This window comes from Azospirillum canadense (assembly GCF_025961225.1).
Lineage (GTDB): Bacteria > Pseudomonadota > Alphaproteobacteria > Azospirillales > Azospirillaceae > Azospirillum > Azospirillum canadense.
On the sequence record NZ_JAOQNG010000001.1, the window covers coordinates 1939640 to 1997310 of the forward strand.

The 57671-nt window shown below is 68.4% G+C and carries 48 protein-coding genes and 1 tRNA gene (1 of these 49 cut by a window edge); 24 read left to right on the top strand and 25 right to left on the bottom strand.

Annotation, left to right across the window (positions count from 1 at the left end; genetic code table 11):
* Positions 1–152 carry the final stretch of a hypothetical protein gene (locus tag M2351_RS09255; RefSeq protein WP_264655802.1) on the top strand. Its footprint begins 175 nt before the window's first position, so only the last 152 of its 327 coding nucleotides appear in the window; its start codon lies beyond the left edge, outside the window; the stop codon is at positions 150–152.
* A 164-nt stretch (positions 153–316) separates the two neighbouring features.
* Here M2351_RS09255 and M2351_RS09260 read toward each other — a convergent pair whose 3' ends face one another.
* The 3 genes from M2351_RS09260 to M2351_RS09270 all read right to left on the bottom strand — a co-directional run bounded on the left by M2351_RS09260 (position 317) and on the right by M2351_RS09270 (position 8563).
* The gene (locus M2351_RS09260; RefSeq protein WP_264655803.1) at positions 317–2080 is read right to left on the bottom strand and encodes a methyl-accepting chemotaxis protein; all 1764 of its coding nucleotides are present in this window, start codon (positions 2078–2080) and stop codon (positions 317–319) included.
* Positions 2081–2211: 131 nt separating this feature from the next.
* Positions 2212–6504, bottom strand: a complete 4293-nt coding sequence (locus M2351_RS09265) for a translocation/assembly module TamB domain-containing protein (RefSeq protein ID WP_264655804.1) — start codon at positions 6502–6504, stop codon at positions 2212–2214.
* A gap of 133 nt (positions 6505–6637) precedes the next feature.
* Positions 6638–8563, bottom strand: coding sequence for an autotransporter assembly complex protein TamA (locus tag M2351_RS09270; protein WP_264655805.1), 1926 nt, complete (start codon positions 8561–8563; stop codon positions 6638–6640).
* Positions 8564–8834: 271 nt separating this feature from the next.
* On the opposite strand from M2351_RS09270, the gene typA reads away from it, so the two are divergent.
* Together typA and M2351_RS09280 are read left to right on the top strand one after the other, a co-directional pair.
* Positions 8835–10661: a translational GTPase TypA gene (gene typA / locus M2351_RS09275; protein ID WP_264655806.1), complete on the top strand. Its 1827-nt coding sequence runs from the start codon at positions 8835–8837 to the stop codon at positions 10659–10661.
* Between the two features lie 122 nt (positions 10662–10783).
* Positions 10784–11260 (top strand): OsmC family protein, encoded by a 477-nt coding sequence (locus M2351_RS09280; protein WP_264655807.1) that lies wholly within the window; start codon positions 10784–10786, stop codon positions 11258–11260.
* A 37-nt stretch (positions 11261–11297) separates the two neighbouring features.
* Here M2351_RS09280 and M2351_RS09285 read toward each other — a convergent pair whose 3' ends face one another.
* The 3 genes from M2351_RS09285 to M2351_RS09295 all read right to left on the bottom strand — a co-directional run bounded on the left by M2351_RS09285 (position 11298) and on the right by M2351_RS09295 (position 12156).
* The gene (locus M2351_RS09285; RefSeq protein ID WP_264655808.1) at positions 11298–11468 is read right to left on the bottom strand and encodes a hypothetical protein; all 171 of its coding nucleotides are present in this window, start codon (positions 11466–11468) and stop codon (positions 11298–11300) included.
* A complete protein-coding gene (locus M2351_RS09290) occupies positions 11468–11644 on the bottom strand; it encodes a CsbD family protein (RefSeq protein ID WP_264655809.1) in 177 nt (58 codons plus the stop codon). Before M2351_RS09290 ends, M2351_RS09285 begins: the two co-directional genes overlap by 1 nt.
* Before the next feature lie 104 nt (positions 11645–11748).
* Positions 11749–12156, bottom strand: a complete 408-nt coding sequence (locus tag M2351_RS09295) for an HIT domain-containing protein (RefSeq protein ID WP_264655810.1) — start codon at positions 12154–12156, stop codon at positions 11749–11751.
* Positions 12157–12589: 433 nt separating this feature from the next.
* Here M2351_RS09295 and M2351_RS09300 point away from each other — a divergent pair, with 433 nt between their 5' ends.
* From M2351_RS09300 to egtB, 3 genes are all read left to right on the top strand, one after another.
* A complete protein-coding gene (locus tag M2351_RS09300; RefSeq protein WP_264655811.1) occupies positions 12590–15202 on the top strand; it encodes a glycosyltransferase family 2 protein in 2613 nt (870 codons plus the stop codon).
* A 140-nt stretch (positions 15203–15342) separates the two neighbouring features.
* Positions 15343–15891 carry a hypothetical protein gene (locus M2351_RS09305; RefSeq protein WP_264655812.1) on the top strand — a complete coding sequence of 183 codons (549 nt, stop codon included), beginning with the start codon at positions 15343–15345 and terminating at the stop codon, positions 15889–15891.
* Between the two features lie 178 nt (positions 15892–16069).
* Entirely contained in the window at positions 16070–17368 is a 1299-nt protein-coding gene (gene egtB, locus M2351_RS09310) for an ergothioneine biosynthesis protein EgtB (protein ID WP_264655813.1), read from the top strand.
* 45 nt (positions 17369–17413) lie between these two features.
* On the opposite strand, the gene M2351_RS09315 is transcribed toward egtB, so the two are convergent.
* Positions 17414–18562 (bottom strand): nicotinate phosphoribosyltransferase, encoded by a 1149-nt coding sequence (locus M2351_RS09315; RefSeq protein ID WP_264655814.1) that lies wholly within the window; start codon positions 18560–18562, stop codon positions 17414–17416.
* Positions 18563–18988: 426 nt separating this feature from the next.
* On the opposite strand from M2351_RS09315, the gene M2351_RS09320 reads away from it, so the two are divergent.
* The 3 genes from M2351_RS09320 to M2351_RS09330 all read left to right on the top strand — a co-directional run bounded on the left by M2351_RS09320 (position 18989) and on the right by M2351_RS09330 (position 21988).
* The gene (locus M2351_RS09320) at positions 18989–19474 is read left to right on the top strand and encodes a flagellar basal body-associated FliL family protein (protein ID WP_264655815.1); all 486 of its coding nucleotides are present in this window, start codon (positions 18989–18991) and stop codon (positions 19472–19474) included.
* A gap of 141 nt (positions 19475–19615) precedes the next feature.
* Positions 19616–20968 carry a glutathione-disulfide reductase gene (gene gor / locus M2351_RS09325; protein WP_264655816.1) on the top strand — a complete coding sequence of 451 codons (1353 nt, stop codon included), beginning with the start codon at positions 19616–19618 and terminating at the stop codon, positions 20966–20968.
* 123 nt (positions 20969–21091) lie between these two features.
* Positions 21092–21988 (top strand): manganese catalase family protein, encoded by an 897-nt coding sequence (locus M2351_RS09330; RefSeq protein WP_264655817.1) that lies wholly within the window; start codon positions 21092–21094, stop codon positions 21986–21988.
* Positions 21989–22151: 163 nt separating this feature from the next.
* Here the strand turns inward: M2351_RS09330 and M2351_RS09335 are convergent, their stop codons facing one another.
* The gene (locus tag M2351_RS09335) at positions 22152–23513 is read right to left on the bottom strand and encodes an AmpG family muropeptide MFS transporter (RefSeq protein ID WP_264655818.1); all 1362 of its coding nucleotides are present in this window, start codon (positions 23511–23513) and stop codon (positions 22152–22154) included.
* A gap of 228 nt (positions 23514–23741) precedes the next feature.
* Here M2351_RS09335 and M2351_RS09340 point away from each other — a divergent pair, with 228 nt between their 5' ends.
* A complete protein-coding gene (locus M2351_RS09340) occupies positions 23742–25130 on the top strand; it encodes a class II 3-deoxy-7-phosphoheptulonate synthase (RefSeq protein ID WP_264655819.1) in 1389 nt (462 codons plus the stop codon).
* A gap of 103 nt (positions 25131–25233) precedes the next feature.
* Here M2351_RS09340 and M2351_RS09345 read toward each other — a convergent pair whose 3' ends face one another.
* From M2351_RS09345 to M2351_RS09370, 6 genes are all read right to left on the bottom strand, one after another.
* Complete coding sequence (locus tag M2351_RS09345; protein WP_264655820.1) at positions 25234–25689, bottom strand: flagellar basal body-associated FliL family protein; 456 nt, start codon at positions 25687–25689, stop codon at positions 25234–25236.
* A 153-nt stretch (positions 25690–25842) separates the two neighbouring features.
* The gene (panC, locus tag M2351_RS09350; RefSeq protein ID WP_264655821.1) at positions 25843–26721 is read right to left on the bottom strand and encodes a pantoate--beta-alanine ligase; all 879 of its coding nucleotides are present in this window, start codon (positions 26719–26721) and stop codon (positions 25843–25845) included.
* A 160-nt stretch (positions 26722–26881) separates the two neighbouring features.
* Positions 26882–27046: a sugar tyrosine-protein kinase gene (locus M2351_RS09355; protein WP_264655822.1), complete on the bottom strand. Its 165-nt coding sequence runs from the start codon at positions 27044–27046 to the stop codon at positions 26882–26884.
* A gap of 239 nt (positions 27047–27285) precedes the next feature.
* Positions 27286–27708 (bottom strand): DUF6691 family protein, encoded by a 423-nt coding sequence (locus M2351_RS09360; protein ID WP_264655823.1) that lies wholly within the window; start codon positions 27706–27708, stop codon positions 27286–27288.
* A 5-nt stretch (positions 27709–27713) separates the two neighbouring features.
* Positions 27714–28145, bottom strand: a complete 432-nt coding sequence (locus M2351_RS09365) for a YeeE/YedE family protein (protein WP_264655824.1) — start codon at positions 28143–28145, stop codon at positions 27714–27716.
* Positions 28146–28311: 166 nt separating this feature from the next.
* Positions 28312–28386, bottom strand: a tRNA-Val gene (locus M2351_RS09370).
* 229 nt (positions 28387–28615) lie between these two features.
* Here M2351_RS09370 and M2351_RS09375 point away from each other — a divergent pair.
* Positions 28616–29497: a DUF3108 domain-containing protein gene (locus tag M2351_RS09375; RefSeq protein ID WP_264655825.1), complete on the top strand. Its 882-nt coding sequence runs from the start codon at positions 28616–28618 to the stop codon at positions 29495–29497.
* 26 nt (positions 29498–29523) lie between these two features.
* On the opposite strand, the gene M2351_RS09380 is transcribed toward M2351_RS09375, so the two are convergent.
* Together M2351_RS09380 and gph are read right to left on the bottom strand one after the other, a co-directional pair.
* Positions 29524–29826, bottom strand: coding sequence for a hypothetical protein (locus tag M2351_RS09380; protein ID WP_264655826.1), 303 nt, complete (start codon positions 29824–29826; stop codon positions 29524–29526).
* Positions 29827–30003: 177 nt separating this feature from the next.
* On the bottom strand, positions 30004–30669 hold the full coding sequence (gene gph, locus M2351_RS09385; RefSeq protein WP_264655827.1) for a phosphoglycolate phosphatase: 666 nt from the start codon (positions 30667–30669) through the stop codon (positions 30004–30006).
* A 360-nt stretch (positions 30670–31029) separates the two neighbouring features.
* Here gph and glmU point away from each other — a divergent pair, with 360 nt between their 5' ends.
* Positions 31030–32385 carry a bifunctional UDP-N-acetylglucosamine diphosphorylase/glucosamine-1-phosphate N-acetyltransferase GlmU gene (gene glmU, locus M2351_RS09390; RefSeq protein WP_264655828.1) on the top strand — a complete coding sequence of 452 codons (1356 nt, stop codon included), beginning with the start codon at positions 31030–31032 and terminating at the stop codon, positions 32383–32385.
* 103 nt (positions 32386–32488) lie between these two features.
* Complete coding sequence (gene glmS, locus M2351_RS09395) at positions 32489–34315, top strand: glutamine--fructose-6-phosphate transaminase (isomerizing) (protein WP_264655829.1); 1827 nt, start codon at positions 32489–32491, stop codon at positions 34313–34315.
* 82 nt (positions 34316–34397) lie between these two features.
* Here the strand turns inward: glmS and M2351_RS09400 are convergent, their stop codons facing one another.
* Together M2351_RS09400 and M2351_RS09405 are read right to left on the bottom strand one after the other, a co-directional pair.
* A complete protein-coding gene (locus M2351_RS09400) occupies positions 34398–36569 on the bottom strand; it encodes a TonB-dependent receptor (RefSeq protein ID WP_264655830.1) in 2172 nt (723 codons plus the stop codon).
* A 195-nt stretch (positions 36570–36764) separates the two neighbouring features.
* The gene (locus M2351_RS09405) at positions 36765–37352 is read right to left on the bottom strand and encodes a DUF882 domain-containing protein (RefSeq protein ID WP_264655831.1); all 588 of its coding nucleotides are present in this window, start codon (positions 37350–37352) and stop codon (positions 36765–36767) included.
* 458 nt (positions 37353–37810) lie between these two features.
* Here M2351_RS09405 and M2351_RS09410 point away from each other — a divergent pair, with 458 nt between their 5' ends.
* The 3 genes from M2351_RS09410 to M2351_RS09420 all read left to right on the top strand — a co-directional run bounded on the left by M2351_RS09410 (position 37811) and on the right by M2351_RS09420 (position 40292).
* On the top strand, positions 37811–39121 hold the full coding sequence (locus tag M2351_RS09410) for a pentapeptide repeat-containing protein (RefSeq protein ID WP_264655832.1): 1311 nt from the start codon (positions 37811–37813) through the stop codon (positions 39119–39121).
* Between the two features lie 66 nt (positions 39122–39187).
* Positions 39188–39637 carry an Lrp/AsnC family transcriptional regulator gene (locus tag M2351_RS09415; RefSeq protein ID WP_264655833.1) on the top strand — a complete coding sequence of 150 codons (450 nt, stop codon included), beginning with the start codon at positions 39188–39190 and terminating at the stop codon, positions 39635–39637.
* A 16-nt stretch (positions 39638–39653) separates the two neighbouring features.
* Complete coding sequence (locus tag M2351_RS09420; RefSeq protein WP_264655834.1) at positions 39654–40292, top strand: LysE family translocator; 639 nt, start codon at positions 39654–39656, stop codon at positions 40290–40292.
* A gap of 36 nt (positions 40293–40328) precedes the next feature.
* Here the strand turns inward: M2351_RS09420 and M2351_RS09425 are convergent, their stop codons facing one another.
* Positions 40329–40457 carry a hypothetical protein gene (locus tag M2351_RS09425; protein ID WP_264655835.1) on the bottom strand — a complete coding sequence of 43 codons (129 nt, stop codon included), beginning with the start codon at positions 40455–40457 and terminating at the stop codon, positions 40329–40331.
* Between the two features lie 281 nt (positions 40458–40738).
* On the opposite strand from M2351_RS09425, the gene M2351_RS09430 reads away from it, so the two are divergent.
* Positions 40739–41755: a patatin-like phospholipase family protein gene (locus tag M2351_RS09430; protein ID WP_406567372.1), complete on the top strand. Its 1017-nt coding sequence runs from the start codon at positions 40739–40741 to the stop codon at positions 41753–41755.
* 193 nt (positions 41756–41948) lie between these two features.
* Here M2351_RS09430 and M2351_RS09435 read toward each other — a convergent pair whose 3' ends face one another.
* Complete coding sequence (locus tag M2351_RS09435) at positions 41949–42896, bottom strand: SAM-dependent methyltransferase (protein ID WP_264655836.1); 948 nt, start codon at positions 42894–42896, stop codon at positions 41949–41951.
* A 244-nt stretch (positions 42897–43140) separates the two neighbouring features.
* Between M2351_RS09435 and M2351_RS09440 the strand changes: the two genes are divergently transcribed.
* A complete protein-coding gene (locus M2351_RS09440; protein ID WP_264655837.1) occupies positions 43141–43386 on the top strand; it encodes a (2Fe-2S)-binding protein in 246 nt (81 codons plus the stop codon).
* Between the two features lie 401 nt (positions 43387–43787).
* Positions 43788–44108 (top strand): hypothetical protein, encoded by a 321-nt coding sequence (locus tag M2351_RS09445; protein WP_264655838.1) that lies wholly within the window; start codon positions 43788–43790, stop codon positions 44106–44108.
* Positions 44109–44258: 150 nt separating this feature from the next.
* Here the strand turns inward: M2351_RS09445 and M2351_RS09450 are convergent, their stop codons facing one another.
* The 3 genes from M2351_RS09450 to M2351_RS09460 all read right to left on the bottom strand — a co-directional run bounded on the left by M2351_RS09450 (position 44259) and on the right by M2351_RS09460 (position 48738).
* Positions 44259–45983, bottom strand: a complete 1725-nt coding sequence (locus M2351_RS09450; protein WP_264655839.1) for a sensor histidine kinase — start codon at positions 45981–45983, stop codon at positions 44259–44261.
* 116 nt (positions 45984–46099) lie between these two features.
* Positions 46100–46702 carry a response regulator transcription factor gene (locus M2351_RS09455; RefSeq protein ID WP_264655840.1) on the bottom strand — a complete coding sequence of 201 codons (603 nt, stop codon included), beginning with the start codon at positions 46700–46702 and terminating at the stop codon, positions 46100–46102.
* Positions 46699–48738, bottom strand: coding sequence for a PAS domain S-box protein (locus M2351_RS09460; protein WP_264655841.1), 2040 nt, complete (start codon positions 48736–48738; stop codon positions 46699–46701). Before M2351_RS09460 ends, M2351_RS09455 begins: the two co-directional genes overlap by 4 nt.
* Before the next feature lie 172 nt (positions 48739–48910).
* Between M2351_RS09460 and M2351_RS09465 the strand changes: the two genes are divergently transcribed.
* The 4 genes from M2351_RS09465 (at position 48911) to M2351_RS09480 (ending at position 52905) form a co-directional block, all read left to right on the top strand.
* Positions 48911–49939, top strand: a complete 1029-nt coding sequence (locus M2351_RS09465) for a TRAP transporter substrate-binding protein (RefSeq protein ID WP_264655842.1) — start codon at positions 48911–48913, stop codon at positions 49937–49939.
* Between the two features lie 194 nt (positions 49940–50133).
* Positions 50134–50811, top strand: a complete 678-nt coding sequence (locus M2351_RS09470; protein ID WP_264655843.1) for a TRAP transporter small permease — start codon at positions 50134–50136, stop codon at positions 50809–50811.
* Positions 50808–52106 (top strand): TRAP transporter large permease, encoded by a 1299-nt coding sequence (locus tag M2351_RS09475; RefSeq protein WP_264655844.1) that lies wholly within the window; start codon positions 50808–50810, stop codon positions 52104–52106. The genes M2351_RS09470 and M2351_RS09475 overlap by 4 nt, the downstream gene beginning before the upstream one ends.
* A gap of 145 nt (positions 52107–52251) precedes the next feature.
* A complete protein-coding gene (locus tag M2351_RS09480) occupies positions 52252–52905 on the top strand; it encodes a glutathione S-transferase family protein (protein WP_264655845.1) in 654 nt (217 codons plus the stop codon).
* Positions 52906–52940: 35 nt separating this feature from the next.
* On the opposite strand, the gene M2351_RS09485 is transcribed toward M2351_RS09480, so the two are convergent.
* Positions 52941–54521: a methyl-accepting chemotaxis protein gene (locus M2351_RS09485; protein WP_264655846.1), complete on the bottom strand. Its 1581-nt coding sequence runs from the start codon at positions 54519–54521 to the stop codon at positions 52941–52943.
* Between the two features lie 54 nt (positions 54522–54575).
* A complete protein-coding gene (locus tag M2351_RS09490; protein WP_264655847.1) occupies positions 54576–55298 on the bottom strand; it encodes a substrate-binding periplasmic protein in 723 nt (240 codons plus the stop codon).
* Between the two features lie 221 nt (positions 55299–55519).
* On the opposite strand from M2351_RS09490, the gene M2351_RS09495 reads away from it, so the two are divergent.
* Positions 55520–57571 carry a molybdopterin-containing oxidoreductase family protein gene (locus M2351_RS09495; protein WP_264655848.1) on the top strand — a complete coding sequence of 684 codons (2052 nt, stop codon included), beginning with the start codon at positions 55520–55522 and terminating at the stop codon, positions 57569–57571.
* Positions 57572–57671: the final 100 nt, after the last annotated feature.

Sequence of the window (57671 nt, forward strand, 5' to 3'; positions counted from 1 at the left end):
TGAACGCCCAGCAGCGCGACGCCGAGGCGCGCATCCAGCAGCTGACCGACGCCAACCGCAAGCTGACCGAGGAGATGGTGGCGCTCCGCGAACGGCTCGGCGACGCGGAGTCTCTTCCGCGCGCCACGGGGACAGCGCGGATTCTTCATTGATGTGAGTGGGCTAACCGCCGGGAGTTGGGCCCCCACCCTAACCCTCCCCCACCTTCGGCGAGGGAGGGAACTCCGCCACTCCGACGCCAAGCCCCTCCCCCCGCGAAGTGGGGGGAGGCTGGGAGGGGGGCCCAACTGCCGGCGCTTAACCCACCCCCCTTAAATCACGCCCGCAACCGGAAGCGCGACACCATCTGGTCCAGGTCGTTGGCCAGCCGCCCCAGCTCACCGGCCGCCGCGGCGGTCTCGGTGGCGCCACTGGCCGTCTCGCTGGAAATCTGCGCCAGGAAGACCACCGCGTCCTTCACCACGTGGGCTTGGCCCGAGGTCTCCACCGTATCATGCGCCACTTCACGCGCGGCGTCGGCGACCTGGGAGACGTTGCGGCCGATCTCCGCGGTGGTGGCGCTTTGCTGGTCGACCTCGTGCGCGATGGAGGCGGCGATGCGGTCGATCTCCCCGATGACCTCGTTGATGGAGGCGATGGACTCCGTCACCCGCTCCATCATCGTCGCAACCTCGGTGATGGAGGCGACGCTGCGCTCCGTCTGCGCCTGGGTCGTGGTGATCTTTTGCTCGATCTCCTCGGCGGCGCGCGCCGACTGGGTGGCAAGGTGCTTGACCTCGTTCGCCACCACCGCAAAGCCTTTCCCAGCCTCGCCCGCCCGCGCGGCCTCGATGGTCGCGTTCAGCGCCAGTAGGTTGGTCTGCTGCGCGATGTCGGAGATGACGCGGATGACCTCCCCGATCTCCGTGCTGGCGGTGTCGAGCTGGCGGATGGTTTCCACCGCCTGGGTCATGGCGCTCTCCGCTTGGTCGAGCACGGCGCCGGCTTGACGGGCGGTGGAGGAGGCCTTGTGCGCGACCTGCGAGCTATCGGCGGCGTGGCGCGCCACCTCGCGGATGCTGGCACCCATCTCCTCCGCGGCGGCGGCGACCGCCTCGGCGTTGGCGGCCAGTTGCTCGGCGATGGAGGACAGGTCGCTGACCGCGCTGACGACGCCGTCCACCGCGTGCGCGATGCCGCCGGCCTTCTCGTTCATGCGCTCGGCGTTGCGGCTCATGTCCCCGGCCGATGCGGTCAGTTCGACTGAGGCCGCGGACACCGACCCGCTCGCCTCGCTGACGCGGGCAATGTTGTCGCGCAACGTGCCGATCAGCCCGTTGAAGTCCCGTGCCATGGCGGCGATCTCGTCCTTGCCGTCCACCTCGGCGGTGCGCGACAGGTCGCCGACCGAGGCGGCGGCGATCACCGCCTGCACGCGCGGGATCGGCCGGACCACTGCCCGCCCGATCAGCAGCGCCGTGGCAATCCCGATCAGCATAATCAGCGCGCTGATGCCGCCCAGCGCCCAGGCGGCCCGCGCGAATTCCCGGTCCACGTCGTCCACGTAGAGCCCCGACGCGATGATCAGCCCCCAGGGGGCGTAGGTTTTCACGAAGCTGATTTTGGGGAAGGACAGCTTCGGATCCTGGCCCGGCTTCGGCCAGGCGTAGGCGGCGAAGCCACCCTCCGCGCTCGCCCGCGCCGCCGTCAGCATGGCGTTGATGAAGGGAACGCCGTTGGGGTCCTTGGCGCCGGTCAGATCCTTGCCGACCAGCTTCGCGTCCGCGCCGTGGGCGACCACCACGCCCTTCTGGTCGAGCACGAAGAAATATTCGGTCCCGTTGTGGCGCAGCGCCGTCACAGCGGCCAGGGCCGCCGTCCGCGCCTGTTCGTCGGTCAGGCGCCCGCCCCGGGCCTCCGCCGCCTCATGGGCGACGAGGCCATGGGCGACCTCCACCACGCTCTGCACCCGCTGCTCGCGGTCGGCGAACATCTGGCCGCGCATGGTGACCAGGGCATTGGCCACGATCAGCGCCAGCCCGATCAGGCAGACGCCGAGGATCAGGCCGACCTTCACACGGATGCTGAGATTCTTGAACACGCTTCGCCTCTCCGGGGATCATACGTACGCCTATGGAAGCATAGCGTGCATTGCCCGACGGATCGCGCATTTTCTCCAAACGGGGTACCCAATTTTGTTTAAAACGCGGGTAATCTTCTTTCCGCCGTAGGTTAGTAGTTCCACTCCCACTTCACGCCCAGCCGGGTTTCGGAATCGGCGCCCACGTCGGCCTCGGCCTTGATGTTCTTGGTGATGTCGACCTCGACCGTGGCGCGGCTCTGGTTCGCGCCGATGCCCTGCTCCACGCCGACATAGACGCGGTCGCTGACGTAGCGACCGGCCTGCACGGCGCCGCCCTTGCCGTTCTCGCCGGAGGTGAACTCCAGCCGGTCCACGCCCAGCGACTTGCGCACGCGGGTCAGCAGCCCGCCGCCCCCGCCGCCGAAGCCGGCGAGCGTGGCGGCCGACTGGGCGAGCTGCACCGCCTCCCCCGCGCTGAGGCTGCTGACCGACTTGCCGAACAGCACGCCCGACAGCACCTCGTCCTGCGGCAGGCCCTGGGGCGAGGTCAGTTCCAGCTTCGGCTGCTTGGCGGTCCCGCCGATCACCACGTCGGCGGTGACGTTGTTGGCCGACGCCTCGGCCAGCAGGTCGAGCCGCGGGTCGATCTGCGGCCCGCCGTCGAACTCGATGATGCCGCGCTTGAAGTCGAAGTTCTTGCCCAGCAGGTCCAGGCTGCCCTTCAGCATGGTCAGCCGCCCGGTGACCAGCGGCTGGCTGGAGGTGCCGGCCACCTTCAGGTCGGCGGAGAATTCCGATTCCAGCCCACGGCCGCGCACGAAGATCTGGTTCTGCGCCTGCACCGTCAGGTCCAGCGCCATGGCGAAGGGGGCGTCCGGTGCCGGCTGCCCGTTGGCAGGCTTGCCGTTTCCATTCCCCTTGGCCCCGTTCCGGCCGCCGACCTCCACCACCTTCAGGTCGACGACGTTCGGCGGGGTCTGGTTCGGGATCTGGATGTCGGCCTTCTGGATGCGGATCGGCCCGGCCAGCCTGGGGTTGGTGAAGGTGCCGGTCAGGGTCAGGGAGGCGCCGATGTTCGCCGTCGCCAAGTCGTTCTGCGCCAGCCGCGCGTTGTCCGCCTGGATTTGCAGGTCGAGCTGCTGGGTCTCCGTCGCGCCCGGCCGGATCACGCCGCGCACGCCCAGCGCGCCGCCGTTGGCGGTGTTGGCGGTGAAGCTCTCGATGGTGAAGACATCGCCGGTGCCGACGATGCGGGCGTTGATGTTGCGGATGATGGCGCCCGACGCCCGGTTCTCGTAGCGGGCGTTCTGCAGAGTCACCACGCCGCCGAGCTGCGGCTTGCCCACCGTGCCGCCGACGCTGACGTCCAGCTTCAGCGCCCCGCGCGCCCGGTCGCCGGTGGCGGCCAGCAGGTCGTTGGCGATGGCGGCGTCGATGGTGCCGTTCAGCGCCCCCTCCAGCGCTCCGCGTTCCGGCACGGAAACGGCCATGGTGTCGGCGTTCATCACCAACGGCGCCCCAGCCGTCAGGTTGACGCGGCCGGCGCCGTTGCGGGTGGCAGCGTTGCCGGTGACCGACACGCGCTGGTCCTGCCAGCGGGCGTTCACCGTGGCGTCGACGCCGGGCACGCCGGCCTGCGTCGTCTGCTGCGCCTTCAGGTTGGCGACGCGCACCGTCGCCTCGGCGCGCGGGCGGGCCAGCGTGCCGCCCAGCGTCGCCTGGGCGTTCAACGTGCCGTCCAGCCGCAGCGCCGGGCTGGCCAGCCGGGCGAGCGCCATCGGCACCTGGTCCAGCCGCAGCTCCCCCGACAGCCGGTCGCCGACCATACCCAGGTCGGCGACAAGCCGCGCGTTGCCGCTGACCAGCTGGAGCCCTTTCACCTCATAGCGCCGCTCGCCCACCGCAATGTTGGCGGCTTGCGTCAGCCGGAAGCCCTCGCCCAAGTAGCGGCCCTGGAGCCGGTCCAGCCGGATCCGGTTGAGGCCGTTGTCCTGCGCGAAGTTGCCGGCGAGGTCGAGCGCCAGCGGGTCGCGCCCGGCCCCGGTCGCCTCCGCCCGGAAGCCGGCCTTGGCGAGGGAGCCGTCGACGCTGGCCGTCACGCGGGCAAGATCGTTGCCGGCCGCGGCCCCGTCCAGAAGCTCCAACCGCGCCTTGCCGCTGGGGCTGCCCAGCGCGTCGGCGACGTCAGCGTTGGCGGTGATCCGGCGCGCGACCAGCAGAGGACTCCCCTGCCCTTCGACGCGCAGGTTGTTGGCGTTGGCGGTCAGGGTGGCTCCCTGCTTGCCGTTCGGCGCGTCGAGCGCCACGGTGAAGCCGGCGGCCCCGTCCAGCGGCACCCCGGCCAGCTCCGACAGCGTCTTCAGCTGCGGCAGCGTGCCGTCGAGCTTCCCCGTCGCGGTCAGCGCGTCCAGCGCCACGCGCACCGCCCCGGTGATGCGGTTCGCCCCGTTCGCCAGCGCGAGGTCGCTGACCCGCAGCACCTGCCCCTCCAGCGCGTAGGCCGCGTCGGCGGTCAGCCCGGCGCCGGCCAGCCCAGTGCCAATAAGTTCGGTGCGCGCGTTGATCCGCCCACGCGGGCTGGCCGGCAGATTGGCGGCCGTGGCGGTCAGGTCCGTCGCGCCGAAGCGGCGGCCCTGCACGGTCAGGCCGCGGGCGTTCAGCTTGGCCTCCGCCGCCAGCGCGTCGAGCGGGCCGTTGGCCGTCGCATCCAGCGCCACGGTGCCGGCCATGGCCGTTCCCACCTTGTCCCCGACCGGGGCGAGGTCGGCGATCTCCAGCCGGGTCTTGGCGTCCACGCGGTTGTCGACCAGCGAGCCGGTGCCGGTCAGCCGTCCGTTGCGCCCGTCCACATTCAAATCGGTGAGGCGCATTGCCCCACCCGGCTCCATGCCGGCGGCCAAACGCAGCGTCGCGGCGTCGCCCAGCACGGCGTCCGCCGGGGTGCCGGTGTCAAGGTTGCGGAGGTCGCCGTTCAGCTCAGCCGTAAGCACGCCGTCAGCCGCGCGCCGCACCGGCCCCTGGATGGTCACCGCCCCGCCGAGCGGCCGCCCGGCGAGACCGGACAAGCGCGACAGGTCGTCCGCGGTCAGCGCCAGCGTGACGTCGGCCGTCTGCCCCCAGCCGCCGGCGTTGCCCTGCGCGGTCACGGTGGCGGCGGCGCTCGTCAGGGTCAACCCTTCCAGCTGCACGTTTCCGTCGCTGGTGGACAGCCGCGCGCGCCCGTCCAGCCGCACCTCCGGCCCCGCCGCCGCGGCGATGGCCGGGTCGTTGCCGTACAGGTCGCGGATGACGCCCTGCACCGCAACGGTCAGCGCGTCCAACGTGCCGTCGGCGCTGCCCGTCACCACGCCCTCGCGCCACGCGATGTCCGGCGCGAGGCTGTGCAAAGCGGAGTCCGGCCCGGCCGCGACCTCATATTTCAAATTCAGGGTGCGGCGGTCGGCGCCCACCGTGCCGTTCAGCGTCGCCGTCCCGGCGGCGGCCTGCACGGCCACCGGTTGCAGGGTCAGCGCGCCGTCGGGCGCCACAAGCACCGTGCCATTCAGCGCCGGCTGCGGCCCGACCAGCGGCGCGACCTGCGGGCCAAGCAGAGCCGCGACGTCGCCGCCGGCCGCCAGGGTCACCGCGTGCCCCTCCGGCACCGCCTTCACGGTGGCGTCGGCGTTCAGGCGGGCGGCGTTCTCGGCCGTCGCGGTCAGCGTGCCTTTCCAGTCGTCCAGCGTGCCCTGCCCGTCCAGGGTCGCCGCGACCGGCGGCTCGCCGGGGATCGCCAAAGCCTTGGCGATCAAGCCGCCCGCCGGCTCCGACGCTTTCAGGTTCAGGTCCAGCCGCTTCTGGTCGGGGTTGAAGGCCGCGTCGAGCTTCACCTGGCCCGGCTGGCTGTCGATGCGGTCCACCGCCAGATGCGCTTCCAGCGACGACCCGCCGGACGCGAGGTCGAGCGAGCCCTCGACCCGCAGCACTGCCGCCTGGCCCAGCAGCGGCTCCGCCAAGCGCAGCTCGTCCACCTTCAGCCGGTCCACCGCGACGCCCACTGGCAGGCTGGGCAGCAGCGAGGTCGGCCCCTGCTGCGGCGGCTTGGGCACCGGCTGTTCGGCGGGCAGCGGCGCGCGTTCGACGGTCACGCGCTGCGCCTCCACCACATCGGCCTTGGCGCGGCCGGTCAGCAGCGCGGTCGGGGCGAGGTTGACGTGCAGCTGCTCCAGCTTGAGCCAGACGCCCTGCCGGTCGGCGACCGAGACTTCATCAATGGTGAAGTTGAAGGGCACCGCCCCGCCGATGGTGCCGATGGTGACCTGGAGGTCCGGGCCGTTGACCGCCTTCTCGATGGTCTGGGCGATCCAGCGCCGCACGGCGTTCGCCGGCCCCCAGCCGCCACCCGCCGTGTCGGCGGCAAGCGCGCTGCCAGTCACCGCCGCGCCGCTCAAGGCGACGAGAACCATCGGAACGACAATCAGACGACGAAACCCCGTCACCACGCACCCCTTCGCGGTACTACCCGAACGATACAACGGGAAACAGGGAGTTGCGTCCCAAACCAAGGGGCATTTTTGGGCCAAAGACCAATGATTGCTCTCAAAAAGCCTGCCCCAGGCTGATGTAGAGCTGCCATTTCGCGTCCCCGGACTCCGCGTTCACCGGGAAACCCACATCCACACGCAATGGTCCGAAATCCGTGTAATAACGCGCGCCGATGCCGGCGCCGACCCGCAGCTGCTGGCTGAAATCCGGGAAGGCGCTGTCGTAGACCGTCCCGGCGTCCACGAAGGGCACGACTCCGATCGTGTCGGTCACCTTGATTCGCAGCTCCAGCCCCGCCTCGAACAGCGACCGCCCGCCGGTCGGGTCGCCGAACACGTCGCGCGGCCCCGCCTTCTGGAAGCCGAAGCCGCGCACCGATCCGCCGCCGCCCGCGTAGAAGCGGTGGTCCGGCGGGATCTGCGCCAGCGACGCCCCCGCCGTGCCGCCCAGCCCGATGCGCCCCGCCGCGACGTAGCGCCCGTCGCCCGTAATGTCGTGATAGGCCGACGCGTTGACCTGCAAGGTCGTAAACTGCGTGTCCGTGTCGCCGCCGATGGGGAACCACGGCGTTCCCTGGAAGGACACGCGGTAGCCCTTGGTCGGGTTCAGCAGGCTGTCGGACCCGTCCCAGGCGATGCCGACCGGCACGCCGACGAAGGCTGTCTGGAACTCCTGGAGGTTGGAGCGCACCCGCCCGCGCTCCCCGCTGACGCTGATGGAGGACTTCAGCTGGTCGGTCCACTGCCGCTCCAGCCCTGCGGACAGGAGGGTCGCGACGCGGTCGTAAGCCGGAAGCTGCTCCGACGCGACCTGGAAATTCGCGATCAGCGACTGCCGCGTGGCGAGGAAGTCCGGCTTGCGGAAGCTGGCGGAGAAGCGCAGGTCCGGCAGGTCGAGGTCGCGCCCGCGGGCCGACCCGCTGCCGTTGTCGCCGGCAATGCGCCCGATGTCGACGCCCAGCCGCAGCTGCTCCGCCCCGCCGAACAGATTGCGGTGGCCCCAATAGGCGCCGCCGCCGACACCGTCGGTGGAGGAATAGAAGACGTTCGCCCCGATGAAGCGGAACTTGCGCTCCGCCAGGGTGACGGTCACCGGGGTGGAGCCGCCCGGACCCGGCTGGTCGGCCAGCCGTACGCTAACCGTGTCGAACACGCCGAGCCCGGCGATCTGCGACCGCGCCTTGTCCAGCAGGGCCGCGTCGTAGACCTGCCCGCGCGACCAGGGCAGCCGGCCCAGGATCAGGTCCTCGTCGACGTCCTTCAGCCCCTCGATCCGGGTGTCCCCGAACAGGACCAGCAGGCCGGGGGCGACCGTGTAGGTCACGTCCATGGTCCGCTCGTCGTGGTTCACCACCACGCGGCGCTCCGCCACCGTCGCAAAGGGATGGCCGCGGTCGGACAGGCGGCGCAGCAGCGCGCTCTGCCCGTCCACCACCAGCGGCGCGCGGGCGCGGTCGCCGGGCTTCAGCCCGATGTCCTCCGGCGTGATCGGGGCGCCCGGCAGCGGTGCGGCGTCAGCCGATTTGATAATGACGGTCTTGAAGCGGTAGGCTGGTCCCGGCTGCACGGCCACCGTCACCTTCGCCGGCTGCCGATCGGCGTCGACCCGGATGTCCAGCGTCGCGTCGTAATAGCCCTCCGACCGCAGCGCCGTCTGCAAGCGTTCCCGGTCGTCGGCGGCCCGCCGTTCCAACCCCAGCACCGACGGCGGCGGGTCGTCCTTCAGGCTGACCAAGGTGGAAGTGTCGTTCAGGATCTTTTTGAGCCCGCTGTCCTCGACGCCCGTGATCTCCACCTCATAGGGGACCTTGGGCCCGGCCTCCGGCTGGGCGGAGGATGGCTCGGCCGGTGTTTCGGCGGGCGTTTCACCGGAGGGTGGCGGCGTCGGCTCCTGCGCGCGCGCTCCCTGGCCCGCCAGGGAGGCGAGCGCACCGGTGAGCAGCAGGACGGCGAGACGGGAAGCGGAAGCGCGGCGGATCATCAACGGGCAATGTGGGTTGTTGAGACAAAACCGCCAGTGACGCCGCCGTCGCACCCCCATGGAAATTCCGCATATCCGATTTGGTGGCGATTGGGTGCCTCTCCGCTTGCGTTATGAAGCCGGATCATTATATTGCGTCGCAACAGTTTCCCCGACAGAGCCCCCCGATTGATCTCGGAGGGTTTTTTTGTTGTGCGCGGTCAACGAGCCGCGGTGTCGGGGCGGCATTGCGCAACGGAAGCCCCAGAGCGGATTTAAGAGTCCCCGACACATGAATCTTCGTAACGTCGCCATCATCGCTCACGTCGACCACGGCAAGACCACCCTGGTCGATCAGCTCCTCAAGCAGGCCGGCTCGTTCCGCGAGAACCAGCAGGTCGCGGAACGCGCCATGGACTCCAACGACCTGGAGCGCGAGCGCGGCATCACCATCCTGGCCAAGTGCACGTCGGTCCTGTGGAACGACCTGCGCATCAACATCGTCGACACCCCGGGCCACGCCGATTTCGGCGGCGAGGTGGAGCGCATCCTCTCCATGGTCGACGGCGTCGTCCTGCTCTGCGACGCGGCCGAGGGGCCGCTGCCGCAGACCAAGTTCGTGCTGGGCAAGGCCCTGAAGCTCGGCCTGCGCCCGATCGTCGTCATCAACAAGGTGGACCGTCCCGACGGCCGTCCGCACGAGGTGCATGACGAGGTGTTCGACCTCTTCGCCTCGCTCGACGCCTCGAACGAGCAGCTGGACTTCCCGACCCTGTTCGCCTCGGGCCGCAACGGCTGGGCGACCACGGACCTGGAGAACGGCGCCCGCGAGACGCTGACCCCGCTGTTCGAACTGATCCGCGACCACGTCCCGGCCCCGAAGGTCGAGGAAGACCTGCCCTTCACCATGCTGGCGACCACGCTGGAGGCGAACCCGTACCTGGGCCGCATCCTGACCGGCCGCATCCAGACGGGTTCGGTCAAGGTCAACATGGCCATCAAGTCGCTGAGCCGCGACGGCAAGCTGATCGAGAACGCCCGCATCAGCAAAGTGCTGGCCTTCCGCGGCCTGGAGCGCGTTCCGGTGGACGAGGCGCACGCCGGCGACATCGTCGCGCTGGCCGGCCTGACCACCACCACCGTGGCCGACACCATCTGCGTGCCGGAAGTGACCGAGCCGCTGAACGCCCAGCCGATCGACCCGCCGACCCTGGCGATGACCTTCTCGGTCAACGACAGCCCGCTGGCCGGCCGCGAGGGCGACAAGGTTACCAGCCGCATGATCCGCGACCGCCTGTTCCGCGAGGCGGAAGGCAACGTGGCGCTGCGCATCTCCGACACCGAGGGCGGCGACGCCTTCGAGGTGGCGGGCCGCGGCGAACTGCAGCTGGGCATCCTGATCGAGACCATGCGCCGCGAGGGGTATGAGCTGGCGATCAGCCGCCCGCGCGTGCTGTTCAAGTCTGACCCGCTGAACGGCCAGCGCCTGGAGCCGATCGAGGAAGTCGTCGTCGACGTGGACGAGGAGTTCTCCGGCACCGTCGTCCAGAAGATGGCGGAGCGCAAGGCCGACCTGATCGAGATGCGCCCCTCGGGCGGCAACAAGACCCGCATCGTCTTCCACGCCCCGTCGCGCGGCCTGATCGGCTATCAGGGCGAGTTCCTGACCGACACCCGCGGCACCGGCATCATGAACCGGCTGTTCCACGGCTACGCCCCCTACAAGGGCACCATCGCCGGCCGGCGCACCGGCGTGCTGATCTCCAACGCCGACGGCACCGCGGTGGCCTACGCGCTGTGGAACCTGGAGGATCGCGGCCCGATGCTGATCGATCCGGGCGTGCCGGTCTACCAGGGCATGATCATCGGCGAGCACACCCGCGGCAACGACCTTGAGGTCAACGTCATCAAGGGCAAGCAGCTGACGAACATCCGCACGACCAGCAAGGATGAAGCGGTGCGCCTGACGCCGCCGATCCAGATGACGCTGGAACGCGCCCTGTCCTACATCGGCGACGACGAGCTGGTGGAGGTGACGCCCAAGTCCATCCGCCTGCGCAAGCGCTACCTCGACCCGAACGAGCGCAAGCGCCACGCCCGCGCGGCCGAGGCGAGCTGAGTTGGCGAGCTGAGTTCCGGTTCGAGTTAGGGTGTTTTTGCGGGAGGGCTTTGCCCTCCCGTTTCTTTTCAGGGCTTCGTTGCCCGGCTACGCTCACCCCAAACCCCATGGGGAGAGAAACCATGTCGGCGCACGACCATCGCTACAGCGCGACCGTGACCTGGACGGGCAACCAGGGAAGCGGAACGTCCGGCTACAAGGCCTACAGCCGCGACCACGACATCGCCATTCCCGGCAAGCCGGTGATCGCCGGCTCCTCCGACCCGGCCTTCCGCGGCGACGCGACGCGGCACAACCCGGAAGACCTGCTGGTCGCCTCGCTGTCGGCCTGCCACATGCTGTGGTACCTGCACCTCTGCGCCGTCAACGGCGTGGCCGTGACGGCCTACCGCGACGATGCCTCCGGCACCATGACCGAAGGCGACGGCCACCCCGGCCGCTTCACCGAGGTCACCCTGCGCCCGCACGTCACCATCGCCGCGGGCAGCGACCACGCCAAAGCCGAGTCCCTGCACCACGCGGCGCACGAACAGTGCTTCGTCGCGAATTCGATGAACTTCCCCGTGAAGATCGAAGCGAAGACCGAGGTCGGGACGTAGAAATCCCCTCTCCCCAGAGGGGAGAGGGAGGAAACGCCTACTCCCTCAAACCCTTCTTCTTGATCTCTTCCTTTTCGCCCAGCTCGTCGAACTTCTTCTGGACCGGCTTGTCCGGATTGCCCGACGCCTTGCCGGTTTCCTCGACGAGCTTGTCCTCGATCCGCTGCGCGGATTCGGAGGGGGCGTCGTCCTTGCGGCCGGCCGACATTATTTGTCGCCCCGCAGGATGTCCTTCACCTTGCCGACGACCTTGTCGACCTTGCCCTCGGCCTTGTCGGCGCGACCCTCGTCCTTCAGCTCCGGGTTGCCGGTCAGGTCGCCGGCCTGCTTCTTGGCCTCGCCCTTCAGTTCCTTGCCGGCGCCCACGATGCGATCGGTGTTCATGACAGTCCCCTCCTTGTGCGTTGACACATGCCGGCCTCAACAGCGGCGGAGGAGAAACGTCACGGTTCCGCTTCCGTGACTGGACCGGTCGGCAAGCGACCGTCCTATTTTTGGCCCAACCTCTCCCCGATCGATCGGATAAGGCTGTCCCGCTCCGCCGGGTCATAGCGCTCGGCGAAACCGGAGCCCCAGACCGGTCCCGGCCAGGCCGGGTCGGAGCGGGTGCGGGCGATCACGTGGACGTGCAGCTGCGGCACCATGTTGCCGAGCGCGCCGACGTTGATCTTGTCCGGCCGGACCAGATCCTCCAGCGCCGTCGAGGCCTGCGCGATCTCGTCCACCAGCCGGTGCCGCCTGGCCTCGTCGAGTTGGTGGATCTCCGTCAAGCCCGGAATGGCCGGCACCAGGATCAGCCAAGGCCACACCCGGTTGTCCATCAGCAGCACCCGGCAGAGCGGAAGCTCCGCCACCGGTGCCGTGTCGGCCTGGAGACGTTCATGCAGTTGGAACATTTGGGCACCCACCCTTGTCTTTTGCCTTCGGGAATAAACGCCGGGCTGATGTGTTGGCCAAACCATCGTTGTGGGCCGTGGTTGCGGCCATGGTTGCGGGCCATGGAAAAATGTATAAACTCCCCGACGATCTTTATTCGGTCCGGCGTCGTTTTACAAAGGCGACGCATGACGCGGGAAGGTCGTCGCGCTCCGCCAAGGGTGGATGTCCACCGGGCTGGAGCGGGCGGGCTTTGCGTGCGGACCTGAAAAGTCCAGCAGCCAGCGTGGGTTAGGGGGTTCGGTCCGAAGACGGTGTCGGGGCGGCGTGGCCGCCGCCGTGCCATTTTTGGGGGTGCCATTTTGGCGGCACCGTTCGCGGGTGTGAGGGGGATGCGGCCGGGGCGGAGTTCGCCAAGACGGCCGCCGAATGCTTGGGAATAGAAAGACGGACATGCGCAAGTCGGCGATCGCGGTTCTTCTTCTGGTGATCCTCGGCAACGTCGGGGTCTGGGCGCTGTGGAACCGCCCGGTGGCCGAACGGTCCTGGGGCGGCGCCATCAACGGCGTCAGCTACACGCCGTTCCATCCGGACAAGAGCCCGTCCAAAGGCGACCGCGCGTCGCTGGAGGACATCGAGAAGGACATGCAGGCGCTGGACGGTTCGGTCAAGGGGGTCCGGACCTATTCCACCACCGACGGGTCGGAGCAGGTGGCCCCGGTCGCCCGCAAGTACGGCCTGCCGGTCACCGCCGGCGCCTGGATCATGGGCAAGCCGGAGGTCGACGAGCCGGAGATCAACGGCCTGATCAAGCTGGCGCGCGACAACAACAATGTCCGCCGCGTCCTGGTCGGCAACGAGTCGATCCTGCGCGCGGACGTCACCGTCCCGCAGGCCATCGACTACATCAAGCGGGTGAAGAAGAAGGTCAACGTCCCGGTCTCCACCGCGGAGCCGTGGCACGTCTGGCTGTCGCACCCCGAGCTCGTGGAGGCGGTGGACTTCCTGGCCGTGCACCTGCTGCCCTACTGGGAAGGCGTGCCCGCCGACCAGTCGGTCGACTACGCCATGCTCCGCTACAACGAGCTGAAGACCAAATACCCGAACAAGCACATCCTGATCTCGGAAATCGGCTGGCCGGCCGAGGGCCCGTGGCGCCGCGGCGCCGAGGCGAGCCAGGTCAACCAGGCCAAGTTCATCCGCACCTTCCTGAACGTCGCGGCGCAGAACAAGCTCGACTACTTCATCATGGAGGCCTTCGACCAGCCCTGGAAGCGGGAGATCGAGGGCACCGCCGGCACCAGCTGGGGCCTGTGGGACGCGTGGCGCAAGCCGAAGTTCCCGATGATCGGCGAGGTGACGGAGCTGCGGAACTGGCCACTGCTGTGCGGCGTATCCATCGCCGTGGGCTTCCTGCCGCTTGTCTTCTTCCTGTGGCGCCGCGGCAGCGACCTGAAGGTCGGCGGGCAGATCTTCTACGGCGGCATGATCCAGGCCGTGGCGTCGGTCCTGGTCTTCTCGGTCAGCGCGGCCAGCGCCGCCGGCCTTGCCACCACGACGGAGATCGCCTGGGGCATCCTGCTGTTCTGCCAGCTGGTCCTGCTCTCCGTCATGCTGATCGACGGGCTTGAGCTGACCGAGGTGGTCTGGCAGGACCGCTTCCGGCGCAAGTTCAACCCCTGCTCCGCCGCCCCGGCGCCGAACGCGCCGAAGGTGTCCATCCATGTGCCCTGCTACAACGAGCCGCCGCACATGGTCATCGAGACGCTGGACGCGCTGGCCCGGCTGGACTACCCGAACTACGAGGTCCTGCTGCTCGACAACAACACCAAGGACCCGGCCGTCTGGCGCCCGGTCGAGGAGTATTGCAAGCAGCTGGGGCCGAAGTTTCGCTTCTTCCACCTGGACAACTGGCCGGGCTTCAAGGCTGGTGCCCTGAACTTCGGCCTCGCCCAGACGGCGCCGGATGCGCAGCACATCGCGGTCATCGACAGCGACTACCAGGTCCACCCCGACTGGCTGAAGGCAACGATCCCGCACTTCGACCGGCCGGAGGTCGGCTTCGTCCAGTCGCCGCAGGACTACCGCGAGTGGGGCCACGACCTGTTCCAGCGCATGATCAATTGGGAATACGCCGGCTTCTTCCACATCGGCATGATCCAACGCAACGAGCGCAACGCGATCATCCAGCACGGCACGATGACCATCATCCGCAAGTCGGCCCTGGAAGAGGTCGGCCGCTGGGGCGAGTGGTGCATCACCGAGGACGCCGACCTGGGCCTGCGCCTGTTCGAGCACAAGTATGAGGCCGTCTATATGCCGGAGAGCTACGGCAAGGGCCTCGTCCCCGACAGCTTCTCCGCCTACAAGACGCAGCGCTTCCGCTGGGCCTACGGCGCCGTGCAGATCCTGAAGCACCACTGGCGCGACCTGCTGCCGGGCGGCCCGCGCCTGACGGCCGGGCAGAAGTACCATTTCATTACCGGCTGGCTGCCCTGGTTCGCCGACGCCGCCCACATGATCTTCGGCATCGCGGGCATCGTCTGGTCGATCGGCCTGCTGGCCTTCCCGAAGTATTTCGAGTTCCCGCCCAACGTCTTCATGATCCCGACGCTCAGCGTCTTCGCCTTTAAGGTCGGCGCGTCGCTGTGGCTGTACGAGGCGCGGGTGCGGTGCGGCTTCTGGGACAAGGTGGGTGCCGCCATCGCCGGCATGGCGCTGACCCACACCGTCGGCCGGGCCATGTGGCTGGGCATGTTCACCTCCGGCCGGCCCTTCGTCCGCACGCCGAAGTGCGAGAACCAGCCCGCCCTGATGCAGGCCTTCCTGATGGCGCGGGAGGAGATCGCGCTCCTGCTCGGCTTGTGGGGCGCAGCGCTGGCCATCGTGGTGGTGTTCGGCCACGAGAACCGCGACGCCTTCATGTGGTCGGGCCTTCTGGTGGTGCAGTCCCTGCCCTACCTGTCGGCCTTCGTCACCGCGCTGATCAACGCCTTCCCGAACATCAAGTTCGGCAAGCCCCGCCCGGAGCCGACCGAGGTCGCCGGCGCCAACGCCGCCGACTGATCAGTTCCCTCCCGTCCCGAAGAAGAGCCCCGCCCCGGCGGGGCTCTTTTCGTTTGGGCCGCCAGCAACCGACCGCCACCTTGACAGTGGCGACCCAGTCCGTAGACTGAACGATCCACACTGTCGTGGTGGAGGCCGCCATGGCCGACACGTTCATCAGCCGGTCGGAACCGCTGGTCCGCTCCCCCAACATGGTCGAGCGGCCGGGCAGCGCCACGGACCGGCAGCACCGCCGCGAGACCCGGCAGGATCGGCGCGACCGGGAGGAGCCCAACCGGAAGCGCCGGCGCATCTACGACCTGCTCTTCGATGAGATCGACGAGATCGACAGCCTGGACCCGGCCCAGCGCGTGCGCATCAAGCAAAACCTGCGCGCCCATCTCGCCTCCCGCACGCCGACGCCGGTTCCGCCCCCGCCACAGGAACTGGACGAGGAGCACATCGCCGCGACCCTGATCGAGGATCCCGCGGCGGCCGTTCCCGTGGACCATGACCACATCGTCCACATGGCGGCCCCAACCCACGCCCACCTTTCGGCGCAGGAGACGGAAGAGAACGCGATCCTCGCCAAACAGTTGCGCGATTGCCTCAGCCGCCACACCATCGCCGCGCGCCGCGTTGCCGTCTATCTGCACTTGCTTCTGACCTTGGACGGCGCGTTGCGCCCGCACACCATCGTGGATGCCTGACGAACCGGAAACCTCGCGCAGACCCTGCCGCAAATTCGGGCACAGTCTCCCTCCGATGCGCCGCACCCGCCGATCACGGGTTGCGGCACAATCGGCGTCGATTTCTTCCGGCGACGGGCCGACGCGCCGTCCGGCGCCCTTCCCGCCGCGGAAACCCCGCTCCCGCGAGGAGGCCCCCGTGCCCGATTCCCACATCGCCAAGCACGCCCAGCCGTCCGGCGACGCCTTGCGCCAGTCCTTGGCGACCCGCTTCCAAAAGGCCCGCGGGCGCACGGCCGAACTGGCCGCGCCCTTGTCGCCGGAAGACCTGATGGTCCAGTCGGTTCCCGACGGCGCCCCGGCGAAATGGCATCTCGCCCACACCACCTGGTTGTTCGAAACCACCGTCCTGGTGCCCGATAGCCCCGGCTACCGCCCCTTCGACTCCGCCTTCCTCGATCTCTTCGCGGCGCGCAACGACCGCTTCGGCAACCATCAGCTTCCCTCCCCGACCCTTCGCCTGCTGTCGCGGCCGAGCGGGTCGGAGGTCATGCGCTACCGCGACCACGTCAACGCCGCGGTCCTGCACCTGCTGGCCCAGGTGGACGACGCCGGCCTCGCCGAAGTCGCCGACCGTGTGGAGGTCGGCATCGCCCATGAACGGCGGCATCAGGAGCGCATGCTGACGCACATCAAGCACGCCTTCTGGAGCAATCCGCTGCGCCCCGCCTACGAGCAGCCGCCGCAGGTCTACCCCACCGCGCCGCAGCCGCAGGATTGGATCGCGCACGAGGGCGGTTTGGTGGAGATCGGCCGTACCGACGCCGGCCCCGGCTTCGACCACGAAGGCCCACGCCACCGCGTGTACCTGAACGCCTTCCGGCTCGCCTCCCAGCCCGTATCCTGCGGCGAGTACCTGACCTTCATCGAGGAGGGCGGCTATTCCAACCGGGCGCTTTGGCTGGCGGATGGGTGGGAAGTGGCGCGCGCCGGGAACTGGCAGGCGCCCCTCTATTGGGAGTGGCGCGACGGTGCCTGGCAGATCTTCACGCTCTACGGCATGCGCCCGCTCGACCCGGCAGAGCCGGTCTGCCACGTCAGCTGGTACGAGGCCGACGCCTTCGCCCGCTGGGCCGGCAAGCGCCTGCCGTCGGAGGCCGAGTGGGAGACCGTCGGCGCGCGGTGCGAGAGCATGGGCAACCTGCTCGGCACCGGCTACCGCCACCCGCGGGCCTGCCCCTGCCACGGCGACGGTCCCTGGCAGATGTTCGGCGACATCTGGGAATGGACGCTCAGCCCCTTCGCTCCCTACCCCGGCTATCACCAGCCCGATGGGGTGGACGAGGCGGTGCACGGCCGCTTCATGATCAACCGCATGGTCCTGCGCGGCGGCAGTTGCGTGACGCCCTTCGACCACGCCAACCCGACCACGCGCCACTACCTGCGCCCGGACAGCCGGCTGTCCTTCACGGGGATTCGGCTCGCGGAGGATGCGTAACAGATCTCCCTTCTCCCTGCCCCGCAGGGAGAAGGGACGATTTCCTCACTTCCTAAACAGGAACTCGCGGCCGACCTTCACGCGCCGTTCGCCGTCGTACTCGATGATGTCGGCGGTGGCGTAGGTTTCGGTCCAGCGCTCCGGCAGGTAGCTGCCGGTGCCGATGATGTCCACCGGCGCGTTGGCCTCCGCCATCAGGCGGCACTTGGCCGGGCCGAATCCGGAGCTGGCGACGATCTTCACGGCCGGGAAGCCGGACTCGTCCAACTTCTCGCGCATGAAGTGGATGGCCGCCGCCGAAACGCCGGTGCCGATCAGGTAGCGCAGCTGCGTCTCGTCGCGGTAGCCGCGAATGGCGTGCGGCGCGTGGCGTTCCAGCACGGCGTAGGAGCCCGGCGGGTCGAGCCCTTCCAGGAAGCGCCCGCCCGGCGTGTCGAGCCGCACCGCCAGCTTGCCCTGCGCGGCCAACTCGGGGAAGCGGTAGCAGACCTCCAGCGCGTCGGTGATCTCGCGGCCGAAATAGTCGACCAGCACGGTCAGCGGCAGCTCGGGAAAAGTCTCATGGAACATTTCCGCCGCGCGCACTGTCGATCCGGCATAGCCGATCAAGGCGTGCGGCATGGTGCCCATGCCCTTCGTCTGGCCAAAGAAATGGGCGGTGGCGTCGGTCGCGTTGCCGATGAAGCCTTTGGCGCCGACCTTCCGCTTGGCCCGGTCCGACCCGACGGAGGCGGCGTAGGCCATCATCTCCTCCATCTCCGTGCCGGCGCAGTGGCGCGCCTCCATGGCGAGGAAGGCGGTCTTCGGCAGGTCCGCGCACATGGTGAAGGCGTTGTAGGCGCCGACGCAGGCGGGCCCCAGCTTCTGGAGGATGATCGTCTCGGTGTCCACCAGATGGTAGAAGGAGCCGGTGATGTACATGATCGGCTCACCGGCGCCGACCCACTTGCCTTCCGGGTAGTTCAGCTCGATCTCGACGTCGAACCCGCGTTCCCGGGCGACCGCCTCCAACCATTCGATGGCGAGTCGCGGCGCGCAGACGACGGGGCGGCGCATGAAGATGGCGTAGGTGACCTTCTTGTCGCCGAACTTCCCGACCGCGTCCTTGGTCCGCTTGAAGTAGGTGTCGGTCCATTCGGGAATGGCCGCGGAAGGGGGATGACTGGCCAGCGGCCGGTTCTTGGTCTCATCCATGGCGTTGTCCTTCGTCTCCCCGCTCATGCCCTTCGCACTGGTCCGGTTGGAGGGCGCATCCCGCGCGGGAACGCCGATCCGATTGGGAAACCAGCATTATACGCCCCGGGCCTCGGGTGGAAGAGGCTTCCTTGCTGATAACGCCGAACAAGCGGTGGCGTTGCGCCGCGGAACGCCGCTTCCCACGCCTCAGGACAATGCTTCGAATTTCGAAGTGTTTCGGCGCCAATTCCCGCCAAAATCCAGTGGAAGATTGCCGCAGGAAATACTTCGCATTCGACAGTCTAAAATACCGTTATTTGACGCCGCCGCTCAGACGATCCAAAGTGGTAACCGAGAGTCGAGGCCCGATTTACCGAGCCTCCCGGGACGGGGTGAGACATGGCCCAGGCGATCGCACAAGCTCCACTGACACGTCGGCCAGTCATGCCTCGGACGATGGACCACGCATCGCGCGGCTTTTCCACGCTCGACCGGATCAGTGGCAAGATCGTACTCGGCCTCATGCTGCTGATGGTCGGACTGAGTGCCGCGGGCGTGGGCAGCGCCTTCCTGCTGAAGCCGGCGAAGGCCCGCGCCGGCCGCCCGGTGGCGGAGGAGGCGCCGGCGCTGGCCAACTACGCCCGCCTGCCCACCATGAACTTCACGCTCAGTGACGGCGACCGCCTGCGGGACGTGCGGGTGCGCGTGGTGCTGGAGATGGACCCGCAGGTCCAGCCCAAGACCGTCGAGTCCTACGGCCCCCGCATTTCCAGCGCGATGAGCACCGCGATGCTGGAGGTCAACGCGACGGAACTGCGCGGCGGCGCCGGCACCAGCTTCATCAAGGACGCGGTGATGCAGACCGCGTCGAAGGAACTGCGCCCGATGAAGGTCCGCCAGGTGCTGTTGCAGGAACTCATCCTGCGCTGACCGGTCTCCATTCAAGACCCGCCGCCCTGCGCGCTGCGCGGGACACGCCACCCGCCGTTGCGTGCGCCCGGCCCTCGACAGGGCGCCCGGAATGCGGAACACTCCCGGCACGTTCGGGATATGGGATGGAAGGAGACGGCTGTGGCCGAATTCGATTTCGACCTCTTCACCATCGGCGCAGGCTCCGGCGGTGTCGCGGCCAGCCGTCGCGCCGCCTCCATGGGCGCCAAGGTCGCCATCTGCGAGGGCAGCCGCGTCGGCGGCACCTGCGTGATCCGGGGCTGCGTGCCGAAGAAGCTGCTGGTCTACGCCGCCCAGTTCCGCGACGCGTTCGAGGACGCCTGCGGCTTCGGCTGGGACACCCATACGCCGGCCTTCGACTGGGCGACACTGATCGGCCGCAAGGACACGGAGATTGACCGGCTGAACGGCATCTATTTGAAGATGCTGGAGAATTCCGGGGTCACGCTGTTCACCGGATTCGGCCGGCTGATCGACCGCCACACGGTGGAGGTGGGCGGCAAGCGCTACACCGCCAAGACCATCCTGGTCGCCACCGGCGGCTGGCCGTCCCTGCCGAAGATCCCGGGCATCCAGCACGCCGTGACCTCCAACGAGGCCTTGCAACTCGGCCACCTGCCCCACTCCGTCCTCATCCTCGGCGGCGGCTACATCGCGGTGGAGTTCGCGGGCATCTTCCGCGGCCTGGGCGCGGAGGTCACCATCATGATCCGCGGCGAGGAGCTGCTGAACGGCTTCGACGACGACATCCGCGTCGCCTTGGCCCAGGAGATGCGCAAGCGCGGCATCAACATCGTCGCCCGCACCCAGCCGGTGAAGGTGGAGGAAGGGCCCGGCGGCTTCACCGTCACCGACCATCTCGGCCGGGAGCATTCGGCCGGCCTCGTCATGGCGGCCACCGGCCGGCGGCCGAACACCCGCGACGTCGGGCTGGAGTCGGTCGGCATCGACCTGGACGACAGCGGCGCCATCCGGGTGGACGAGTATTCGCGCACCAACATCGACAACATTTTCGCCATCGGCGACGTGACCGACCGCGTGGCGTTGACCCCCGTCGCCATCGCCGAGGGCCGCGCCTTCGTCGAGACGGTGTTCAACGACAACCCGACCAGCATCAGCTACGAGAACATCCCGACCGCGGTCTTCTCCATCCCGCCGCTCGGCACCGTCGGCCTGACGGAGGCGGAGGCGCGGGCGAAGTTCCCGAACGTCGACATCTACAAGGCCGGTTTCCGCCCGATGAAGCACACCATGTCCGGCCGCGACGAGCGGGTGCTGATGAAGCTGGTCGTGGACGGCGACAGCCAGCGCGTGCTGGGCTGCCACATGATGGGCATGGACGCGCCGGAGATCGTGCAGGCGCTGGGCATCGCGCTGAACTGTGGCGCGACCAAGCGCGACTTCGACCGCACCATCGCGCTGCACCCCTCCACCGCCGAGGAGTTCGTCCTCATGCGCGAGAAGGTTGCGTGATACCACCGGCGTGAACGCGCGAAAATTTTTGGAACGCCTCTAAAAAGCCCCTGTTGACGGCACCGAGGCGCCCACCGGACCGGGCGCCTCCGACCGTCATCACGAAGCGGGAGGCTCCTTCGCATGTTCATGCACAACAAGAATCTCATGTACACCGTGCGCGTCTCGGAACCCGACCCGAAGCTCGCCAGCCTGATGCTGGAGCAGTTCGGCGGCCCGCAGGGCGAGCTGGCGGCGGCGCTGCGCTATTTCACACAGGGGTTGTCCGATGACGACCCGGCGCGCAAGGACATGCTGATCGACATCGCGACCGAGGAACTGAGCCACCTGGAGATCATCGGCAGCATCGTCGCCATGCTGACCAAGGGCGTCAAGGGCAAGCTGGCGGAGGGCTCCGAAGAGGTGACCGAGCTGTACGCCAACATCGCCCAGGGCAACGGCTCCCACACGCTGGCCGTGCTCTACGGCGGCGGCCCGGCGCTGACCAACTCCGCCGGCCAGCTGTGGACCGCCGGCTACATCGACAGCATCGGCGAGCCGACGGCCGACCTGCGCTCCAACATCGCGGCGGAATCGCGCGCCAAGATCATCTACGAACGCCTGATCAACCTGACGCCGGACCCCGGCGTGAAGGACGCGCTGACCTTCCTGATGACCCGCGAGGTCGCGCACCAGAAGATGTTTGAGAAGGCGCTCTATTCCATCGAGAACAACTTCCCGCCGGGCAAGCTGCCGGGCGACCCGAACTACACCGACAAGTACTACAACATGAGCCAGGGCGCCGGCGACGCCCGCGGCCCCTGGAACCAGGGCGCCCAATGGGAGTTCGTGGACATCAAGCCCGACCAGGCCCCCGTCAACGGCGGCGAGGGCAACCCGACCGTCCGCCTCGCCGCGGAAGAGCTGAAGGCCGTCAACGAGGCCGCCAAGCGCACGAAGTCCCGCACCGACGTGAACCCCGTGACGGGCGCCGACCTCGGCGCCGGCCCAGGTGCGGGCAAGACGACGCCGGTGAAGTAAGGGGCGGATCGTAAGTCGTCGCGTTGGGCCTCCCTCCCAACCTCCCCCCACTTCGCGGGGGGAGGGGCTTTGGTCGCGGAGAGGCAGAGTTCCCTCCCTCGCCGAAGGTGGGGGAGGGTTAGGGAGGGGGCCCAACGCGACCACTCATCACCCCCCCAAAACCCTACGTCTTCATCACCGCCGGCTCCATCCCCCGCGTCCGCCCCTGCAGCCACAGCAATAGCAGCAGCGCCGGCAGTCCCGCCGCGGTCGCCACCAGGAAGAAGCTGACCCAGTCCAGTCGCGCCGCCAGGAATCCGCTGCTCGCCCCGAACAGGTCGCCGCCCAGCTTGGTGAAGCTGGTCAGCAGCGCGTATTGCGTCGCGGTGTAGGCCACGTTGCACAGGCCCGACAGGTAGGCCACGAAGGCCGAGGTCGCGATGCCCGCGCAGACATTCTCGATCGCCACCGTCACCGCCAGCGCCCGCACGTCGTGCCCGGCGTAGGCCAGCAGCACGTAGCCAAGGTTGGACAGCACCTGCGCCACGCCGCCCAGCAGAAGCGCGCGCTGCACGCCGACGCGGCTGACCAGCACGCCGCCGATCACCCCGCCGGCGATGGTTGCCCACAGGCCGAACACCTTGGACACCGCGGCCAGTTCCGTCTTCTCGAAGCCCAGATCCACGTAGAAGGGGCTGGCCATGACGCCGGCCATCACCTCCCCCATCTTGTAGGTGGCGATGAACAGCAGGATCAGCACCCAGTGGTTCCGCGTCATGAACTGGGCGAAGGGCGCCACCACCGCGCCGTAGAGCCAGGCCAGCAGCTCCGCCCGCCAGCCGTGCAGGTGTGGCCGCGCGTCGAGCCACTCCGCCACATGCTTCTCCCGCGCCGCGGATTCGGCCGAAGCGGCCACCGCCGGCTCGCGGTTCAGCAGGATCGTCACAATGCCGACGGAGACAAGCCCCGCCATGGCCGTGTAGGCCGCCCGCCAGCCGAAATACTCGGCGACCAGCAGAGCCCCCGCCCCCGCCGCCAGCATGCCGAAGCGGTAGCCGAGCACCAGCGCCCCGGCGCCGGCGCCCTGCTGGTCCTCCGACAGGCTTTCCACGCGGAAGGCGTCGATGACGATGTCCTGGCTGGCCGAGCAGAAAGCGACGACCACCGCGAACAGCGCGGTCCACCACAGCTCCGTCACCGGGTCGGTGCCGCCCAGCGCCAGCAGCGCCAACGCAAGGCAGCCCTGCGTCAAAAGCGCCCAACCGCGCCGCCGCCCGAACAGCCGCGTGATCACCGGTAGGCGCAGCCGGTCGATCAGCGGCGCCCAGGCGAATTTCAGCGCGTAGGGCAGCGTGACCAGCGAGAACAGCCCGATGGCCTCCTTGCTGACTCCGCCCTCGCGCAGCCACAGGGACAGCGTGGAGCCCGTCAGCGCCAGCGGCAGCCCTTCGGAAAATCCCAGGAACAGGATGGCCAACACGCGCGGGTCGAGATAGACCGAGGCGGCGGCTGCCCAGGAAGATGGCTTCCAGGAGGATGGTTTCAACGGACTGGCCCTTCAGCTTCCCTGCCCCTTTGTATAGGGCGGGGCAGCCATCCCCCGCCAGCGCGCTTTTTCGGGCGGGGCGCGGCTTCGTCCGTTGCGGAAGTTGCTCCCGAAACTATGGAAAAATTGCCCGACTCCGGCTATAGGGATGATCCCCCGGTCGACGTTCGGTCCCGAACGCCGGTCCTATGGAGGCACCCCCAATTTATTCAGGAAAGAGTGGGCGTCATGGTTGAGCGTTGGTCCCCCGACAGCTGGAGGTCGAAGCCCGCGAAGCAGCTTCCGACCTATCCGGACCCGTCCAAGGTCGAGGCGGTGGAGCAGCGTCTGTCCTCCTATCCCCCGCTTGTCTTTGCCGGCGAGGCGCGCCGGCTGAAGGAAAACTTGGCCGCCGCCGCCAACGGCAACGCCTTCCTCCTGCAGGGCGGTGATTGCGCGGAGAGCTTCGCGGAGTTCCACCCGAACAACATCCGCGACACCTTCCGCGTGCTGCTGCAGATGGCCGTCGTGCTGACCTTCGGCGCCGCCATCCCGGTGGTGAAGGTGGGCCGCATGGCCGGCCAGTTCGCCAAGCCGCGTTCCGCCGACACCGAGGTGATCGAGGGGCAGGAGTTGCCGTCCTACCGCGGCGACATCATCAACGGCTTCGACTTCACGGCCGACGCCCGCATTCCGGATCCGGAACGCATGATGCAGGCCTACACCCAGGCCGCGTCGACGCTGAACCTGCTGCGCGCCTTCGCCCAGGGCGGCTACGCCGACCTGCACAAGGTGCACCAGTGGACGCTGGGCTTCGTGGAGCGGTCGCCGGCCGGCGAGCAGTTCCGCGAGATCGCCACGCGCCTGGACGAGACGCTGGCCTTCATGGCCGCCTGCGGCATCACCGCGGCGACCACCCCGCAGATCCGCGAGACCGAGTTCTTCACCAGCCACGAGGCGCTTCTGCTGCCGTTCGAGCAGGCGATGACCCGCGTCGACAGCACCACCGGCGACTGGTACGACGTCTCCGCCCACATGCTGTGGATCGGCGACCGCACCCGCCAGCCGGACGGCGCGCATGTGGAGTTCCTGCGCGGAGTGAAGAACCCGATCGGCCTGAAGTGCGGCCCGACCACCGACCCGGACGAGCTGATCCGCCTGATCGACATCCTGAACCCGACCAACGAGGCCGGGCGCCTGACGCTGATCGTCCGCATGGGCGCCGACAAGGTGCAGGAGAAGTTCCCGCCCCTGCTGCGCAAGGTTCAGCGGGAGGGCCGCGTGGTGGTCTGGTCCTGCGACCCGATGCACGGCAACACCGTCAAGTCGTCCAGCGGCTACAAGACCCGTCCGGTCGAGAAGGTGCTGTCGGAGGCGAAGAACTTCTTCGCCGTGCACCAGGCCGAAGGCACCCACGCCGGCGGCGTGCATTTCGAGCTGACCGGCCAGGACGTGACGGAGTGCACCGGCGGTGCCCAGGCGATCACCGACCATAAGCTGGCGCTGCGCTATCACACCGCCTGCGACCCGCGCCTGAACGCCAGCCAGTCGCTGGAGCTGGCCTTCCTCCTCGCCGAGGAACTGAAGCGCGCCCGCCACCAGCGCGACGCCGACCGCCGCGCCGCCGCCGCGGAGTAACCACCCGCAATCCTTCCCCTCTCCCTGCCCCGCAGGGAGAGGGAGGGACCCACGCCCGAGGCGTGGGAGGGTGAGGGCTAGGTCTACAGGGTTCTACAGCGCCTTATCGAACGACCATCCGCTCCAGCAGGACCTCGCGGACGCGCATGCTGCGCGCCTCATGGTCTACGACGGCGGTCAGGGCGCTCTTCATCAGCTTCGCGCCCTCGGCGCCGGACAGCTGCTCCGGGTCGATCTGGCGCATGCGGTCGGCCATCTGGTCGGCAATGCGCGGAACGAAGGAACTGGCCTGCTTCGGGTCGACGGTCGGATCGATCTCCAGCAGGACGCGCACATCCACCATGCGGGCGTTGCTGCCGCCCAGCGTGAAGGTCATCGGCGGCAGCGACGCGTAGTTCTTCGGCGGGACCAGGCGGTCACTGGACGACGAACGGCCGCTCTTCACGGCGACCACGCCCCAGGTGCCGAGCGCGGCTAGGACGACCAAGACCACCGCGACGATGATCGGCGCAAGGGAGACCGTTTCCCCATCGGGACGCCGACGAACCAACCGCACCACGCCGCCTTTCCACCCCATACAGGGTTACCGCAACAATCATACACCCAAAGTGTAAGGAAAATCGCCGAACAGGTCAAATCGTCTCGCGCGACCGCAGGAATGGTTCCACATTCGCCGAACGAAGCCGGGCCGCTCCTCGCCTACTGCCCTCGCCTACCGCGGCAGAACGGGCACGTTGTCAATCAGGCGGGCCTTGCCCAACCAAGCGGCGGCCAGCAGGCGGGCCGGACGGTCGACGCCGCGCACCGGCTCCAGCGTCCCGGCGTCGCGCAATTCGACATAGTCGATGTTGCCGAAGCCCGCGGCCTGGAGACGTGCGCGCACCGCATCCAGCACGGCGCCGGACTCCACGCCGGCCGACAGGGCTTCCGCCGCCTCAACCAGCGCCCGGTTCAGCTCCGGCGCGCGGGCGCGCTCGTCGGCCGTCAGGTAGGCGTTGCGCGAGGACATGGCCAGCCCGTCGGCCTCCCGCACCGTCGGCAGCCCCTCAACCCGGACGGGGATGTCCAAGTCGCGGGCGAAGCGGCGGATCACCATCAGCTGCTGGTAATCCTTCTCGCCGAACAGGGCGACGTCGGGCAGCGCCTGCAGGAACAGCTTGGTCACCACCAGCGCCACGCCGCCGAACATCTGCGGCCGGAAGGCGCCGCACAGGCCCTCCGCCGGGCCGCCAACGCTGATGGAGGTCGCGAAGCCCTCCGGGTACATGCCGCGCACCGTGGGCGCGTAGAGCAGTTCGCAGCCGGCGGAGGCGAGCTTGGCCGCGTCCCCGGCCTCGTCGCGCGGGTAGCGGTCGAAATCCTCGTGCGGGGCGAACTGGGTCGGATTCACGAAGACGCTGGCCACCACATGGTCGGCCAGTTCCCGGGCGCGACGGATCAGCGCCAAATGGCCGTCGTGCAGGGCGCCCATGGTGGGGACGAGCGCCACGGTGCCGCCCTGGCCGCGCCACGCCGCGACTTGGGCGCGCAGGTCCTCCACCGAGCGGACGATCGGCAGTGTATCGGTCGAAGCGGGGGCCAAGGTCACCATGGCGGGTCTCCGGCAGCGTCACAAACGGCGCTGGGATAAACCGCCGGGCCGGCGCTGTCCAGTCACAGAACGGATGCCGGCCGGCAAATTTTCGTAATTTTATGTTCCGCGGGCAGGAGCGCCGGGCGGTTTCCCCGCCTCGCCCCTGCCATAGCGGGCGTCAGCGCTTCAGGGTGATGCCGACGAGATAGGTCAGGTTCAGCCAAGCGCCGACCGTGGCCAGCAGGACGGTGATGGCCGGGGACAGGATCACCGAGCCGAGGATCACGACGAGCGCCACGACCAGCAGGCCGAGGGCGAGGAACGTCACGCGGGAATCTTCCATGTCGCTGCTTTCCAGTGAGAGGAATCAAAAGACGGAGCGCAGCGATAAACGAAATCTCCGTTACCCGTAGCTGATCTGAATCAATCCTGCAAACTTTCACACGAAAAAACGGCGCTGGTTTATCCACTCTTTCCACGTGAAATGCAGCGCTTCTGCCCAGGCACGGAGCAATTTAGGCAGTTTTGTTCGTAACGCTGAAAATTCGCGCAGGGCGGGCAACGTGCGCCAGGATGCCCGCATCAGCCGGCGTGTCGGCGTTGCGCGCGCCGGACGCCAAGCAGCTCGAACAGGGCCATGCCGCCCAATATGGAGGCCACGAACAGGCCGCTTCCCGGACGCCCAAGCCCGAGCGCGACCAGCCCCGGTCCGGGGCAATAGCCGGCAAGCCCCCATCCCACGCCGAACAGGACCGCGCCGGCCACGAGGCGGGCGTCGATTCCCCAGCCGCCGCACTGCCCGGCCGGCGGCGCCCCTCGCCTCGGTCCCCAGCGGAATCCGATCGCCGCGACCGGAATGGCGCAGGCCATGACGACGGCGAGGCTCGAGTCCCAATCGCCGGCGATGTCCAGGAAGGCCAGGACTTTCGCAGGATCGATCATGGCCGATACGGTCAGCCCAAGCCCGAACAGCAGCCCGGCGGCGAAAACGATGAACACGCGCATGGCGATCACCCTCCGACCACATGGCGCACGACGAAGACGGTCCCGGCGGCCGTCACCATGAACAGGGCCGTCGCGACCAGGGACCGCGGCGACCAGCGCGCGATCCCGCACACGCCATGACCGCTCGTGCAGCCGTTGCCGAGGCGCGTACCGAACCCGACGAGCCCCCCGGCGACCGCCAGCAGCACGGACCCGACAACTGGGCCGCCACCCGGCGGAACGCTCCCGGCGAGTTGGTAAAGCCACGGCGCGGCGATCATTCCCGCCAGAAAGGCGACTCGCCACACCACGTCCTCTCCCCCTGGATTCAAAAGGTCGCCCAGGATTCCACTGATCCCGGCGATCCGCCCGGCGGCAAGCCACAGCAGCGCCACGGACGATCCGATCAACACTCCGCCGACTGCGGCGGAACCGGGTGTGAACTGCTCCACCGGCATCCGAGACCTTCGATAAATTAGCGTATACTAATTTAATAGTGCCAAAAAATCTGATCAAGCCCGTTCGCGGACTGAGGAAAGGTCGGAAACAGCAAAACGACCGCCGAGGGGCTTACCCTGGCGACCGAACTTGCTGCGACTTCAAGAAAGCGCTTGGAGGTTGGGATGGTGGGCGCAGTAGGGATTGAACCTACGACCCCACCCGTGTGAAGGGTGTGCTCTCCCGCTGAGCTATGCGCCCATCCCAACAGACCGTGGCGTGGATCGGTGATCCGTGCGAGGTCTTGAACCGTGGCGGTGGTTGGCTCGTTTCGCTTTCGCGTCGTTGCCGCCGCTGCGGTGAGGCGGGTTTCTAAAGGGCTCGCCCCCGCCTGTCAAGCACCTGTTTCGCACCAATATGAAAGAAAATCGTCAGCCCGGTTCCAGCTCGCCGCCAGCCCAACTCGCCGCCAGCCAGGAGAATGACCGTCGTGAGCGCTCCGAACCTTCGCCGCGCCATCGCCCCAGCCCTGATGCCTGCCCTGCTGGCCGCCGGCCTCGCCGTGACCGCCCCGAGGGCGGCGCAGGCGCAGCGTTGGACGCTGACCTACCGCGTGCATGTCGGCGGCGTGGCCGTCCTCGACGCACGGGCCGAGCTGGCCCTCACCGGCGACCGCTACAGCGTCGGGGTGGACGCGGCCACCGATGGCTTCCTCGGCCGCATGTTCCCGTGGGAGACACGGTCGCGCAGCGTCGGGATGATCCGCCCCGATGGGCCGGCCCCGCTGCGCCACACCCAGGTCAGCACCCTGCGCGGCAGCCCGCGCAACGTGACGCTGGAGTATGACGGTCGTGGCAGCGTGCGGGCGGAGGTCACGCCCCCGCCGCAGGACGACGACCGGGAGCCCGTTCCGGACTCGCTCCTGCGCGGCACGCAGGATCCGCTGAGCGGAGTCGTCGGCGTACTGCTCGCTGGCTTGCGCGGCGAGGGGTGCCAGCGGACCGTCCCGGTCTACGACGGGCGACGGCGCTATGACATGCTGTTCGTGGATGAAGGGATGCGGCTGGTCGGGGCCTCGCGCAATTCGGTGTTCGCCGGCACGGCCCGGCAATGCCGGGTGTCCTACACGCCGATCGCCGGCTACAACCGCAAGCCCGACAGCTCCTTCTGGCGCCGCGGCGGCGGCGGGGAGGAGCAGCGCCCGCCGGTGGATGTGTGGATCGCGCCGGTGACGCCCGGCGGCCCGCCCCTGCCCGTGCGGCTGGAAGCCGACAGCGGGCTGGGCAGCGTCGTCATCCACCTGACCGGCGCCACCAAGGACCCCCAGACGGCAGAGCGGCCCGCCGTGGAGACACCGGCACCGAAGCGCTGAAGCGGCGATTCAGCCGCGTCGGGGGATCAGGCGCAGCAAAGCGCGGCGCTCTGGGCGGCGGGGCCGTGGAAGGCCGGGTGGTACAGCACCTCGGCGGAGTCCTGGTCGTCGTCGTCGCGGCGCTCGGCCGCTTCCAGATCGCGGAAGGCTTCGGCGCACAGGCGGTTGAACTCGTCAACGCGGCGCTGCAGGTCGTGGTGGTGGGCCATCATACGGTCGAAATCGGCGGTCGCCGATTCGATCTGGCGGCGCGCGACGCTGCGGGCGGCCTGATCGCGGCTGGAGTCGACCGGCAGGGTCTTCCCGGGGAACGAAAGGATTTGAGCCATCGCAGACCTCCATCACTCGCCACCAATCGATGAGCCCAGTTAACGGCATTTACCTTTCGTTAGCCACTGTTAATCGCTTGTTAACCATGACAAGGATGAGACCTACGGCCCCGGCCGCGCTGGGGGTGCCGGCCGGGGCCATGGACATCTGATCGTGGACGTTTGGCCGTGGACGTTTCAGCCGGCCAGCGCTCGCAGCGCGCCCGGCAGATCCGCGAATTCGTCGAGCACCACGTCGGCGCCCAGCTCGGCCACCGGCATGCGGGGATAGCCGTAGCTCATCGCCACCACGGGAATGCCCACGGCGCGGGCGGCCTTCACGTCGTTGCCGTTGTCGCCGACCATGGCGGCGCGGCCGCCGCCCAACTGCTCCACCACCCACGACAGGTGGCGGCCGTCGGGCTTCTTCACCGGCAGGGTGTCGCCGCCCGCCACGGCGCCGAACAGATCGGTCAGGTCCAGCATGCCCAGAAGCTTGCGGCTGATTCGCTCCGGCTTGTTGGTGCACAGGCCAAGCCGCACGCCCTCCTCCGCCAGCGCCCGCAGGGTCGCGGCGACGCCCGGATAGAGCTGCGACGGCTCCTCATGGTCGAAATAGCTGTCCAGGTAATGGCGGAGCACCGGCTGCACGGCCTCGTCGTCCAGCGCGGCGCCGGTCGCGGCGAAGGCCTGCCGGACCAGGTTCGCGGACCCGTCGCCGACCATGGTGCGCACTTGCGCCTCGGTCAGCGCCGGACGGCCGAACTCGCCGAGCGTCCGGTTCAGCACACGGGTCATGTCCGGAGCGCTGTCGATCAGCGTGCCGTCGAGGTCGAAGACAATGCAGGAGAAGGGAAAGGGCATGAGTGGGTTTCCGTTGCACGTCGAAGCAGAGGGCCTTTCGAACGGGCCTTTTGACGGGTCCTTCGATAGCACGGCGCAACCTCGCGCGACGACCGCGCTTTGCGCACGGCACATCGTGGTCATAGGCGGGCGCGGTCATAGGTGGGCACGGTCATAGGTGGGTTGAGCCCGCGAAGGAACGCCCCGGCTAAGCCCTCCGCCCCCGGATGTGTATGACAGGTTGACACAAAAGTTGACTTGGGGTCCAGGTAAGGACTGTGGCACTGAATAGTCTTGGAACTCCGCAACCCATGATTTGACGCACCCGTTTTCGCGCCCGCCCTGCATAACGCTCACGCCATAAGAAGCAGAGACCCCGTCATGACGACCCACCGCCCGCTCGCCTGTGTGATCCTTGCCGCCGGCAAGGGCACCCGGATGAAGTCCGACCTGCCCAAGGTTCTGCACCGCGTCGCCGGACGGCCCATGGTCGGCCATGTGCTGGCCGCCGTGAAGGCGCTGGACCCCGACCATGTGGTCGTGGTGGTTGGCCCCGGCATGGACGACGTGGCGGCCGCGGTCGCCCCCTACCCCACCGCCGTCCAGCAGGAGCAGCGCGGCACCGCCGACGCGGTGCGCTCCGCCTTCGGCCTGCTGGAGGGATTCTCGGGCGACGTGGTCGTGCTGTACGGCGACACGCCGCTGGTCACGCCGGACACGCTGCGCGCCATGGTGGCCGCGCGCCGCCAAGCGGCCGACCCGGCGGTGGTCGTGCTGGGCATGCGGCCGGACGATCCCGGCGCCTATGGCCGACTGATCCTGAACGCGCGTGGCGGCCTGGAGAAGATCGTCGAATACCTCGACGCGACGGAGGAGGAGCGCCGGGTCGGCCTGTGCAACGCCGGCCTGATGGCCTTCGACGGCGCGCGCATGTTCGAGCTGATCAACCGCATCGGCAACAGCAACGCCAAGGGCGAATACTACCTGACCGACGTGGTGCAGATCGCCCGGGGCGACGGCATGTCCTGCGCGGTGGTGGAGGCCGCCCCGGCGGAGGTGGTCGGCGTCAATTCCCGCGCCGAGCTGGCGGAGGTGGAGAAGCTGATCCAGCGCCGCCTGCGCAAGGCCGCCATGGACAACGGCGCCACCCTGACCGACCCCGACAGCGTGACCTTCAGCGTCGACACGCGGCTCGGCCGCGACGTGGTGGTCGGGCCCTTCGTGGTGTTCGGGTCCGGCGTGACGGTCGGCGACCGGGTGGAGATCAAGTCCTTCAGCCACCTGGAGCAGGTGCGCATCGACGCCGGCGCGCAGATCGGCCCCTACGCCCGCCTGCGGCCGGGCGCCGAGATCGGGCCGGACGCCCACATCGGCAACTTCGTCGAGATCAAGAACGCGAAGATCGAGGCCGGCGCCAAGGTCAACCACCTGACCTACATCGGCGATGCGCGCGTGGGGGCGAAGGCCAACATCGGGGCCGGCACCATCACCTGCAACTACGACGGCTTCGCCAAGAGCCACACGGACATCGGCGCGGGGGCCTTCATCGGATCCAACAGCGCGCTGGTCGCCCCGGTCCGCGTGGGCGACGGTGCCATCGTCGGGGCCGGCAGCGTGGTGACCACCGACGTGGAGGGCGACGCGCTGGTCGTGTCGCGTGGCCGTCAGCAGGCTTACTCCGGCTGGGCCCGCCGCTTCCGCGAGCGGAAGCAGGCCGAGAAAGCGAAAAAGGCGTAGAATTCCGTCCGGCCACCACGTCCGGACGCGCTTCATCAAGGTACAGTCACAGTTCGGCAGTCAGGGCCATCGTCCCGGGCCAGAAATCAGGAGTTGCAGGTCCATGTGCGGCATCATCGGCATCATCGGCACCCAGGATGCGGCGCCCCGTCTCGTCGAAGGCCTGCGCCGCCTCGAATACCGCGGCTATGACAGCGCGGGCGTGGCGACGCTGGTCAACGGCGGGATCGACCGCCGGCGCGCGGAAGGCAAGCTGCTGAACCTCGACGCCAAGCTGCGCGAGTCCCCCCTGCCGGGCATCATCGGCATCGGCCACACCCGCTGGGCCACCCACGGCGGCCCGACGGAGAACAACGCCCACCCGCACGCCACCAAGCGCGTGGCCGTCGTCCACAACGGCATCATCGAGAACTACCAGGAGCTGAAGGACGAGCTGATCGCCCACGGCTACCTGTTCGAGAGCGCCACCGACACCGAGGTGATCGCCCACCTCGTCACCTACTACATGGAGAAGGAGGGGCTCGGCCCCGTGGAGGCCGCCGCCGCGTCCTTCAAGCGCTTCACCGGCGCCTTCTCGCTGGTGCTGCTGTTCTCCGGCCGCGAGGACCTGCTGGTCGGCGCCCGCCACGGCACGCCGCTGGCCGTCGGCTTCGGCGAGGGCGAAATGTATTTCGCCTCCGACGCCTTCGCGCTGGCCCCGCTGACCAACCGCATCTGCTACCTGGAGGATGGCGACTGGGTCGAACTGACCCGCGAGGGCGCCGTGATCCACGACGCCAGCGACGCGGTGGTGGAGCGCGCGGTGAAGACCACCGCCCTGTCCGGTGCCCTGATCGGCAAGGACGGCTACCGGCACTACATGCTCAAGGAAATCTACGAGCAGCCGCAGGTCATCGGCGACACGCTGAACGCCTACATCAATCCCGAGACCAGCCGCATTACCCTGCCGGAGTTCGACTTCGACATCGCCAAGGCGACGAAGCTGACCATCGTGGCCTGCGGCACCGCCTACTACGCTGGCGTGGTGGCGAAATACTGGTTCGAGACGCTGGCCCGCCTGCCGGTCGAGGTCGACATCGCGTCGGAGTTCCGCTACCGCGAGGCTCCGATGCCCGAGGGCGGCGTGGCGCTGTTCATCTCGCAGTCGGGCGAGACGCTGGATACGCTGGAGGCTCTGCGCTACTGCAAGCGCCAGGGCCAGAAGATCCTGTCGATCGTCAACGTGCCGGAAAGCACCATCGCGCGCGAATCCGACGCGGTGCTCTACACCATGGCCGGGCCGGAGATCGGCGTGGCCTCCACCAAGGCCTTTACGACGCAGCTGACCACGCTGGCCTGTCTGGCGGTGACCACCGGCCGCGCCCGCGGCGTGATCCCGGCGGAGCGCATGGCCGCCATCGCCCAGGCCCTGCGCGAGGTGCCGGCCCGTGCCGCCGACGTGCTGGCCCACGACGAGCGCCTGCGCGAACTGGCGCAGGAGGTGGCGGAGGCCCGCGACGTGCTCTACCTCGGCCGCGGCGCCATGTACCCGCTGGCCCTGGAAGGCGCGCTGAAGCTGAAGGAAATCAGCTACATCCACGCCGAAGGCTACGCTGCCGGCGAGCTGAAGCACGGCCCCATCGCGCTGATCGACGAGAGCGTGCCGGTGATCGTGCTGGTCCCCTCCGACGGCCTGTTCGAGAAGACCGTGTCGAACGTGCAGGAGGTCTGCGCCCGCTCCGGCAAGGTCCTGCTGATCGCCGACAAGAAGGGCATCGACAAGATGGGCGACAAGGTCCGCTGGTCGGTCGAGCTGCCGGCCTGCGACCCGCTGGTCGCCCCGCTGCTCTACGCCATTCCGGTGCAACTGCTGGCCTACCACGTCGCCGTGCTGAAGGGCACCGACGTCGACCAGCCGCGCAACCTGGCGAAGTCTGTGACGGTGGAGTAAGAGCGCAAGCCCGCGCCCACAGCAAACGGAAAGCCCCCGCCGGGATGGACCGGCGGGGGCTTTTCTTTTGGCAAAGCCCCGGTCAGAAGCTGGTGTTCAGCGTCACCAGGAAGGTGCGCGGGGCGCCCGGGGTGATGTTGTTGTTGCTGTTGGCGGTGCTGTAGTACTTCGCGTCGAACAGGTTCTGCACGTTCAGCTGCGCCTTCACGTTCTCCGTCACGTTGGCGTAGACCGCGGCGTCGAAGCGGGTGAAGCTCGGCAGGGTGACGGCGTTGTCCACGGCGGCGAAGGTCTTGCCCTGGTGGATCACGCCGAGGCCGGCGCCCCAGGTGTCCGTGAACTGGTACTTGTTCCACAGCGAGAAGGTCTGGCGGGGCACCAGCGGCACCGTGGCGCCCGCTGCGGCGGCGGAGGTGCGGCTGACGATCTCCGCGTCCTGCAGGGCATAGCCGCCGGCGATCTGCCAGCGTTCCGTGACGTTGCCGGCGATCCCGACCTCGAAGCCGCGGGTGCGCTGCTTGCCGGTCTGCACGACCAGGCCCGGGTTGACCGGGTCGGGGGCCGACGTGTTGGTCCGCTCCAGCTGGAACAGGGCGGCGGTCAGGGCGAGGTTCGGCAGCACCTCGTACTTGGCGCCGACCTCGTAATTCTGGAACTTCTCCGGCTCCAGGTTCACGGTCGTGCTGGTCAGCGAGCTGAACTGGTCGCCGGAGCTGGGCAGGTACGACACGCTGTAGCTGGCGTAGAAGGACAGCGGCTGGATCGGCTTGTAGACCACGCCCACCCGCGGCGACACCAGCGTGTCCTGCCGGCTCAGCGACTGGCCGTTGCGGTGGTTGTCGAAATCGATGTCGAAACGTTCCACGCGCAGGCCGCCGATCAGCTGCCACTGCTCCGTCAGCTCGATCTGGTCCTGGACGTAGCCGGAGACCGTCGTGGTCGTGGTGGTCGCGTTGGCGTCCGTGGCGCTCTGCCGGAAGGTGACCGGGCCGAAATAGAGCGGGTTGGACACGGGCACCAGCACGGAGGTGGCCGTGGAGCCGATCCCGCCGAAATAGCCGGTGTTGCGGAAGCTGTCGGTCTTCTGCCGGCCCACTTCCAGACCCGTCACCACCGTGTGCTTCACCGGGCCGGTGTTGGCCTTGAAGATCAGGTCGGTCTGGTTGAACAGGTTGTCGCGCTTGGTGGAGTTGTTGTAGGCGGCGAGGCTGTCCTGGGTGCCGGCGGCGTTGACCGCGCCCGCGAAGATGTTCTGGTAGAACTTGTCGTAGTTGGCGTAGCGGAAGCGGTCGCGAACCGTGATGCTGCTGTTGACCTCGTGCTCGATGGAGCCGTCCACCGCGTGCGCGTTCACGCGGGCGTTGCTGAGGTCCGGGTTGCCGAAGAAGGTCGACTCCCGCGTCTCCAGCGGCGCGCCGCGGAAGGACGGGATGCCGCGGTCGGCCGTGCGGTCGTCGCGGAAGAACTCGTAGCCCAGCTTGATCTTGGTCGAGTCCGTGGGCGTGTAGGTCACGGTCGGGTTGATGCCGTACCGCTCCAGCCCGACGTAATCGCGGTAGCTGTCGGAGTTCTCAACGACACCGTTCAGGCGCACGGCGAAGTCCGGCGTGATCGCCTGCCCCACGTCGCCGGTCGCCCGCTTGGTGTTGAACGAGCCGCCCGTCGCGCTGAAGTTGCGGATGGTGCGGCCGTCCGCCTCCTTGATCACGCGGTTGATCACGCCGCCCCCGCCGCCGCGGCCGAAGATCATGGCGTTGGAGCCCTTCAGCGCCTCGACCCGGTCGATGTTGTAGAGGTCGCGGTAGTACTGCACGTCGTCGCGCACGCCATCGACGAAGAAATCGGCGGTTGTGCTGTTACCGCGGATGGTCAGCTGGTCGCGGTTGCCCTCGCCCTGGCCCGGCGAGATGCCGGGGATGTAGCGCACCACGTCGGACAGGCTCTGCATCGCCTGGTCCTTGATCAGCGATTCCGGCACGACGGTGATCGACTGGGGCACGTCCTGCAGCGGCGTATCGGTCTTCGTCGCGCTGGTGCTGCGCTTGGCCACATAGCCCTCGACCGGCGAGGCTGTTGGGGCCGAGGCCCCCACCGTGACCGGGTCAAGGACGACCGCCCCACCCGTCCCCTGCGGCACGCCCTGCGACTGGGCCTGTGCGACGCCTCCCGCCGCGAACAGAACCGTCAACGCCGTCGTTGCCAGCAACCATCCCGTGCGCCGCCCCCGCGCGCGCCCCGCAACCATGCCCGTCATGCTCCCGCCTCGTCGTAAGGATCGAATTTTGCAATTGAGAATAGTTCTCAAAACTCGACCCCTTTCATAAGGGGTAGGCTGTTCGTTCGCAAGCGAAATTGCGAATGACTCGCATTCCTATTCGCCGGGTAGCAAAAAGGCCCCGCCGGCGAACCGGCGGGGCCTTGGCAATGGCGCTTCAAACGAGCGGGCCGCTCAGCCGGACACCCAGTGCCGCATCGGGCCGACATCCACGTGCACGAAGTCGCTGTCCGGGTAGTAGCCGACACCGCCACCGCGCAGGCTGAGCGCCGCGCGCTGGAGGTTGCGCAGCGACAGCCCCGGCACCCGCAGGTCGATGGCCTTGCCCTGCATGTGGAAGCTGTTCTGCGCCACGCCGGAGCCGTCGCGCTCGCGCAGCCACGCGTTGGATTCCGGCGAGCGGTAGCCGGAGATGACGTGGACCGGGCCGCGGTTGCCGACCTTGCGCGTCAGGTCGTGCAGCAGGTCCAGCAGCTTCGGGTCGATGGGATGGGTAGCGCCGGTGCGGTGATCGCGCAGCAGGTGGTTGATCTCGCGCAGCCCCTCGCGCTGGTAACGCCCCTTCGACCAGTATTCGGTCCGCACCCGTTCGCCGGTGTGGAGATTGAGCAGGGTCAGCATCCGGGGCGGAGCGCGCAACGCCGCTTCCGACACCTCCGGTGCCATGATCATCCCGGCGGCCGTGGCCGCCAAACCGATGCGCAGCAACTCGCGTCGGCCAAGCTTGCCTGCTCCGGTCGACGTGGGTTTCGCTACGGTCATATCGCCTCCATCAGGTCCCAAACCGGGTTGGCTGAACACGCCATAACCCTTTCGTTTGAGACTTTTTGGAGTCAGACCCCCACCCGGTGTCAAGAAACCAATGGTTAACAATTGCCCGATCAGGCGGATTTCCGCGGATTTTCGCGGAATGCCACGCGCCCCGATCGGCCCGATCGGTCCGTTACAACGCCGAAACACACCGCGACTCGGTCCCGAGTCGAGTCTGCAACGCCTCCGATTCGCACCCTGTGCGAGGCGTCGCGGCGGCGGCCCATGGCGATACCGCAGCGGCGGTACCCTGTCCATAGTATGTTTCCGAAACGCATCAACGTGTGACAACGATGCCACAACAATCAGCAACCAAAAGCGGTGCTGCGGCGAATTGTACCGTTTAGGCTTCGGTAAGGAATCCACCCCCATAGTTTGGATAGCGAAAACCAGTGCGGCGATTTCTTTCCGTGTCCGCGGTCACCACAGTCCCTTCCCCCGCTTCTGCCACGCTAAGGCCCGACCAGCTGGCCGAGGTGCTTGAGCGGCACGCCCGCTGGATCAAGGGCCAGCCGGGCGGCGCGCGCGCGAACCTGTCGCACGCGGACCTGGAGGGTGCGGACCTGTCGCAACGCGACCTGCGCGGCGCACGGTTGGCCGGCGCGCGGCTCGCCCGCAGCCGGCTGAACGGCACCAACCTCGCCGGCGCCGACCTGTTCGCGGTGGACCTGCGCGACGCCGACATCACCCGCGCGAACCTGATGCAGACCGACCTACGCGGCGCCCGCCTGCGCGCGGCGGACTTCTCCAACGCGAACCTGCGCGGCGCCGACCTGCGCGCCGGAACGCTGGAACCCGGGGGAACCAGCCGGCGCAGTGCCGGCCCGGACCTGACCCAGGATGCGGAAACCACCCGGCAGATCCACCGGACGGCGCTGGCCCGCCTTCAGGGCAACGCGACGGCCATGGGCGGCATCCCGACCGACCTGACCGGCGCCCTGCTGGTCAACGCCAACCTGACGGACGCCGACCTCACCGGGTCGATCCTGCAGAACGCCGACCTTTCCGGGGCGGTACTGACCAACGCCAACCTGTCCGGCGTGCGCCTGAACGGCGCCAACCTGTCCGGGGCGCAGCTGGACGGCGCCAGCTTCGACGACGCCGACATGGTCGGCACGCGGATGGCCGATTGCGACCTGTCGCAGACCAACCTCGGCGGCGCCCGGCTGACCCGCCCCATCGACAGCATGGGGTCGGAGATCCAGCGCGCAATCTTCGACCACGAACGCTGGATCGAAAGCTTCGGCCAGCGCGGCGAACGGGCGGAACTGGACGGTGCGGACCTCAGCCGCGCCGACCTGCGCAGCGTGAACCTCAGCGCCGCGTCCATGCGGGGCGCCAACCTGTCGGATGCGGCGCTGACCGGCGCGCAACTGATGATGGCCGACCTGTCCGGCGCGAACCTGGAAGGCGCCAACCTAATGGGCGCCGACCTGTCCGGCGCGAACCTCAGCTACGCCAAGCTGTCGGGCGCCGACCTGACGCGCGTGAACCTCGGCCCGGCGGAGATCAAGGATCCCACCGGGCGGTCGACCGGCCGCTCCTGGGCGGCCAACCTCATGGGGGCGGACTTGCGGCAGGCTCTGCTCGTCGGGTCCTGCCTGACCCAGGCGAACCTGACGGAAGCGGACCTGGAGAACGCCGACCTCGACGGCGCGGATCTCGCCGGCGCCAAGCTCCAGCACGCCCACCTCCGCGGCCGCCCGCCCCGCCGCCGCTGAGGCGCGGGACCCCGTCACCCGAAATCCCTCTTGCGCAATCGGCATCTGGGTGGAAAATTTGCGGTCATGGACGACATTGACCGCAAGATCATCGCGCACATTCAGCAAGACGGGCGCGCATCCTACGCCGACATCGGGGCGGCGGCAGGGCTGTCCGTGTCCGCCGTCAACGAACGGCTGAAGAAATTGCAGGCCGGCGGGGCGATCCAGGGATGGGGGGCGCGGCTGTCGCCGAAGGCGCTCGGCCTCGACGTCCTCGCTTTCGTCGAGGTGCTGCTGGAACGGCCGGAGCACGACGCGCCCTTCCGCTCCGCGGTGCTGGCCATGCCGGCCGTGCAGGAGTGCCACCACGTCACCGGGGAGTGGTCCTACCTGCTGAAGGTGCGCGTGTCCGACACGGAGGCGCTGGAGCGCTTCCTGTCGGACCGGCTGAAGACCCTGCCCGGCGTGGCGCGGTCGCACACGGTGATCGCGCTGTCCTCGGTGAAGGACACACCGGCGCTGCCGGTGGAATGAGTTTGGGAGTGGGATCATGGACAGCCTGCCCGTCCTGCTGAAGGGCCTTGTCATCGGGCTCAGCATCGCTGCACCGGTTGGACCGATTGGACTGCTGTGCATCCGCCGCACGCTCGCCGACGGCCCCGTGCACGGCTTCGCCAGCGGCTTGGGCGCGGCCAGTGCCGACGCGGTCTATGGTGCCATCGCCGGCTTCGGCGTGGCGCTGGTCACCGACGCGCTGGTCGGCAGCCAGACCGCGCTGAAGCTCGTCGGCGGGCTGATGCTGCTGTGGCTGGGCTGGAGCACGCTCCGCGCCCGGCCGGCGGACCGGCCGGCCGCCGCGCGGACCGCCAGCGGCCTTGCGGGGGCTTACGCCTCCACCTTCCTGCTGACGCTCGCCAACCCCGCGACCATCCTCAGCTTCGCCGCGGTGTTCGGCGGGCTGGGTCTGGCACCCCAATCCGGAACAATCACAAGCGGAGACAGCACGGCCGTGGCCGCCGTTCTCGTGCTCGGCGTCTTCGTCGGATCGGCGATGTGGTGGCTTGCGCTCAGCGCCTCGGTCGGCGCATTCCGGCGTCGGGTCACGCCCGCCGCCATGCTGTGGATCAACCGCGCGTCCGGCGCGGTTTTGGGAGGCTTCGGGATCGCGGCGCTCGCCTCGCTCCTCTAAGCGCCCTCCCGGCGCTCCTGGCTTGAAACGGAAACCTTACAGAAGGGCCGTGACCGGACCGCCGAGGACGACGGTGGCGACCACGAGCAGGGCGACCGCCACCAGCTTTTCCGCCGGCGACCAGCGCTGCCAATCCTTCTTGAAGCTCTTCAGATCCTGGGCCATGGCATCCTCCGCCATCCCTGAAAGTCCGTGCCTGCGTCAATCCTGCGCTTGACCAGTTGATGTTTGGTTAACGCGCAGCAACTGTCGGCTCTTCCATGAAAATGCCACAGCCTACCCAAAAGATAGGATGATCCAAATCAAGTAGAAGAAAAATCGCCGACAATTTTGGGGATCGCCTTGCGGGGCTCTCCGGCGGGTGTCCGGCCACACCGTTCGAAGGGTTCCCCCGGCCACGCCGGAGCCCCAGATTGTCAAGAAAGAGGCTGGTGGGGGTGCGTGGCGTGAGTGGACTGAAGATCGGCCTTGCGCTCGGCAGCGGGGCAGCCCGCGGCTGGGCGCACATCGGCGTCCTGCGCGCGCTGGAGGAGATCGGGGTCGCGCCGGACGTGATCTGCGGCACCTCCATCGGGGCCGTGGTCGGGGCGGCCTACCTGACGGAGCAGCTCGATGATTTGCAGAGCTGGGCGCAGAACATGGGCTGGCTCGGCATGCTGGGCATCATCGACCTCACCTTCCGCCGCGGTGGGCTGGTGGCGGCGGAGCGTGCCTTCGACCGGTTCCGCAACCACCGCACCGAGGTTGCCATCGACCAGCTCGACCGGCCCTTCGCCGCCGTCGCCACCGACCTCAGCACCGGCCGGGAAATCTGGCTGCGCGAGGGGCCGCTGCTCAGCGCCGTGCAGGCCTCCGCCGCGATGCCCGGCCTGTTCCCGGCGGTGCGGCGGGACGATCATTGGCTGGTCGACGGCGCCCTGGTCAACCCGGTGCCGGTGTCGCTGTGCCGCGCGCTCGGCGCCGACGTGGTGATCGCGGTCAACCTGAACAGCGAGCTTTCGCCGCTCGCCCGCCCCGCCCTGCGCGGCGCCCCGGCGGCGGCCCGCGCCCATGCCGCGGCGGCGCCGGCCCCGGCGCCAATTGTCGTGCCGGAGGCCGCCGTGCCGGCGGGGGACGCCACCTCGCCCGCCTTCACCAGCTTCACCTCGCAGATCGCCTCCTGGCTCGGCCGCCGCCCGGCGCCGCGGACGCGCTTTCTCGCCAACCAGCTGGACCACACCGCGGCGCCGGTCCCCAACGTGATGCCCAATGTGATGGATGTGATGGCCGGCTCCATCGACATCATGCAAGACCGCATCACGCGCTCCCGCTTGGCCGGCGAACCGCCGGACGTGCTGATCGCGCCCCGCCTCGCCCACATCGGCATCCTGGAGTTCGACCGCGCCGAGGAGGTGGTGGAAATCGGCTACGCAGCCGCGTCCATCCTCCGCCCCGCGCTGGAACTGGCGCTGCGGCGGGCGTAAGTCGTGGAGTCGGCGGACAAGGATTCACACGGATTTCGCGGATTTGAACACGGATTTCACGGATGATCTTTGAAACTTGACCACGCGCGCACCGATCAACTCAGCAACGCTTCACAAGCATCAAAAAAAATCCGTGAAATCCGTGTTCAAATCCGCGCAATCCGTGTGAAGCCTTATCCCCCCAACACTGCACTCACCGCGGAGCCACCGGCCACATCCAGGTCAGCTCGTGCTTATTGTGCGACAGGTGCAGCACCCGCCCGCCGGGGATCGCGGCGAAAGCGCGCGCGGTCTCGTGGTCGGTTTCCGCCTGAAACTTCAGCGTGCAGACGAAGCGCTTGGCGAGCCCGCTGTCCATCCACTGCTGGACCAGCCGCAGCAGCCGCGTCGGGTAGCAGATGACGTCGCAGCACAGCCAGTCCACCGGGCCTACGTCCTGCGGCTTCAGGCCGAAGGCGCTCTCCTGGCGGAACTCCACGCGCGGAAGCGCGGCGATGCCCGGGTCGAGCGGTGCCTTGTCCACGCTGACCACGCTGGCGCCCAGTTCGTGCAGCACCCAGGTCCAGCCGCCGGGACAGGCGCCCAGGTCGATGCAGCGGTCGCCGGGGCCCGGCTGTTCCCCGAACAGGGTCAGCGCTTCCCACAGCTTCAGGTAGGCGCGGTTCGGCGGCGCCGTCCGGTTTTCAACGAAGGCGACCTCGCCATGGCGGTACGGGCTGGAGCAGCGCGCCGCCGCGACGATGGTGTTTTCGTCCAGCAGCGTCCAGGACCCGAGCGGCGCCGTCGGAAGCGCGGAGGGGAATACGACGGGCTTCGCCGAGACGTGCGGCAGGTTTTCCTGGATCAGGTTGGCCCGGCGGTGGTGGCGCAGCGACCAGAGCGCCCAATTCCGCTGGATCCCGCGCAGCGCCCGCGCCCCGTCCTTGATCGAGGCGATCTCGATCTTTACCGGGTCGTACCAGATGTTCTGCGCCCAGGCGGCCGGCCGCGCCGGGCCGGGCGCGAAGACCAGCCGGTCCTCCACCGCCGACACGTCGCCCAATTCCGCCACGAGGTCCTGCACGAAGCCCTCGGGCGCCAGATAGATGGTCTGCCCCAAGGGCTCGTGCCCCGGAGTCGTGGATGCCGCTGCGTCAGTCATGCGCAGGGGCTACCGTTCCCGCGGCCGGAATGCAAGCGAAGTCCGCCACCCCTGCCCGGCATCCGCCCTGCATGCCCCTGTGGCACCCCTGCGACACCACGCCACACCCCGTGAGAATCGCTGGACCTGTGACCTGGATCATTTGACAATCATTCTCAGTCGCACTACACCAATTAACGCGAACCAGCGCATCCCCGGCTCCCTCTTACGACAAAGCCGCGGATCCCAGCGATGACGAGGGCTCATGTACGTCTGCATCTGCCACGCGTTGAATGACAAGCAGGTCTCCAAGGCCCTCGACACCGGCGCGCACACGCCGGCTTCCATCTTCCGCCACCATGGCTGCCAAGTTCAGTGCGGCAAATGCGTGCCGCTGATGCGGGAAATGGCCAACGATCACCGCAACCGCCAGTGCGGCGCGTGCGCCACCACCTGCACGCCGGAACCGGCAAACGCCGACGCCTATCCGTACGGCGTCGCGGCGGAGTAACCCGCGCGGTCATTCCATCACGGAGTCTTGCGCGCAGGCCGCCTTAACCTTCGGCTGCGACAACGCGCCCCTGTCCTATGCAAATGGTTTGGTTGACGAACCGTCCCGAATGCGGCAGAACCGCATCGCCAACCAAACACAACAAAAACTGAAATCCGGGCCGGACCCAACCGCCCGAAAACAGGGACGCTTGATGAAATAAGCAAACTTCGGGAACCGGGCACGTCTTGCGTTGTATATGCAGGACAACCCGGTCGGTTTTCTTTTTGGCAGCGCGGCGCACAACCTGTTGCAATGCACCATAATGGTCGCAAGCATTGGACAAAGCGCAGGTTCATTGGACGCTCGACACCCTGCTGCCGACCGATCGACACCGAAGAGATCCAAAGGGGGATCCATCCATGAGCTGCCGTCAACGGCAAGCCCACGATACGTTGTGCCGCGATCTTCTCCTCCACGCCACGGACCGGCTCGACCGTCTGCGCAGCCTGGTCGAGCGCTGGCCCCAGCCAGTCCGGGAGGGTATGGGCCGTGAAAACATGGAACGCTCGCTCGACGCCCTGCGGGGCCTTTTGAACCGCGTGACCGGCCGGATCGAGGCCGCGCACCTCGCGACCGATGACGCTTGGCCCTTCGCCCGCGCCATGGCCGACCAGGCGATCGAGGATCTGGTCGCCAGCCTCGACGCCGCCGAGGCCCGCCTCAAGCGCGCCGCCGCCTGACCGCGGCGCGCGAGTACCGGCAAGCCAATAAATTGGCTTGCCGTATTGCGTTCAATCGCCACGCAGGCTCTTCGCGCCATGAGGCGCGGCGCCCGGTCGGGCGCTTCGGCAAGCCAGGGCAGAGCACGCCCGGTCCCTGGTCCGCCGTGCTCACTCCACCAGCGACATCCCGGCGGGGAGCGGTTCGACGGGCAGCGTGATGACCACCGTCGTGCCCTCCCCCGGCCGGCTGAGAACCTCCAGCCGGCCGCCGTGCGCCTCGACGAAGCGTTTGGCGAGCGGCAGCCCCAACCCGGTGCCCGACTGCGACTTCGTCATGTAATTGTTGATCTGGCGGAACGGCTGCATGGCGATGCGGACTTCGTCCTCCGTCATGCCGATTCCGCTGTCGGAAATGAACAGAGTCACGGTGCCGTCGGCGTCGCGGCGCGCGCCGGTGAGGATGGTTCCGCCCTCGGGCGTGAACTTGATGGCGTTCGACAGTATGTTCAGCACCGACTGGCGCAGGCGCAGACTGTCGGCATCGACGACGAGATCCGGCGCGACCGCCCCCGCCTTCACCCGGATGCCCTTGCGCTCCGCCAGCGCCTCCACCAGTTCCAGGCATTCCATCACCAGCGTTGCCAACGACACCGGCTCCCGGTGCAGTTCGAGACGCCCGGATTCGATCTTCGCCATGTCCAGCACGTCGTTGACGAGCGTCAGCAGGTGCTGGCCGGAGGAATGGATGCTGGCGATGTACTCGCCATGCTTGGGCGGGCACGGTCCGAACAGCCCGCTCATCAACGCCTCGCTGAACCCGATAATGGCGTTCAGCGGTGTGCGCAGCTCGTGGCTCATGTTGGCCAGGAACTCCGACTTGGCGCGGTTGGCCGCCTCGGCGTGGTCCTTCTCCGCCTCCAGGTGGCGGCGTTGTTCCACCAGCATGGCCTCGCGCGCCGCGCGGGCGTCGCTTTCGGCCTTCCGGCGGCGGCGGTAGTCGCGCGTCACCACGAGGCCGAGCACCAACGTGGCCATACAGGCGATGAGGCCGCCGGCGCTGATGGTCCAGCGGCTCTGCACCAGCTTCCCGCGCACCTGCGCCGCCGGCACACCCAGCGCCACCGCCCACCCCGTCTCGGCCGAGCGGTGGATGACTGAGTAGACGAGCTGCCCGTCCTTCGTGACCAGGGGATACAGCCCCTGCCGGTTGCGGGTCAGCATCTCCTCCAGCGACGGGGTCACGCGCTGGCCCACATACAGCTCCGCCTCGCGCGAACGCGCGGCGATGATCAGCGCCGGGTCGATCGCCGCCACCGTCCAGGAGGACGGCAGCCCCGCAGCGCGCACGACGGCGTCCAGGCTCTCCAGCCCGACCGCCAGCGAGAAGACGTGACGGATGGCGCCCATTTCCGGAATCGGGGAGCGGATGATCAGCGCCGGCCGGCCCGGCGGGCCGCCGGGAGGCAGGACGCCGCCGACCACCGTCCGCCGGGTCTCCACGACGAGGCGCGTCACCACGTCCAGCCGCGGCGGCGGCAGATCCATTCCCAGCGGGAATTGCGTGTGGAACAGGAAGGTCAGCGTGTTCGCATCGATCAGCCCGGCGGCCAGCCAGCCCGGCTGGTTCTGCACCGCCTCGATCGCCTGCGCCTGCAGCATGGGAAGGTCGTCGACCGAGCTGCGCCCGATTGCCGCCAGCAGTTCAAGCGGACGGGCCTGGCTCACCAGCTCGCGGTCGATGGCCAGCGAGAGCGAGCGGGCGTGACCGCGCAACTCCGTCTCAAGCTCCTCCTGCTGCTTGTGGTCGAGGATCCACACCACGACCACCAGGAACAGCAGGAGCGGGGTGATGGTGGCGAGCCCCAGCCCCAATGTCGAAGACGGCAGTCGCAACGGTGTCTCCGGCAAGGTCGCGGCAAGATCGCAGATGGCCCCGTCCGCGGGCCTCCGTCTTCATTCGTCCGCTCGGCGGCGGTCCCTGTCAAGCCGGACGCTTGGCCAAGGCGCACTCACCCCACCACGGCGAGGAGGCGGGCCAGTTCCACCGCCGTCTTGACTCCCATCTTCTCGAAGACATGGGCGCGGTGGACCTCCACCGTGCGCATGCTGATCCCCAGATCATCGGCGATGACCTTGTTCAGCTTCCCGGCGATGACGAGGTCCATCACCTGCCGCTCGCGCTGGGTCAGCGAGGCGAGCCGGGCGGCGACCCCCGCCTGCCCGGCCTCGCGTTCCCGCTGGTCGGCGTCGAAGGCCAGCGCCTCAATGACCCGGTCAACCAAATCGTTGTCGTTGAACGGCTTCTCCACGAAGTCGCGGGCGCCCTTCTTCAGCGCCGACACCGCCTTCGGCACGTCGCCGTGGCCGGTCAGGAACAGCACGGGCATGCGGCAGCCGAGGTCGCGCAGACGGTCGAACAGCTCCAGCCCGCTCATCCCGTCCATGCGGATGTCCAGCAGCAGGCAGCCGGCGAGGTCGGGCGCGTAGTCCGCCAGGAAGGCCTCGGCCGACGGCCAGACGGCGGCCGGCACGTTGCGCGACTGGAAAAGCCAGCCCAGCGCGTCGCGGATCGCCTCGTCGTCGTCGACGATGTGCAGCTTCGGCTCGCTCATGATCCAACAGCTCCCCTGGCGTTTCCATCGGCCGGCAGGGAGAAGACGAAAGCGGTGCCGCCGGCCCCAGCGTCCTGGGCGGCTTCCTCGGGGGCGGGCTCGAACCACAGGCGGCCCTGGTGGTGCTCGATGATGGACCGGCAGATGTTCAGGCCCATGCCCATGCCCTCGGTCTTGGTGGTGAAGAACGGCGAGAACAGTTTTTCCGCATTTTCCGGCGAAATTCCACAACCGCGGTCGCGAATGCGGGTGATCACCGCGCCGTCCCCAGCGTGAACGGACATCGAAAGCACCCGCTCCTCCGGCCGGCTGCCCGCCATGGCCTCGATCCCGTTGCGCATCAGGTTGGTCACCACCTGCTGCAACAGGATGCGGTCGCCGGCCACCGCGGGAATGGCGCCATCCGATTCCAGCACCAGCCGGACGCCCAGCTGCCGGGCGTCGGCCTCCATCAAGGCCACGCAGTCCTCCACCACGCCGACCAGGGAGCAGGGCGCCACGTTGGGCTCGCTCTTGCGCACGAAGTCGTGGATGCGGCGGATGATCTGCCCGGCGCGCCGGGCCTGGGCCGACAGCTTGTCGAGCGCCGTCGCCAGCTCATCCGGCTGGATGCTGCCGGCGCGCAGCCGGTTCAGGCAGCCCGTGCAGTAGCTGGCGATGGCCGACAGCGGCTGGTTCAACTCGTGCGCCAGGGTGGAGGCCATTTCGCCCATGGTGATCAGGCGGGCGGTGTGCTGCAACCGCTCCTGCTGGCGGCGGGCCAGTTCCTCCGCGCGCTTGCGCTCGGTGATGTCCAGCACCGACCCCATCCAGCCCGTGTGCCGCCCCCGGGCGTCGATCAGCGGCGCCTCGTAGATCAGCGCGTCGAACCGTTCCCCGTTTGACCGCCGGAATTGCAGTTCGAACCCGTTGGGTGGGGCGTTGCCGGCCAGCACGGCGCGGAACACCTCCTCCGTGTGTTCCCGGTCCTCCGGCAGCCAGTAAGGCATGACCGGGCCGCTGCCGACCAGTTCCTCCGCCGACCAGCCGACCATGCGGCAGAAGGCCGGGTTCACGTAGATGATCCGCCCCTCCAGGTCGCGGGCGCGCATGCCGACCGTCAGGCTGTCCTCCATGGCCTTGCGGAAGGCGTGTTCGGCACGCAGCGCCTCCTCGGCCCGGATGCGCCGGTCGATGTGGCGCCGCACCGCCCACAGGCTCCACAACGCCGAGGCGGTCAAGGCGAAGATCGCCGCCACCAGGATGTTGCGCCCGACGTTGCCGCCGGTCTGGTGCAGGGTGGCGACCAGCATCAGCCCATGGCCCGGCGGGTCAAAGGCGACGGTGTGGCTGCGCCGCGGCTCGGGCACGTCGATGCGCGACTTGGCGCCGAGCACCGCGCCGTAGGGGTCCACCACCTCCAGCTGGTAGCGCTGGGCGAACCACCACGGGACATGGTGGGTCAGCATGGCGTCGATGGACAGCACGCCGGCCAGCGCGCCAGCGAACTCCTGCCCCTTGAACACCGGGATCACGATCTCGAAGGCGCTGTCCGTGCCTTCCAGCCGGTAGGGCGCTGAATAGGCGCGCCGGCCGGATGACTGGGCGATCAGGAAGGCGTCGGCGCGCGGGCTGGGGCCGAAGGCGTCGTCCTGGCTGGGGTCGTCCTCGACCGGCGGTTCCGACAGCAGCGGCCGCCCCTGCGCGTCCAGCCGGACCACCCGCTGGATCGCCGGGTTGGTCGACACGACATAGCGGACCATGGCGGCGAAGCGGGCGGAATCGCTGTCCTCGCGCCCCAGCGTCTCGGCAAGCTGCTCAAGCTTGTCCTCGTCGGACGTCAGCTGGAAATGGAGGTTCTGCTCCACCCACAGGATGTCCTTGATGAGGGTGAGAGTTTCCTCCTCCCGCTCGCTCCGGTGCAGCAGCCAGAGGAAGACGCCGAGCAGCAGGACGACCAGCACCATGGCGACGACCGGCATGGCCTGCACCGGGCCGCGGTGGCCGAGGCCGGCACCGGAAAAGAATTTGCTGCCGGCGGTTCCGTGAATGCTCACGCTCATGGTCTGGGGACGCTGCGATGCGGTTCCAAAGGGTCATCCTTCCGGATACGGATTTCCACAATAGCGGCCCGGCCCGAAATTATCGAACAATGAACTCCGCTAAAAACATCGACAATCCGCGGCCTCAACGATGGCCGCCCAACAAGATCAGTGGAGGACGTCCCCTATGAACCTCGTGAAGCTGCTGAGCGCCGCCGCGGCGGTCGGCTGTCTGATGGCCTCTCCGGTCGCCCTGTCGGGCAAGGCCTACGCCCAGGACCAGATCGTCATCAAGTTCAGCCACGTCGTCGCCCCCGACACCCCCAAGGGCAAGGGTGCGGAGAAGTTCAAGGAACTGGCGGAGCAGCGCACCGGCGGCAAGGTCAAGGTCGAGGTCTATCCGAACAGCCAGCTCTACAAGGACAAGGAGGAGCTTGAAGCCCTTCAGCTCGGCGCCGTCCAGATGCTGGCGCCGTCGCTGGCCAAATTCGGCCCGCTGGGCGCCAAGGAGTTCGAGGTCTTCGACCTGCCCTACATCTTCCCGAACAAGGCGGTGCTGCGCCGCGTGACCGAGGGCCCGATCGGCAAGCAGCTGTTCCAGAAGCTGGAGAGCAAGGGCATCATCGGCCTCGCCTACTGGGACAACGGCTTCAAGATCATGAGCGCCAACAAGCCGCTCATCAAGCCGGAGGACATGAAGGGCCAGAAGATGCGCATCCAGTCCTCCAAGGTGCTGGACGCCCAGATGCGCGCGCTGGGTTCCCTGCCGCAGGTGATGGCCTTCTCCGAGGTGTACCAGGCGCTGCAGACCGGCGTCGTCGATGGCACGGAAAACCCGCCGTCGAACATGTACACCCAGAAGATGCACGAGGTGCAGAAGCACGCCACGCTGACCGACCACGGCTATCTCGGCTACGCGGTCATCGTGAACAAGAAGTTCTGGGACGGCCTGCCGGCCGACGTCCGCACGACGCTTGAGGGCGCCATGAAGGACGCGACCACCTTCGCCAACGACATCGCCCAGGCCGAGAACGACAACGCGATGACCGCGATGAAGGCGTCCGGCAAGACGGAGTTCCACGAGCAGACCAAGGAAGAGCGCGCGGCCTGGGTGAAGGCCCTGCTGCCGGTCCACAAGGACGCCGAATCGCGCGTCGGCAAGGATCTGATCCAGCAGATCTACAAGGAAGCCGAAGCCGCCGGCTTCAAGATGTAAGCTTCGCAAGGCACTGCATTTTACCCCTCTCCCGCCCCCGGCGGGAGAGGGAGGGGCCCACGAGGTGGGAGGGTAAGGGCAAGGTCATCCTGAAAAACCAAGCCCTCACCCTCCCACACCTTCGGTGCGGGCCCCTCCCTCTCCCAGCAGGGCTGGGAGAGGGGTTGTTACGTCCGTGCGCCGGAGCCACCGCCATGTTCATGAAATTGCTCGATCGGCTTGAGGAGGTGTTGATCGCCACCCTCATGGCCGCGGCGACGCTGATCATCTTCGTCGCCGTCGTGCACCGCTACGCCTCCGGCGTGCCGGTGATCCAAGACTACGTCCTGCACTGGAACCTCGCCTGGGCCCAGGAGCTGTGCATCTACATGTTCGTGTGGATGGCCAAGTTCGGCGCCGCCTACGGCGTGCGCACGGGCATCCACGTCGGCGTGGACGTCCTGATCAACAAGCTGGACACGCCCGCCCGCGCCAAGTTCATCGTCTTCGGGCTTCTGGCCGGCGCGCTGTTCACCGGCACCGTCGGCACGCTGGGCGCCAACTTCGTCTGGCACATGGCGGACACCGACCAGACCTCGGCCGACCTGGAATGGCCGATGTGGATGATCTATCTGGCGATCCCGCTCGGCTCCTACCTGATGTGCTTCCGCTTCCTGCAGGTGGCCTGGAGCTTCATCCGCACCGGCGAGCTGCCGCACCACGACCACGGCCACGTCGAGGGCCTGGAGGAGGACAAGACCGACCAGCAGCGAGCGGCGCAGGACGTCAACTGGTACGAGATGGACGACAACCTGCACCCGCACGACCGCGCCCACCATAGCGGGCCGAAGGACACGGGTCCAACAAGCAGCGGTAAGGAGACGAAACGATGAGCGCCGCCATCATCTTCGGGCTGCTGCTGGTCCTGATGCTGACCGGCATGCCGATCTCCATCTCGCTCGGTCTGACGGTCCTCACCTTCCTCTTCACCATGACCGAGGTGCCGATCCAGGCCGTGGCGCTGAAGCTGTTCACGGGCATCGAGAAGTTCGAGATCATGGCGATCCCGTTCTTCATCCTGGCCGGCAACTTCCTGACGCACGGCGGCGTGGCGCGCCGCATGATCAACTTCGCCACCTCCATGGTCGGCCACTGGCACGGCGGGCTGGGTTTGGCGGGCGTGCTGGGCTGCGCGCTGTTCGCCGCGGTGTCCGGCTCCAGCCCGGCGACGGTTGTGGCCATCGGCTCCATCATCCTGCCGGCAATGGTCAGCCAGGGCTTCCCCCGCCAGTTCGGCGCCGGCGTCATCACCACCTCGGGCGCGCTGGGCATCCTGATCCCGCCGTCCATCGTGATGGTCATGTACTCCGTCGCCACCAGCGGCAGCGCCCATTCGGCGTCGGTCGGCCAGCTCTTCATGGCCGGCGTGATCCCGGGCCTGATGCTGGCGGCCCTGCTCGGTGGCGTCACTTGGTACCGCGCCCGCAAGTTCGGCTACCCACGGCTGGAGAAGGCGACGGTCGCCCAGCGCTTCCACGCCTTCCGCGAGGCGATCTGGGGCCTGCTGCTGATCGTCATCGTCATCGGCGGCATCTACACCGGCGTCTTCACCCCGACCGAGGCCGCGGCGATGAGCGCCGTCTACGCCTTCGTCATCGCGGTGTTCGTCTACAAGGACATGCCGCTGTCGGGCGTGCCGAAGGTGCTGCTGTCGTCGGCCAACATGTCGGCGATGCTGCTCTACATCATCACCAACGCGGTGCTCTTCTCCTTCGTCCTGACGTCGGAGAACATCCCGCAGACCATCGCGGACTGGATCGTCGGCCAGGGCTTCGGCGTCGTCGCCTTCCTTTTGGTGACGAACATCCTGCTGCTGATGGCCGGCAACTTCATGGAGCCGTCGTCGATCGTCCTGATCATGGCGCCCATCCTGTTCCCGGTGGCGGTGAAGCTGGGCATCGACCCGGTGCATTTCGGTATCCTGATCGTCGTGAACATGGAGGTCGGCATGTGCCACCCGCCGGTGGGCCTGAACCTCTACGTCGCGTCGGGCATCACCAAGATGGGCATCACAGAGTTGACCGTGGCCGTCTGGCCCTGGCTGCTGGCGATGCTGGGCTTCCTGGTGCTGATCACCTATGTGCCGATCCTGTCGCTCTGGCTGCCGCGCGCGCTTGGCATGATGTAGCCCGCGGACATCCCCCGAATTGCGCAACCCTCCGCCCCCGTGGCGGAGGGTTTTTCTTTTTCGGCCGGCGGCGCACAATCGCCCGGTTCTTCGAAGCGCCCCGGCCCCGATGGCCGACGGGCACAAAAATCAGGGGGAGACCGGGTTGGACACGCTTCGCATCTGGGGCCGCGCGAATTCCGTCAACGTGCAGAAGGTGCTGTGGTGCTGCGCGGAGCTTGGCTTCGCCTTCGAACGCATCGATGCCGGCCTGCATTTCGGCCAAGTGGACACGGCCGAATACCGGGCCATGAACCCGAACGGGCGCGTGCCGACCCTGGTCGACGGCGACGTCGTCCTATGGGAATCGAACGCCATCATCCGCTATCTCGCCCTGAAGCACACCGAGCAGGAACCGGACGGCGCCGGACGACGTCTCTACCCCGTGGGCGCCGCTCCCCGCGCGCGGGTGGAGCGTTGGCTGGACTGGACGCTCGCGACCTTGCAGCCGGCCGAGCGCGACCTGTTCTGGGGCATGGTGCGCGTGGCTCCGGAAAAGCGCGACATGGCGGCAATCACTGCAGCGGCGAAGGCGTCGGGTACCGCCTGGAGCGTGCTGGACGGCCACCTCGCGCACGGCCGGCCCTTCGTGGAGGGCGACCAGCTGACCCTCGCGGACATCGTTCTCGGCGGCTATGCGCGCCGCTGGTACGGGGTGGAGGTGGCGGGCCGGCCGGACCTTCCGCGGCTTCGCGCTTGGTACGACCGTGTCGCCGAGCGGCCGGGCTTCCAGCGCTACGTCGCACCGCCGCTCACCTGACCGCCTTCCCCTGCCCTCCTGCCTCCTGCCCGCCCTCACGCCGCCTTGATCGACGACAGGAAGCGCTGCACCTCGTCGCGCAGCGCGACGAACTTCGCCTGAAGGGTCTGCGCGACCTCCACCGATTCGCGGGCAGCCTTAGCCACGTCGGATGAGGCGTCGGCGGCCACCGCGATGCTGCTGGTCACCGTCTCCGCCTCGCCGGCCACGGTGCGGATCCGCTCAGCGATCTCGCCCGTGGCGGCCAGCTGCTGTTCCACCGCCGCCGCGATCTCCGACGAGCGCTGGGACAGCTGGCCGATGGTCTCGGTGATGGCGCCGATGGCGCCGACTGTGTCCTGGGTGACCGACTGGATCGCGCCGATCTGGGTGGCGATCTCCTCCGTCGCCTTGGCCGTCTGGCTGGCAAGGTTCTTCACCTCGCTCGCCACCACCGCGAAGCCCTTTCCGGCCTCCCCGGCGCGGGCCGCCTCAATGGTCGCGTTCAGCGCCAGCAGGTTGGTCTGCCCGGCGATGGAGGTGATCAGGCTGGTGATCTCCCCGATCTTGGCGGCGCCGGCGGCCAATGCTTCCACCGTCTGGCGGCTGGCGTCGGCCCGGTCGATCGCCTGGGCGGAGATGGCGACCGACTGCTTCACGCTCTCCGCGATGGAACGGATGGACTGGGTCAGCTGCTCCGCCGCAGCGCTGGCGCTTTGCACGGTGCGGCTCGTCTCGTCGGCGGCACCGGCCACCGTGGCGTTGCATTGGTCGGCGCGCAGTGCGCCTTCCAGCATGGACCCGGCGCTGCCCTTCATCTGCGCGGCGGCGGCCGAGGCCTCCCCCACCGTGGTCTGGACGGAGCGGTCGAAGTCCGCGGCCAGCCGGGTCAGCCGTTCACCGCGCTGCAGTTCCTCCGCTTGGCGGGCGAGCTTTTCCGCCTCCAGCCGTTCGCGCTGCTGGGCGTTCTGGCGCAGCATGTCGATAGTGCGGGCCATGGCGCCGACCTCGTCACGCCGCTCCAGCGCCGGCACGGCGACCGCGTAGTCCCCCTGGGCCAGCCGACCGAGCATCGCGGTGATCTTCAGCAGCGGGCCGGTGATCGCCGACACGACGATGTAGAGCGCCGCCATGATCGCCAGGAAGGCGACCGCGCCGACCACCACCTGCGTGACCGCGTCGCTGGTGACGCGCGCCTCCACCCGGTCGGTGCGCAGGCGCAGCACGAATTCTCCGATGTCCTTCTTCTGCCCGGCCTGCCCGCCGACGATGGGCCGCACGACCTCCACGAAGCCCGTCGCAGCCTTGGTGTCGCCCACCTCCGCGACCAGCTTGCCCTTGCCGTCGCGCACCAGGGAGCTGAGGAAGTCCGGGTCGGAGGACGGGGCCTTGGCGACTTCCTTCACCTGCTCCGTGTCGAGGTCGTAGAGCGGGATGGCCGCCGCGCGGGCCTGGAGGGTCGCGACCATCTCCGCGCGGGCGGACAGAGTCTCATGCGCCTGGGTGGTGGAGCCGTGCACGCCCCAGGCGATGGCGAGCGCCTGATAGACCAGCAGCACGCCGCCTATCAGCAGCAGCGCGCGTTGCCGCAGCCCCATCCCGCCGACCTTTCCGGCCTCAGTTCCCGTGAACGCCATGGCCCGCCCCCCTTCCCTGCCGCACAACTGTCACCCCGCCGATCCGGACGGCCCTTACTGGGTCGCCTTGAACCCGCTCTCCAGCCTGGCGAGCAGGGCCTCGGCGTCCGGCGCCTTCTTCGACACGACGACGTAGACGTCCAGCGCCTGCACCGGCGCGGCCTTCAGTTCCGGCGCGGCCTTGCCGCCCAGCGCCTGCTGCATGGGCAGGCTGTATTGCAGCAGCACCGGCGCGCGGCCGGCCTGGAGCAGTTGCAGCGCCTGGTCTGCGGTGCGCGCCTCGACGATCTGCACCTTGTTCGTCGGGTCGTCCATCCAGGCCCGCCAGCCGCCGTAGGAATAGCCGTTCAGCGCGATGACCGCCTTGCCCGACAGGTCCTCCTTCGCCTTCACCGCCGGGGCGTCGCCCACGCCATAGGCGTTCAGCTCGATGCGCGCGATCGGCGCGGCGCTGACCAGCGTCGTGCCCTCGAACTCCTTGACCGACTTGATGCCCAGGAAGACGTGGAACTCGCCGTCGGCGATGCCGGAGAACAGGCGCCGGGCCGGGGCCGATTCCGCGGTGTAGGCGATGCCGGCGGCCTTGGCAGCCTTGTCGAACGCCTCGACCAGGCTCCCCTTCGCGGTCCCGCCGTCGGTCCGGGTGTAGGGCGGGAACTCCACATAGCCCAGCTTCACGGCCTGCGCCGCAGCGCCTGAAATCCCGAAGCCGAAAACCACCCCGAACACACCCGCCGCCAGCGCCCGCCGGGCACCCCGAAGCACCGTACCGATCATGGAAAACCCCCTGGCGACGCCCGCCCCCGCGCGTCTGTTGGAGTACAAATCAAAAGGCGATCATGCGACGCAATATATCGCCTTTTCGGACTCTTCTCCACAAGGATAGGGCTGCAATATTGAAACCATGTGGCAGAAATTAAACAATCCCGAGGGATTGCGGAAAGCGGTTCCGCCGCCCTAAGCTTTCATCACCCGTCCCTGCGCCGAGGCTTTGTCCCGTGACCTCCCCGTTTCTGCCGACCGCCTGCCCGCACGATTGCCCCAGCACCTGCGCGCTGGAGGTGGAGCAACTGGCCCCCGACCGTATCGGCAAGGTGCGCGGTGCTGCGGCCAACAGCTACACGGCCGGCGTCATCTGCGCGAAGGTCAGCCGCTACGCGGAGCGCGTGCACTCCCCCGACCGGCTGAAGACGCCGCTGCTGCGCACCGGCCCCAAGGGTGCCGGCCAGTGGAAGGAGATCGCCTGGGACGAGGCGCTGGACCGCATCGCCGAAGCCTTCCTGGCCGCCGAACGGCAATACGGGGCCGAGGCCGTCTGGCCCCACTACTACGCCGGCACCATGGGCCTCGTGCAGCGCGGCGCGATCCAGCGGCTGCGCCACGCCAAGGGCTACTCGCGGCAGATCAGCACGGTGTGCGACACGCCGGCCAACATGGGCTGGCTGGCCGGCCACGGCGACATCCGCGGCGCCGATCCGCGCGAGATGGCCGACAGCGACCTGATCGTGAACTGGGGCGGCAATCCGGTGGCGACGCAGGTCAACGTCATGACCCACGTCAGCCGCGCCCGCAAGGCGCGCGGGGCGAAGCTGGTCACCATCGACCCCTATCGCACCGGCACGGCCGAGGTGTCGGATCTGCACCTGATGCTGCGGCCGGGCACCGACGGCGCGCTCGCCTGCGCGGTGATGCACGTCCTCTTCAAGGAGGGCTTCGCCGACCGCGCCTACCTCGACCGCTACGCCGCCGACGTGGCGCAGTTGGAGGCGCATCTGGAAACCCGCACGCCCGAATGGGCGGCGGCCATCACCGGCTTGGCGGCGGAGGAGATCGTCGCCTTCGCCCGCCTCTACGGCGGCACGAAGCGCAGCTACCTGCGGCTCGGCTACGGGCTGACGCGCGCCCACAACGGGGCGGCGCAGATGCACGCGGTGTCCTGCCTGCCGGTGGTCACCGGCGCCTGGACGCAGAAGGGCGGCGGCGCGCTCTACTGCTCGTCCGGCATCTACACGATCGACCGCACCCTGTCGGAGGGACTAGACCGGCTCGACAGCTCCGTGCGCGGCTTCGACCAGTCGCGCATCGGCGCGGTGCTGACCGGGGACGACATCAAGGACGGCCCGCCGGTGACGGCGATGCTGATCCAGAACACCAACCCCGCGGTGATCTGCCCGGACAGCGCCCGCGTCCGCCGGGGCTTCCTGCGCGATGACCTGTTCGTCGCGGTGCACGAGCAGTTCATGACCGACACGGCGCGGCTCGCCGACCTCGTCATCCCCGCGACGACCTTCCTGGAGCACGACGACCTCTACCGCGGCGGCGGGCAGATGCACATCCTGATCGGCCGCAAGGTGATCGAGCCGCAGCATCAGGCGCGCGAGAACCACTGGGTCATTTCGGAGATCGCCCGCCGCGTCGGCGCCGAGCATCCGGGCTTCGGCATGACCGCGCTGGAGATCATCGACAGCATGCTGAAGGCGTCCGGCCTCGGCGACGCCGCGACGCTGACGGAGCAGCGCTGGATCGACGCCCAGCCGGACTTCGAGACCTCGCATTTCCTGAACGGTTTCGCCTTCCCCGACGGCCGCTTCCGCTTCGCTCCCGATTGGGCGGCGCTGGGGCCCTACGGCGCGGACGTGCTGCCGGAGATGCCGGACCACATGATCCCTGGCCGCCCGACCGACGCGGAGCACCCCTTCCGCCTCGTCACCGCGCCGGCGCGCCAGTTCCTGAACTCCAGTTTCACCGAAACCGTCACCTCGCAGCGGCGGGAGGGCCGCCCCTCCGCCCTGATCCACCCCGACGACGCCGCCGGCCTGTTGCTGGCCGAGGGCGACGCGGTGCGGGTCGGCAACCGGCAGGGCAGCGTGATCGTCCACGCCAAGCCTTTCGCCGGGGTCCCGCGCGGTGTGGTGATCGTGGAGGGCATCTGGCCGAACACCGCCTTCGTGGAGGGCATCGGAATCAACACCCTGACCTCCGCCGAACCCATTCCGCCCGGCGGCGGCGCGGCCTTCCACGACACCGCCGTGTGGCTGCGCGCGGCGTGACCAAATTCCCCTCTCCGCTCCGGGGAGAGGGTCAGGGTGAGGGGGCGCCCGCAGGGCGGAAACGCAGTCTCATTGCATCGCTTTTCCGGCCTTACGGCCG

Coding starts and splice junctions, on each gene's coding strand:
- M2351_RS09265 (WP_264655804.1), bottom strand. CDS start 6,504: ATGGTTCTCGTCGCCTTGAGCGGCGCGGCGGTGACTGGCAGCGCGCTT.
- M2351_RS09270 (WP_264655805.1), bottom strand. CDS start 8,563: ATGATCCGCCGCGCTTCCGCTTCCCGTCTCGCCGTCCTGCTGCTCACC.
- typA (WP_264655806.1), top strand. CDS start 8,835: ATGAATCTTCGTAACGTCGCCATCATCGCTCACGTCGACCACGGCAAG.
- M2351_RS09280 (WP_264655807.1), top strand. CDS start 10,784: ATGTCGGCGCACGACCATCGCTACAGCGCGACCGTGACCTGGACGGGC.
- M2351_RS09285 (WP_264655808.1), bottom strand. CDS start 11,468: ATGTCGGCCGGCCGCAAGGACGACGCCCCCTCCGAATCCGCGCAGCGG.
- M2351_RS09290 (WP_264655809.1), bottom strand. CDS start 11,644: ATGAACACCGATCGCATCGTGGGCGCCGGCAAGGAACTGAAGGGCGAG.
- M2351_RS09295 (WP_264655810.1), bottom strand. CDS start 12,156: ATGTTCCAACTGCATGAACGTCTCCAGGCCGACACGGCACCGGTGGCG.
- M2351_RS09300 (WP_264655811.1), top strand. CDS start 12,590: ATGCGCAAGTCGGCGATCGCGGTTCTTCTTCTGGTGATCCTCGGCAAC.
- M2351_RS09305 (WP_264655812.1), top strand. CDS start 15,343: ATGGCCGACACGTTCATCAGCCGGTCGGAACCGCTGGTCCGCTCCCCC.
- M2351_RS09315 (WP_264655814.1), bottom strand. CDS start 18,562: ATGGATGAGACCAAGAACCGGCCGCTGGCCAGTCATCCCCCTTCCGCG.
- M2351_RS09320 (WP_264655815.1), top strand. CDS start 18,989: ATGCCTCGGACGATGGACCACGCATCGCGCGGCTTTTCCACGCTCGAC.
- M2351_RS09330 (WP_264655817.1), top strand. CDS start 21,092: ATGTTCATGCACAACAAGAATCTCATGTACACCGTGCGCGTCTCGGAA.
- M2351_RS09340 (WP_264655819.1), top strand. CDS start 23,742: ATGGTTGAGCGTTGGTCCCCCGACAGCTGGAGGTCGAAGCCCGCGAAG.
- panC (WP_264655821.1), bottom strand. CDS start 26,721: ATGGTGACCTTGGCCCCCGCTTCGACCGATACACTGCCGATCGTCCGC.
- M2351_RS09355 (WP_264655822.1), bottom strand. CDS start 27,046: ATGGAAGATTCCCGCGTGACGTTCCTCGCCCTCGGCCTGCTGGTCGTG.
- M2351_RS09360 (WP_264655823.1), bottom strand. CDS start 27,708: ATGCGCGTGTTCATCGTTTTCGCCGCCGGGCTGCTGTTCGGGCTTGGG.
- M2351_RS09365 (WP_264655824.1), bottom strand. CDS start 28,145: ATGCCGGTGGAGCAGTTCACACCCGGTTCCGCCGCAGTCGGCGGAGTG.
- M2351_RS09380 (WP_264655826.1), bottom strand. CDS start 29,826: ATGGCTCAAATCCTTTCGTTCCCCGGGAAGACCCTGCCGGTCGACTCC.
- gph (WP_264655827.1), bottom strand. CDS start 30,669: ATGCCCTTTCCCTTCTCCTGCATTGTCTTCGACCTCGACGGCACGCTG.
- glmU (WP_264655828.1), top strand. CDS start 31,030: ATGACGACCCACCGCCCGCTCGCCTGTGTGATCCTTGCCGCCGGCAAG.
- glmS (WP_264655829.1), top strand. CDS start 32,489: ATGTGCGGCATCATCGGCATCATCGGCACCCAGGATGCGGCGCCCCGT.
- M2351_RS09400 (WP_264655830.1), bottom strand. CDS start 36,569: ATGACGGGCATGGTTGCGGGGCGCGCGCGGGGGCGGCGCACGGGATGG.
- M2351_RS09405 (WP_264655831.1), bottom strand. CDS start 37,352: ATGACCGTAGCGAAACCCACGTCGACCGGAGCAGGCAAGCTTGGCCGA.
- M2351_RS09415 (WP_264655833.1), top strand. CDS start 39,188: ATGGACGACATTGACCGCAAGATCATCGCGCACATTCAGCAAGACGGG.
- M2351_RS09420 (WP_264655834.1), top strand. CDS start 39,654: ATGGACAGCCTGCCCGTCCTGCTGAAGGGCCTTGTCATCGGGCTCAGC.
- M2351_RS09425 (WP_264655835.1), bottom strand. CDS start 40,457: ATGGCCCAGGATCTGAAGAGCTTCAAGAAGGATTGGCAGCGCTGGTCG.
- M2351_RS09435 (WP_264655836.1), bottom strand. CDS start 42,896: ATGACTGACGCAGCGGCATCCACGACTCCGGGGCACGAGCCCTTGGGG.
- M2351_RS09440 (WP_264655837.1), top strand. CDS start 43,141: ATGTACGTCTGCATCTGCCACGCGTTGAATGACAAGCAGGTCTCCAAG.
- M2351_RS09445 (WP_264655838.1), top strand. CDS start 43,788: ATGAGCTGCCGTCAACGGCAAGCCCACGATACGTTGTGCCGCGATCTT.
- M2351_RS09455 (WP_264655840.1), bottom strand. CDS start 46,702: ATGAGCGAGCCGAAGCTGCACATCGTCGACGACGACGAGGCGATCCGC.
- M2351_RS09465 (WP_264655842.1), top strand. CDS start 48,911: ATGAACCTCGTGAAGCTGCTGAGCGCCGCCGCGGCGGTCGGCTGTCTG.
- M2351_RS09470 (WP_264655843.1), top strand. CDS start 50,134: ATGTTCATGAAATTGCTCGATCGGCTTGAGGAGGTGTTGATCGCCACC.
- M2351_RS09475 (WP_264655844.1), top strand. CDS start 50,808: ATGAGCGCCGCCATCATCTTCGGGCTGCTGCTGGTCCTGATGCTGACC.
- M2351_RS09485 (WP_264655846.1), bottom strand. CDS start 54,521: ATGGCGTTCACGGGAACTGAGGCCGGAAAGGTCGGCGGGATGGGGCTG.
- M2351_RS09490 (WP_264655847.1), bottom strand. CDS start 55,298: ATGATCGGTACGGTGCTTCGGGGTGCCCGGCGGGCGCTGGCGGCGGGT.